Origin of the sequence: Streptomyces sp. NPDC052020, assembly GCF_040680575.1 — a bacterium.
In the GTDB taxonomy this organism is placed as follows: Bacteria; Actinomycetota; Actinomycetes; order Streptomycetales; family Streptomycetaceae; genus Streptomyces.
Map to the genome: position 1 here is coordinate 1 of NZ_JBFAWY010000036.1, position 57,047 is coordinate 57,047.

A 57,047-nucleotide genomic window follows, 5' to 3' on the forward strand; every position below is an offset into this window, starting at 1 on the left:
TACCAGGCGAGGGCCTCGCCGGTGACGTCGCGGCCGGCAGCGGCGGCGAGGACGTCGAGGTGGAGGGAGGGCAGACCGGCGGCGTAGAACTGGGCCCCGCCGCAGCAGCCGGCTCCCGCCCGTGGCGTTCCCGCGGGCCGCGTGCGTCAGGCCGACCGCGAGCTGGGCCAGCCCCCGCCACAGCTCCCGCTCCGCCTCGGGCCGCGACTTCCAGGCGTCCTCGAAGACCTCGTGCGCGTGGAAGGGCCTGCCCGCGTCCAGCAGCCGCTGCGCTTCGGCGATGGTGTCCCGCGGGGTCCGCACGACCCCCTCCGGCTGTCTGGCCACGCCGTCCGCCCCGTAGGGCAGCGGCCGCCCGAGCCCGTCCCGTGGCCGGGCGTTGCGCGCCCGCCCTTCGCTGTCCCGGTCCCGCGCGTCCGCCGGCCGGCCTGAGGATGTACTGCCCATGAGGCGATTGTCCCGCGCGGGCGCCCCCGCCGGTCCCGCCCGGGCCCCCTTTCGAACCCGCCGGGGGTGTGCGGTAAAGTGCTGTCCGCGCAATCACGCGGATCACCGTGTGGCGGCGCACCGGGACGTGGCGCAGCTTGGTAGCGCACTTGACTGGGGGTCAAGGGGTCGCAGGTTCAAATCCTGTCGTCCCGACTCGTGAGAGTCGCAGGTCAGGGCCGATTTCGGAGGTATCCGAAACCGGCCCTTGATCGTTTTGGGGGCCGGTTGGGGACCAGCGCTCCTCGAGGGGGTCAGCGGGTGACGACGATCGGGCTCGGGAGCGAGCGCGGGGCGCGGACCACGCTGAGGCGCGCGGAGAGCGCCGCGGCGGCGCCCGTGGTCTTGTGCGCGTCCGGAGGGAGGGGGGCGCCGCGTGGGGGTGAGCGAGCCGTGAGCGGCGACGCGTCGCGGGACGTGGGCCGGGACTCCCGCGTCCGCGAAGGTGGGAGAATCGGCGGGCGACCAGGCCACCAGCCACGTCGGCGACCGGCTCCCGAGGCGCCCGGACCCGGGGCGGCGTACCGACCGGAGCCGAACCGCGGTGAGCGCGGGCCGAGGCGGCGACCCGCCCGCGCCCCGCCCTGCGGCACGATGCTGTTGACAACCGTCCGTCCGGCGCGGCCCGGCGGAGGCGTATCACCCCACCACGACTCACCGACAACTCATTTGACGACGGACTGAGGGGGACGCATGGGTGACAAGCTGGTCAGTCCCAGCACGTTACAGCAGGTGTACAGCTATGCGCTCAACCGCGAGCGCGGGCTCGGGATCAACGCGGCCGAGCTCGCCACGGGTCTGTGCAGGACCCGCGAGGAGGCCGAGGCCGCCGTGGAGCGGCTGCTCAGCCTGGGGCTGCTGCGCGACCTGCCGGACCGGGGGTTCGCGGCGGTGCCGCCGGACGAGGCGGCCGCCGACATCCTCGGGCCGCTCGAACGCGACATGAGGACGCGCCGGTCCCGCATCGACGAGTTGCGCAGGGAACTCATGTCGTTCATGCCCGCGTTCGAGGCGAGCCTGTCCGCGCACGAGCACCGAAGCCAGTTCCAGCTCCTCGACAACCTCGCCGATGTGCGCGCCGTCATCACCGATCTCACCGACCAGTGCGAGGAGGAGATCCTCACGGCCCAGCCCGGCGGCGGACGGGAGGAGAGCGTTCTGGAGGAGGCGGCCCCCCGCGACGAGAAGGCACTGAGCCGGGGGGTCCGCATGCAGATCCTGTACCAGCACACGGCCCGCTTCAGCCAGGGCACCAGCGCCTACGTCGACCGGGTGACCCGGCTGGGCGCCCAGGTGCGTACCCTCGACGACCACTTCACCCGGCTGCTGGTCTTCGACCGGAAGGTGGCGCTGATCGCCGTTCCCGACAACCCGCACGCCGCCGCGCTCATCCGGGAGCCGCATGTGGTGGCGTTCGTCACCGGGACGTACGAGCGGCTGTGGCTGTACGCCGAGCCGTTCGCCATCAGCACCGACAGCCGGGCGGAGATCGCCGACGAGCTGAAGCAGAGCATCATCCGGCTGCTGATGGCCGGCCTGACGGACGCCTCCATCGCGTCGCGCCTGGGCATGTCCGTACGGACCTGCCGCCGCCACGTCGCCGAACTCATGACGGAGCTCGGCGCCCAGAGCCGGTTCCAGGCCGGGTACCTGCTGGCGGCCCGGGAGCGCATGCACACATGACCGCGGCCGACCGGGCAGCGCGCCGAGCCGGGCTCTCGTCGAGCAGCGCGATGCCCGGGACGCACGGTTCACCGGTCCAGCGGCCTGTGCGCGCCCTCCGGCAGCCGGAGGTACACCAGCCCGGACAGCAGGCACAGCACCGCCACGTACCAGGGGAAGGCGCCGGGCACGCGCAACTCCGTGAAGAGCGTGCCCACATACGGTGCCGTCCCTCCGAACAGTGCCACGGTGACGGAGTAGGGAAAGCCGATCCCCGCGGCGCGTACCCGAGCGGGGAAGACCTCGGCGTGCACGGCCGCGGCGATCGACGAGTAACCGGTGAGCAGCAGCAGCCCCGCGCACTGCACCCACAGCAGTGACAGGAAGGAGCCGGAGACGAGGTTCAGCAGCGGCACGCACAGCACGGCGAACCCGAACGCGAAGAACAGCAGCAGGGGCCGGCGGCCGACCCGGTCCGACAGGAGGCCGCCCAGCGGTTGCACCAGCGCGAAGAAGACCAGCGAGACGGTGCTGACCAGCAGGGAATCCGCCTTGTCGAAGCCGGCGTCGACCTGTGCGTACGTCGGCAGATACGCGGTCCAGGTGTAGAAGGCGATCGTGCCGCCCGCCGTGATGCCGCAGATCAGGGCGGACTCCCTGGGACAGGTGCGCAGCGCCTCGAACAGCCCGGGGCGGGCGTGCCGGTGCGCCTCGCCGCGGGTCTCCTGGGCGCCGCGCCGGATCCACAGCCCGACGAGGCTCATCAGCGCGCCCAGGAGGAAGGCCGCCCGCCAGCCCCACTGGTGCATGGCGCCGTCGTCGAGGCCGAACACCAGCAGCGCGGCGACGCCGGAGGCGAGCACCTGCCCGGCCGTGGCGAAGACGTAGTGGAAGCTGGAGAACAGCCCGCGCCTGCCCGGCCCGGCCGACTCCACCAGGAAGGTGGTGCTGGCCGTGAACTCCCCGCCCGCGGACATCCCTTGCAGCAGCCGGGCGACGACCAGCACGGCCGGCCCGAGCACCCCCGCCGTCGCGTAGGTGGGGGTGAGCGCCACCAGCAGGCATCCGGCGCCCATCAGCAGGATGGCCGCCGTCAGCGCGGCGCGCCGGCCGCGGCGGTCGGCGACCCAGCCCAGTACGAGTCCGCCCAGCGGGCGTGCGAAGAACCCGACCGCGAAGACGGCGAAGGCCGACAGCAGCGGCACCAGCGAGTCCCCGGCCGCCTCGGGGAAGATCTCCGCAGCGATGTAGGTGGCCAGGAAGGTGTAGATGTGCCAGTCGTACCACTCGACGACGTTCCCGGCGGCGGCCGCGGCCAGTTGGCGGCCGCCCCGGACCGGTGGCGTCCTCGTCGCGGTCTCGTCCACCGACGGCCAGTACGTCATGCCGGCTCACCCCATTCGCATGTGGCCCCGAAGGAGAGAAGTGCCTTTCTCAGGCGTGTGAGGGCGGTGCGCATCAGGACCGCGTCATGGACCAGGGCGATGCGTACGTGACCGAGGCCGGGGTTCACTCCCTCCGGCCCCTCGGCGGCGAGATAGCGGCCGGGCATGACCATGAGGGCGTGAGAGCTCCACAACCGGCGTGTCGTCTCCTCGTCGTCGCCGACGGGGAGCCAGAGGAAGAAACCCGCCTCGGCCCTGCGGTACCGGGGAAGGTCCCCGAGCGTCTCGTCCGCCAGCTCCCAGTTCTTCGCCAGCGCCGCCCGGGCCCGGGCCACATGCGTGTCGTCCGACCAGAGCGCGGTGCTCACGGCGTCGACGGGCAGGGCGCAGGAGACGCCGCACAGCCGGTTGTGGCCGGCGTAGGCACCCACGGTGCGCGGGTCACCGGCGAGGAAGCCGCTGCGCAGCCCGGGTGTCCCGGAGCGCTTCGACAGGCTGTGCAGCACCACGAAGGGCCCCGCCGCCCCACCGTCCTCCTCCACCAGGGACAGGTAGCCGGGGGCCGCCCGCCCGAGGGAGAGATCCGTGTAGCACTCGTCGACGACCAGCAGAGCCCCGGCCCGCGCGGCGATCCGCGCCACCGCGCGCAGCGTGTCCGCCGGCATGATCTCGCCCCGGGGGTTTCCGGGGTTGCACACGATCACGGCGGCGGCCCGGCCGCCCGCGGCCCGCACGGCCGCTTCGACGGGCCCGGCGTCACCGGCGTCGTACGAGGTGTAGAAGACCGGCCGGGCGCCGGCCGCTTCCGCCCCGCCGCGGTACGTCGGATAGAAGGGGTTGGGCATGACCACCGCGGGGACGCCCGTCCGGGCCCGGCGGGCGTCCGCGACGGCGAGCGAAAGAGTCACGGCCACCGCCTGCTTGGTGCCGGGGGTCGGCTCGAGGGCGAGGGTCCCGTCGGAAAGGCTGTGCCGGACGCCGAAGCGGCGCCCCAGCCACTGGCCGTACGCGGCGCGCAGCTCGGCGCTGCCGCCGAGGCGCGGATAGCGGGTCCAGCCCTCGGCCGACGCCAGGGGGGTGAAGTCGATGGCGGGCGGCGGCCCCAGGCGCGACTCCCCCAAGTGGAGCTCGACCGCGTCGAGCCCCGCAGCGGGGGGCACGCCGTGGAGCAGCGCGCGCAGGCGCGCGAAGGCACTGCGAGGTGGGCTGCTCATCGGTCAGTCTCGCACCAGCTCGTTCAGCGCGGTCCTGCCCCGCGTCCGCTCATCGGCGTACTTGACGATCACGGCCGCGTAGACGGAGAGTTCCGGCCGCCGCCGGTCGGCCCGGGAACCGGGCACCACCACGGCGTTCTCCGGCACCTCTCCGTGGAACACCTGGCCCGTCGCCCGGTCCACCACGGGTGTCGAACGGCCCAGGTATACGCCCATGCCGATCACCGCCCCGCGGCGCACCCTGACCCCCTCGGCGATCTCGCTGCGCGCACCGACGAACACATCGTCCTCGATGACGACGGGGGCGTCTCCGAGCGGTTCGAGGACACCGCCGATGCCCGCGCCCCCCGAGATGTGGCAGCGCTCGCCGACCTGGGCGCAGGAACCCACCGTCGCCCATGTGTCGATCATGGTCCCGGAGCCGATGTGGGCGCCGATGTTCACAAAGGACGGCATCAGGACCGCTCCCGCCGCGACATGGGCGCCAAAGCGCACGACGGCGCCCGGGACCACCCTGATCCTCGCCTTGCGGAAGTCGGCCTCCCGCCACCGCTCGAACTTCAGCGGCACCTTGTCGTAGCTCTTCGGCTGTCCGGCCCCGGCCTGCGCCGGTGCGTTGTCGTGGGTCCGGAACGACAGCAGGATCAGCTTCTTGACGAAGGTGTCCGTCACCCATTCCCCGTCCACGGGCCGCGCGGCCCGCAGTTCGCCGCTGTCGAGCGCGCGCAGACCGGCGTCGATATGCGGGGCGAGGGCCGACAGGTCGTCCTCGGTCAGTTCGGCACGCCGCTCGAAGGCGTCCTCGATCAGAGTCCTGTTGTGCACGCTGTTCACCTTGGTTCTCGCGTCGCTGGGGAGTGCTCGGGGCGGGCGGAGGCCGTGACCGGCACGCGCCTGGGCGGCCACCGCGCCGTCGCCAGGTAGTCCGCGAAGCCCTCCGCGCGCCGGATCTCGACGACCTCGCCGTCGTCGGTCAGGAGCAGTTCGGCCGGCCGCAGGCGCCCGTTGTAGGTGAAACCCATGGCATGCCCGTGGGCACCGGTGTCGTGGATGACCGCGAGATCCCCCTCCCGGGGGTCGGGCAGCGAGCGGTCGATCGCGAATTTGTCCATGTTCTCGCAGAGGGCGCCGACCACGTCGACCCGGGTGTGAGCACGCCCGGTCGCGAAAGGGAGGGTCAGATGGTGGTAGGCGCCGTAGAACCCGGGACGCATGAGCGCGGACATCGACGCGTCCACCCCGACGATCTCCCGGGTCTTGTGGGAACGGTTGATGACCCTGGTCACGAGCACGCCGTGCGGGCCGGTGACGTACCGGCCGCACTCCATCAGGATCCTGGGCCCTTCGCGGCCGGGGAAACAGCGCCGCAGCGCCGCCCCGACGGCGTCCGCGTACGCCTGGAAGTCGAAGGGCTTGTCCTCGGGGCGGTAGGGAATGCCCAGGCCGCCGCCCACGTTGATGTAGTCCAGCTCGATGCCGGTGGTGGCGGCGAGGCGCGCGCCGAGTTCGATGACATCGGCGGCGGCCGCGGCCGCCCGGTCGACGTCCAGTTCGTTGGCGCACATCATGCCGTGGAGGCCGAAACGCGTCACGCCCCGGCGGCGGGCCTCGCGGTAGGCGTCGGCGATCCGGTCCGCCGGCACACCGAACTTGGTGTGGGCGGCGTCACCCATGAGCGGCGAGCCGGCGGAGACGCCGTGGGGTGAGACGCGGAAGGCGACCGTGGACGGCAGCGTGCCGACCTTGTCGAAGAAGGAGCTGTCGTCGAATGTGATCAGCGCGCCCGCCGCGAGGGCGCGGTCGTACTCCGGCAGAGAGGTGTTGTTGGAGGTGAACACCACGTCGTCGCCGACGGCACCGACGTACTCGGCCAGCTCCAGCTCGACGGGCGACGCGCAGTCGAGTCCGCTGCCCTCGTCGAGCAGGAGCGACAGCACGGCGGGGTTGGGCAGGGCCTTCACCGCGAAGTACTGGCGGAAGGGACGGCCGTGGAAGGCGCGCACCATGCCGCGGTGGGTCTCGATGATCCCGCGGGCGTCATAGATGTGGAACGGCGTCCCATGGACGGCGACGATGTCATCCAGTATGGGCAGCAGTCTGCGGGCGAACCCGTCCGGTAAAGGCATCTCTCCCCCTCTCCACGGCACTCCTCGGCACCACGTTCCGCCAGGTCACGGCACGTGGGCGATGCAGATGGTGCGGTTCCGCTCCCCGCTCAGGGGCCGCCGGTAGGAGAAGTAGTAGCTCTCCACGGGAGTGAACCCGTGGGAGACGAGACTCTCCTGGAGGTAGTCCTTGGAGATGAACCAGAAGTCCTCCACCCGCTCGTGCGGCGCGAAGCCCACCCGCGGATCGGGCGGCGCGTCGTTCGAGAAGACCAGGCGCGTCCCGGACTTCAGGCGGAGGTCGGCCAGTTTGTCGAGCGCGGGCGCGATGTGCTCCTCGGGGTCGAAAAGATGGCCGAGGAATCCGTCCGCGTAGACGGCGTCGGCGTCGGCGACGTCCTCGGGCAGCAGGGTGAAGTAGTCCGCGGTGAAGGCGTCGACCCCTTTCTTCCGCGCCAGTTGGACCGCCTCCTCGTTGCAGTCGATACCGCGGACCTTCCGGTCCAGCCCGGCGAGGACGCCCTCCACGGCGGCGTTGCCGCAGCCGAGGGAGAAGATGCTCGACCCGTCCCCCGTCAGCGACATCAGCCGGCGGACCATGTGGGAGCGGTACTCGGGGACATAGGTGGAGGGAGTGACGGAGTCGTTGAAGGCCCCGCCGCTCTCCCAGATGGCGTAGATGCTGGCGGTCTCCTGTCCCACGGCGCGCTGTGTCGTGTAGTAGTCGCGGACCCGGTCCAGGTTCTGTTTCGTTCTGCTCACCTGTCTGTCTCCTTGCTCAGGCCGCGGAAGCGGCGGGGGAGTAGAGGTGTTCCTGGATGTACTCGACGGACTTGGAGGGGAGCCGGCGCAGTTCCTCGATCAGGGGGCGCAGAGGCGCCGGTGCCGCCGGGCCGAAGGTCCTGTGCAGCGCCGCCGCGGGCTCCGCCTTCCCCGCGAGCAGAGCGTCGGCCAGGACGCGGGCGAGTGAGCGCAGCCCCGCGAGGACGACCTGCGAGTCGCCCGCCAGTACCCGGCCGTGCCGCTCCTCCTTCACGGTGAGGGCGTCGAGCTGGACGAAGTACGACAGCTGGAGGAACATGCCGTCGCTGTCGGGGAAGTGACCGAGCCCGCGGTCGACATACCGCAGGCATTCCGCCAGGTAGTAGGCGATGACATCGGCCTGGGCGATGCCGAACCGCTCCGCCCACACCTCCGCGAGGATGAGGATGCCGAAGACGTCGGCCGCGATCTCCTGGAGGACCACGGAGGCCCAGCGGTCCTGGGCGTTGAGCTCCTTGAAGTCGGTCGCCGGGCGGTGGACGAAGTGCCCGAGTTCATGGCTGAGCACACCCAGGGTGGGAATGGCTGCGAACCGCTCGGCGGCGGGATCGAACTCCGCGTCGACGCGCAGGAACCGGGCGGCCAGCGGAGCCGAAATGCTCTCGAGCAGCGCCTGATGGGTGTTGCCGAAGTAGTACGTCTTCTTGAAGGGCGAGTACTTCACGCCCTCGTCCTCGGGCAGGAAGTAGGCGATGTGCTTGGGGTGGAGGTTTCCTTCTCCCGCCATGAAGAAGAGCCGCGCCGCGCCGAAGGCCGGCAGCCGGCCGAGCCGCAGGTCGGCGTGGAGACGGCGGAGATGGGCCGCGACGTCCTCCTCCGCCCTGAGCGCCTGCGACACGAAGGACTGGCGGTGTTCGTCGGCGCGGCAGGCGAAGGCGGTCGGCAGGCCCTTGACCTCCTTGCCGTACCAGGTCGACACCTGCCCCGCCACGACGGTGAACTCCTCCTCCATCCCGGCCAGTTCGCGCAGGATGTCGTCGTTGTAGCCGTCCTGTACGGCCCTGGCCCTGAGCGTGAGCGCCCGGCGGTCGGCAGCCCCGGGCAGGTGCTCGGCGATCTCGCGCATCGCCTCGGCGACGGGCCGGGGGGCGTTGAAGCGCCGGCGGGCGGGAACCCCCTTGTCCTTGACGCGCTTCCACTCCGCCTCGATCTCGTCCTTGAGGACGGCCAGGCTCCGCAGGAACGCGCCGCCGAAGTCGGGGGTGTCGCCGGCGAGGTCCAGGAAGGAGACCTCGTAGCCGTCGGTCGGCGGCCAGAACGCGCTGCGGTGGTCGCGGTACGAACCCGCCCTGCGCAGATTCGCCTCGTAGTCGAAACGGTTGACCGAGAGCTCATCGGACACGCGTATCTCCCCTTCACTCACTTCCTGGCTCAACGGTTGAGTGACCTCGGTCAGGCGCGGGACCGCTTCCTGTGGTCCTCCAGCACCATGGCGGCGCCCTTTTCGCCGATCATCATGCTGGCCGCGTTGGTGTTGCCCGAGACCATGGCCGGCATGACGGACGCGTCGATCACCCGCAGGCCCTGCACGCCGTGCACCCGCAGCCGCTCGTCGACCACCGCCATGGGGTCGTTGCCCATCCGGCAGGTGCCCACCGGGTGGTACGAGGTGTCACCGTGGGACCTCGCGTAGGCGAGCAGTTCGTCGTCGCTCTCCACCGCGCTGCCGGGCGTCAGCTCGAACGCCCGGTACGGATCGAAGGCGGGCTGTTCGACGATCCGGCGCGCGATGCGCATGCCCGCGACCAGCTTGCGGCGGTCGTGCTCCGTGTCGAGGAAACGCGGCCGGATCGCGGGGGGCGTCAACGGCTCGCGCGAGCGGATGTGGATGGAACCCCGCGACTCGGGCCGCAGGCAGTAGACGCCCACGGTCATGCCCGGCGAGGTGTCCAGTCTCCTGCGGGACGCCTGGCCGTAGCTGGCCGGCGCGAAGTGGAACTGGACGTCCGGCCGCTGCTCGGCCTGCGAGGTACGGACGAACCCGAAGCCCAGGGCGATGGGCAGACTGAGCAGACCTCGCCGGTCGCGCGCGTACGCGACGACCTCACGCGCCAGGCCCAGCCCGCGGGAGCGCTCGTTGAACGTGATCGGGCGGCGCACCCGCCATCGCAGCCGGGCCGCGAAGTGGTCCATGAAGTTCTCACCGACGCCGGGGAGGTGGTGCACCACGGGGACCCCCACGCCGCCGAGCACCTCCGCCGAGCCGATGCCGGACAGCTCCAGGAGCTGCGGGGACTGCACGGTTCCCGCGCTGACGATGACCTCACGGCCGCAGTCGGCCCGGTACTCGGCACCGCCGTGCCGGTACCGCACGCCGACACAGCGGGTGCCGTCGAACCTGAGGCCGGTGACGTGCGCCCGGGTCAGGAGCGTGAGGTTGGGGCGTCGCCGCGCGGCCTTGAGGTAGGTTCCGCCCGCCGACGAGCGCCGGCCGCCCTCGTGATTGACCTGGTAGTAGCCGAACCCTTCCTGATCACCGGAGTTGTAGTCGGGGTTCTCCGGGTAGCCCGCCTTGACGGCCGCGGTGATGAAGGTGTCGCAGAGCTCGTCGCGTTCCCTCGGCAGCCCGACGGAGATCGGGCCGGTCCGCCCGCGCCCGGCGCCTGCGATCGCCGGTGCGCGCTCCATGCTCCGGAAGTACGGCAGCACGCCCTCCCACGACCAGCCGGGGCTGCCCAGGCGCTCCCAGTCGTCGTAGTCCTGCCGCTGACCGCGTACGAAGATCATGCCGTTGATGGCGTTCGAGCCGCCCAGGAGCCGGCCCCGCGGGATGCCCACGCTGCGGCCCTCGATGGTCGGGTCGGCGTCGGTCTCGAAGCACCAGTCGTACCGGGGGTTTCCCATCAGTACCGTCTCGGCGGCGGGGATGGACAGCAGCGGACTGCGCCGCTCGTGTCCCGACTCCAGGAGCAGGACGCTGATCGCCGGGTCCTCGGTGAGGCGGCCGGCCAGCACGGACCCCGCGGCGCCCGAGCCGACGATGATGTAGTCGTGCGTCCTCATGGCGGGGCGGGCGCTCACGGAGCCGTCCCCGTCCCGGCCGAGGGCCGGCCCGCGAGAGTGGTGCGGTGCATCAGCCGCCGGTGTGCCACATGGTCGTAGTAGGTGGCCCTGTGCATCGCGCTCCGGTTGTCCCACAGGACGATGTCGCCCGGACGCCACTGGTGGCGGTAGGTGAACCGGGGCCGGACGGAGAACTCCTGGAGGAAGGTGATGAGCGGCGCGCTCTCTTCCTCCGGCATGCCCTCGATCCGCCAGGGCACATTGCCGCCGGCGTAGATGGCCTTGCGCCCGCTCTCCTCGTGGACACGGACCAGCGGCTGCGCCACGTCGACCCACTCGGCGCGCTCCTCGGGGGTCGGCGCCGGCCGGTCGGGGTAGTTGTACGGGCGCGACTGCACACGGCTGATGATGACCTTGAGGCCGTCGATGCGTTCCTTCGTCCGCTCCGGCAGGGCGTCGTAGGCGGCGACCATGTTGGCGAACCAGGTGTCGCCGCCGACGGGCGGCACCTCGCGCGCGTAGAGCATGGAGCCGACCGGCGGCTCGGTGAGGTAGTGCCCGTCGCTGTGCCAGACCCGTCCGCTGTACGCGGAGCCGATCGGCTTTCCGTCGCGCGTGAGATTCGAAAGGATCAGGATCTCGGGATGTTCGTCGTGATTGAACTGGGAGCGGGTGTAGGTGTAAATCTCACCGAACCGCTTGGTGAAGGCGATGTGCTGGGCCGGAGTCATGTCCTGGTCGCGGAAGAGCAGGACGGTCGTGTCGATCCAGGCCCGGTATATCCGGTCGAAGTCAGCATCGGAGATGTCGCCTGTCACATCGATACCGCGGACTTCGGTGCCGATACCGTCGGTGAGGGGTATCAGCTCGAGCATGGGCTCACTCCCTTTCCGTCAGCCGACCGTGACCTCGTACGTGTCGACCCAGTGGTGCATTTCGACGAGCTGAATGAGCAGGGCCGCCTGGTTCGATCCACCGGGCAGTTCCGACCGGAGCTCATTGGCACTGATCTGCCGGATGAGTTCGTTCATCCGTACCGTGTCGAACATCCAGGCCAGCGGTGATGCCTTGTCATTGACAATCCACGACGCCTCACGGATGAGGGTGTGATCATATTCCGGGTTCTGCACGTGCGGATAGGCACTCTTTTTCCGGTTCACCGTGCTCGGCGGCAGGATGTCCTTCATCGCCGCCTTCAGCAAGCCCTTTACGCCGCCACGGGACTTCATGGACCACGGAACGTTCCAGACGTATTCGACGAGGCGGTGGTCGCAGAACGGCACCCGTACGTCGAGACCGAGCGCCATGCTCATGCGCTCCTTACGGTCGAGGATCACCGCGAGAGGTCCCGACAGGCCCAGGAAGAACAACTCCCGCATCCGGGCGTTCTCCGTGTCTTCTCCGGGAAGTCGCGGCACCTCGGAAAGCAACTGCGCGTACCGGGCGCGTTCGTCCTCCCGGGGGTCGACGACGGCCTTGACGTCCGGCGAGAGATAGTCCGAGAGAGCGGGCCCGTTGCCGAGCCAGGGGAAGTGGTCGCGCCCGATCACGTCCTGCTTGAAGAAGTACGGATATCCGCCGAATATCTCGTCGGCCGCCTCACCCGTGAGGGCGACGGTGCAACCGCGCCGGATCCGCTCGAAGAGCAGGTACATCGACGCGTCGAACTGTCCCCAGCCCGGCAGGTCGCGCGCCCGCCGGGTCGCCGGGATGGCGTCCAGCAGCTGCCGCGTCGTGGCCGTCAGGGTGGTGTGGCGGCTGCCGATGAACTCCGCGGCGGCCGCCGCGTACGGCGCGTCGATGTCCGGCCGCAGCTCGGTCGCCACCCAGTGCGCGGGGTCGCTCTCGAACTGGACGCAGAACGTCTCGAGCGCCGTGCCCGGCGCCTCCCGGCGCAGGGTGCCCGTGGCCAGCGCCGCCACGGAGGTGGAGTCGATGCCTCCGGACAGCATGGCGCCCAGTGGCACCGCGGTGGTGAGCTGCCCGGCGACGGTGTCCTCCAGGAGCTCGCGCACACGGCGCGCGGTCGCCTCGAAGGAGTCGTGGTGCGGTTCGCTGCGCAGCCGCCAGTACCGCCGCCGGCTCAGCCCCCTGTCCGCGTAGGTGACCACATGGGCGGGCGGCACCTCCGCGAGGCCGGCCAGCGGCGTCTCGCCGGGCAGCGCGAGGCGGGGTTGCAGGACGAGGGGCAGGGCGGACAGGTCCATCCGCGCCCGGAAGGCCGGATGAGCCATGATCCCTTTCGGCTCGGAGGCGAAGAGAATCCCGCCGGGGTATTCGAAGTAATAGAGGGGCTTGACTCCGAGCCGGTCACGCCCCAGCAGAAGGCGCCGTTCCCGCACATCCCAGATGGCGAAGGCGAGGGCGCCGTTCAGTCTGTCGACGAATTCGCTTCCCCAGGTCAGGAAAGCCTTTCCCAGGATTTCGGCGGTGGAGCGGGTTTCCAGCCGGGCCCCCGCACTCTCGAGAGCCCGGATCACTTCACCGGAGTTGTACAGCTCGCCGGCATGAGCGACCACCGCGGTCCCCTTGCCGGTCTCGACGCGCAACGGCTCGGAGGCGCTCGACGTGCGGGACGTCGCCAGCCCCCGGTGGCCGAGACCGGCGGTGCGCGACACCCAGACCCCCTTGGTGTCGGGGCCGCGATGCCGCATCGTCTCCGTCATCCGCTGGAGTACGTCCTCGTGTTTTTCGAGATCACGATGGAAATCGACCCAGCCCACCAGGCCACTCATTCGATCACGTCCTAGGTAAGCGGTGCGTGTTCAGGTCCGGACCGGTCATCGTCCGGTGATCAGCCCCAGCCTGTGTCGTGGACATCGCCGAGCACCGCTCTGCCGAAGCCGGTGCCGCCCAGATGTGCCGAGGCGACACTGCCCCAGCCGGTGTCCGTACGCGGACGAGTCGAGGACCTTTCCTCCGGCAGCGTTCCTGCCACGCCCAGGGAAATGGCTGCTGCCGTCATGGACCCCACGAAAGCCTTGCCGTAGTGCATCAGAGCACCGACCCCTTACGCATTCGGTCGTTCGATCGACATGCATTACATTGTCAGATCGCGCATGCCCATTGCCTCGTGACCATGAATCAGCAAGCTGCATGGCAGCATGATGACCGGCGAAAGTAGGGCAGCAAATCAGTACATACGGGCTGCCGCCTTCTTACGATCTTCAGCCCGCGAGATCACCGGTCACCGCCCGTTCGAGCAGCCCGACGGGAGGCATGCCGAGGGCGAACAGGGCGTCGTGGAACCGCCGGTGGGTGTAGCCGCCGCCCCAGCGGTCCCGCGCGAGACCGCGTACCCGCTGGATCTCCAGCTTGCCGAGGGTGTACCGCCCGTACGTCGGATCGACGGTGCCGCGCCGGGCCTCGCCGAGCGCGGCCGTACCCCGCAGGAAGGCGTCGGACGCGAACCGCGCCGCCGCCTCCTCGACCGACAGGGACCCGGTGTGCAGCCCGATCGAGCAGGCCAGCCGGGTCACGCGCAGCAGCGCCTCCACGGCCATCCCGATGACGTACAGCGGGTCGCCCCGGCGGAAGCGCTCCTCCGCGTAGAGCTCCTCGGCGTAGTGGGCCCACCCCTCGACGAACGCCGGGGACTCCAAGGCCCGGCGTACGTCGCTGTCCAGTGCGCGCAGCGCCCGGCCGTGCGCGTAGTGGCCGGGGGTCACCTCGTGCACGGTGATCGCGGGAAGGGACGCGCGGCTGAAGACCGCCAGCCACTCCTCGGCCTCCTGCGCCGACCAGGCGGGATCGGGCGGGACGATGTAGTACCAGCTCGGCGCGTCCGCTTCGTACGGTGCCGACCACGACATCATCGCCTGGGCGAACGCGCGTGACGCCGGCGCCGGCCCGACCTCGCACCGGCCTCCGGGGTCGCCGATCAGGTCCTTCTCCACGGCGAAGGCGGTGACCTCCTCGATCAGGGCGGAGGCCGTGGCGAAGACGCCTTCGGCCGTGACCGGATGGTCACGCAGCAGGACCGGTACCACGTCCGCCGCCTTCTCGCCGGGGGCGTACCGCGCCACCGCCTCGTCGAGGACGGCCCGCAGCCGGTCCCTCTCGCGCTCGGCCGTCTCCGTCAGCCCGGCGATGTCGAAGCCGAGCCCTTCTCCCGCCCCGAGCAGCCGGAGGAACAGACCCGCTCCGAGCGCCGCCGACGGTGCACCGCCGCGGGCGGCCGCCTCCACATGGGCGGCGAAACGGCCCACCGCGGCGAGCGCCCCGGGGTCCTCGACACCCGCCGCCAGGCCGCGGACCGCCGGCAGCGAGGCCGCGGCCACCGGCGCGGGGACCCGGTCGAGGGCCGCCAGGGCGTTGTCGACGGCGTCCGGCCATGACCGCAGATGGCGCTCCCGGGCCCGGCGGCGCTCCCCGGCGGGCGCGTACTCCCGGTCATAGCAGGCGAGGTCCATGGCCGCGACGTGCACGAGCGGGTCGCGGCGGTGCACCTCGGCCTCCGCGAACCGGGCACGCAGCCCGTCCTCGTGGATCTCCAGCACGGCGGCGTCGAACGGGTCGTCGGGGAGCGGGCCGCGTCCCAGCCGGCCCAGGGCGGCGGCGACCCCGCCGGGGGAGAGGTCCTGGACCTCGCCGTCGTATTCGTGGAGCCCGACGTACTCACGCGCCTTGGCGAAGTCGAGCTCGACGGCGCGGCGGACGCGGGCCTGTGCGAGGCCGGCCACGGTTGCCACCTTTCTTCTCCGGGGCTTTCGGGGGGCCGCCCGTCACGGGCTGTGCGCCGGTGCGGCCGGGTCGGGCACGCGGGGGTTGACCACGGCGTCGCGGACGTAGAGCACGCCGAGGAGTCCGGGCGCGCCGGCCAGTACGGACATCACGAGGACCATCGCGGTGTACCGGCCCGAGTCCAGCAGCGGACCGGCGATCATCGAGCCGACCGGCAGGGCGCTGAGCATCAGCGTGCGCATCAGGGTCATGGTGCGGCCGCGCAGCGCCTCGGGGGTGCGCTGGTACCGCACCGCCTGCGAGGACACGGTCAGCATCGCCGCGGGCACGCCGCAGATCACCTGGCCGGTGAGCACCCACACCGGATGCGCGCCGAGAAGCAGCAACAGGCCGCCGCCGGCGACCAGTTGCAGCAGCCCGATGCGCAGCATGGGGCGCACCGCGGGCCGGGCCACGCCGGCGATGACCGATCCGGTCAGCTCGGCACAGGCCAGCACACCGACCAGTACGCCGAGCATGGTGGCACCGCCGGGCAGCCGCTCGTGCGCGAGCCACGGCTGCGCCACGATGAGCATGCCCATGGCCACATTGAAGGTCGTGAACGCGATGGTGATGGTCAGCAGCACCCGGTCGGTGCGGACGAGCCTGACGACCGGGGCCCAGTGGCCGCGCCCGGCCGCGGAGCCGTCACCCCCGGGCTGCGCCGGCCTGTCCAGCCGGGCCTTCATGGTGAGCACGGCCAGGGCGAAGGCGAAGTAGCTCGCCGCGTCCACGGCGAGCACCCAGTTCACGCCGATCAGCGGGATCAGCGCTCCTCCCACCATCGGTCCCAGCAGCCCCGCCGCGTTGGTGGCCACGGACTCCAGCGCGATGGCCGTGCTCAGATGCCGCTGCGGCACCAGGTCCGGGATGACGGTGGGGATGATGCCGATGGGCAGGATCTTGAGCGCGCCGTAGACGACGGCGACGACGTACAGGTGCCACAGGGCGAGCAGGTCCGCGACCGCGAGGACCGGCACGGCCAGCATCACCACACCGCGCACGGCGGAGTCGGACACCAGGAGCCACCGTCGGGAGAACCGGTCGACGATCTTGCCGGCCAGCAGGCCGCCGACGACGACCGGGGCGAAGTAGCACAGGCCCAGGAGGGTCAGGGCGCCCGCCCCGCCGACGGTCACGGCGAGCCACGACATGGCGATCCAACTCGCCCCGTCGCCCACCAGACTGATCACCGCGCCCAGCCACAGCTTGCGGTAGTCGGCGATGCGCAACACGGTCAGATAGGCCCTCAACGCCTCTCTCCTTCCCCTCCCTCACCCTCCCCGTTCCGGTCCGCGGCGGGCGGCCGGCGGACCGCCGGGATCAGGGCTCCCGCCGGGCGCCGATCCCCACGAAACACATCAGGGCCGGCTTGTCCCCCCGGTTGTGCCAGGCGTGACGGGTCCCCTGCTGCACGACGCAGGTGCCGGGCGTCAGCAGGACCTCCCTGCCGCCGTCCACCTCCAGGTACAGCTCGCCCTCCAGGCAGATGCCGTAGTCGAGTGTGTCGGTGGTGTGCATGCCGGACCCGCCGGGTTCCATCACGTCCAGCAGCCCGGGCAGCTTCTCGGCGGCCTCGGCCGCGAGTTCGTCCGGATCGCCCAGCGGCTCGGGGATGGACGACTGCGGCGCGTAGCGCGCGAGGAGCAGGCGCGTACCACCCGTACCGGCGAAGAAGGGAAGGAGCGTGGGCGGCCGCGGTGTGGTGCCGACCACGGCACCGCCGTCCTCGGTGCCCCACAGGAGGTAGAACTCCGAGCCGGGGACGGCCCCCACGGTGATCGGCCGCGCCGGCTCGTCCGCGGCGATCACGGAGGTGCCGTCGGGCCTGCGCTCGGTGACGACGAGGCGGGGGCGCAGGGTCATCGCTGTCGGCTCCTCGGCGTACGGGGAAGGGCGGGAAGGCGGACGGTCGACCGGTGCCGGATCACGCGCCGTCTCCGGGTTCGACCCTCACCGACGCGAACAGGCCGGTGAGGAAGCGCTCCAGGACCGGTTCCGGGGCGGGCCCGATCACGCCCGCGAGCGGCACGTCGGAGTCCGCGTAGGTGATCGCGGCCTTGACCGGCTCATCGGCCCCGCGCTGCACCCAGCGCCACACCACCGGGTCGTCCCGGAAGGCCTTCTCGCCGCTGATCCGGCAGTAGCGGGACCCCAGGGTGTGCCCGGGGAAGACGAACCAGCCGTACCTCTCGCCGGGGCGCGGCACCCGCGCCGCCGGCCGTCCGCCGGACCCGTCGACCAGCAGCCGCACCTGGGCCGACGGCATGCGCACCCCGGTGGCCAGCTCGAAGGTGTCGACCACGTCGGCGCCGCCGAAGCGCGCGCCCACCTCCAGGAAGACCGGTCCCTCGGGCGTCTCGATCGCCTCGAGGTGGAACGGGCCGTCCTCGATGCCGACCGCGCGCAGGCAGCGCAGGGTCCAGTCGACCACCTCGGGCGCCGTGTCCGTCTGCACCGAGCCCAGCGGCCTGCCCTCGGCGAACCCCAGGCAGGTGCCGACGTAACGGCTCGTCTGGACGGCGACCGGCGCGCCGGCCGCCAGCACCCCGTCGACGTGGATGATGGGGCCCGACACGAACTCCTCGATCTCGAACTCCTCGACGGCCACCGGGGGGTCGGCCCGGCGGACCGCGTCGAGCGCGTCGGCGACCGTCGAATGGGTGGAGATGCCCTCGCTCGACGCGCCCGCCAGCGGCTTGAGCACCGTCCGCCCGCGCCAGGGCACGGAGTCCGGGCCGCCGGCGAGGACGCGGGGCAGCGCGGCGAACCGCGGCACGCGCAGCCCCGCCGCCGCGACCGCCGCCTTCATCAGGACCTTGTCCCTGGCCGGCAGCGTCTCGCGCTCGCCGGGGCCGGGAACGCCCAGCGCCTCGCGCACCCGGGCCGCCGGAAGCAGGTCGTACTCGGACAGGGCGATGACCAGATCGGGCCTGGGCAGACCGGCCACGGCCGTGAGGACCTCCCGCGCGGTGTCGCCGGTCCCGGGGCGTTCCAGGCGGCGGGCCCGCACCCCGGCCGGAAGGGTGGCGAGCCGGTCGGGTGCGCTGACGTATGTGACGTCGTGCCGGTCGTGGTCGATGTTCTCGGCGTAGTGGACGAACGAGTCCGGGACGCGGTGCAGGACGAGGATGCGCATGGCCGCTCTCTCCCTACTCGCCCGCCGCGGCGACGGAGAGCCGGAGCGCGGCCTGTGCGTGGTCGAGCGCGGCGCGGCAGAGCTGCTCGTTCCGCGCCACCGCGGTCGCGAGCGCGATCCGCCCGTCGATGAGGCCCTTGCGCGGCGGGGACACGATGTCTCCGGGGCCGGCCAAGGGCTGGAGCAGGTCGGTCTCGGGGGGCAGCGCGGACCGGTCGAAGTCCACGGACTCGATGAGCGTGTCGTTGGCCGGCGGGTAGAAGAACCGCACACCGGCGCAGTCCGCCGCGGACGCCGTCGTCGTCGGCTCCACACCGCAGGCCGCGTCGGAGGCCGCGAGACCGGGGTCCACGCCGGTGGCGCGCATGCCGAGGTACGGGATGAGGTCGCCGCCCAGGCGCCCGTTGACCTCGACGAGCTTCGGGCCGTCCGACGTGAGTTTGAGCTCCGTGTGCGTCCAGCCGTCCGTGCAGCCGAGGGCCGCGTGGATGCCGCTCAGCACCCGGAGCAGCCCGGGGTCCGACAGCAGCGGGTCCGCGCCGCTCACCAGGTGGCCGGTCTCCTCGAAGTACGGCGCGAAGCCGATCTCCTTCCGGCCCACGAAGAGGGGCGTCACCCGGCCCCGGAACACCACCGAGTCGACGCTGATCTCCGGGCCTTCGAGGTACTCCTCGACCAGGACGGCCTGTTCGAACACCGGTGTGTGCGGGACCGGGACGTCCCGGGTGGCGGTGAACTGGTCGGCCAGCTCGGCCGCGTCGCGCACCAGCACCACGCCCTGGCTCCCGCCGGCGGCGCGCGGCTTGAGCACCACCGGGTAGCCCAGCTTGTCGGCGGCGGCGAGCGCCTCGTCGAGATCGCCGACGACTTCGAACGCGGGCTGCGGCAGGCCCTCGGCGGCCAGCGCGGTGCGGGTCGCGAACTTGTCGCGGCAGCGCCGCACGGCCGCCGCCGGTGTCCCGGGCAGGCCGAGGGCCTCGGCGACGACAGCCGCCTGGACGATGTGTTCCTCGTGCCAGCTCATCACTCCCGCGACCGGCTGCTGTGCCGCGATCCGCCGCGCGGCCGCCAGCACGGAGGCCGCGCCCGTGTCGGGCACCACGGTGGAGCCCGCGAGGTAGGGCAGCTCCCAGTCGGCGGCGACGGAGTCGATCAGGTGCACGCGGTAGCGGGTGGATATCGAGCTCAGCAGGTACTCGCGGTAGCGACGTAATCCGCTGGTGATCACGAGCAGCAGGGGCTTGTCGTCCGGTCGCGTCATTCGCAGGTTCCTCGGGAGGGCCCCAGGGGGCCGACGGCGGTTCCGACTTCACGAAGCGGTACGGGGGTTCACCGGCACCAGGGTGCCAGACGAGGGGTACGGCGCCAGTCACCCCGGGCGATCACCATGCTGCATGGCAGCATGATGACCGGCGGACGTAAGGCCATGAATCGCCCCGTCCGGTGGTCCGGCCCGGTCCTGCGCGCCCTTCCCCAGGAGCCACAGCAGCAGCGGCCCCGTCATGGCGGTCGTGACCACGGCCATGACGACGAAGAGCGAGTAGAGCCTCTCGTCCAGGAGCCCGGCCTCCAGGCCGACGCTCAGCGCGATGAGTTCGGTCAGGCCCCTGGTGTTCATGAGGGTCGCGAGCACGGCCGAGCCCCGGGACGGCAGTCCCTGCGAGCGGGCGGCGATCCACGTACCGGCGAACTTACCGGTGACCGCGACGCACATGATCAGGGCGAGCTCCCACAGACCGGACGAGCCGATCCGGGAGAGGTCGACCTTCAGCCCGGCGACGATGAAGTACACCGGCAGCAGCAGCCTGGTCATGTGTCCGGTGCGCCGCAGCAGGTCCTCCCGCGTCGGCGCGTGTTCGCGGCGGGGCATGACCAGACCGAAGAGGAACGCCCCGATCACGAAGTGCAGTCCGAGGAACTGGGTGACGGCGGCGGACACCAGCGCCCCCGGCAGCACGACGGCGAAGAGCCCCGCGGACAGGCCCCGCTCGTCGCGGCCGCGGGCGAGGACGCGCCGCAGCAGGGGTCTGACGCACACGATGAGCACCACCGCGTACGGGACGACGAGCAGCACCCGCCAGTGGTTCTCGTGGCTGCCGCCCACCAGGGTCTGGACGGCGGCGAGCGTGAGCCACGCGGCGAGGTCGCAGATCGCCGCCGTGGAGAGGGCGACCGACCCCAGCCACGTCCCGTTCATGCCGCGGTCGGTGAGGATGCGCGCCAGGACGGGGAAGGCCGTGACGGAGACCGCGACCCCGATGAAGAGCATGAACGCCGGCCGGTGGGCGGGCTCGTGCTCGCGCAGGAGCACCAGCGCGAGCGGCAGTCCCAGCGCGAACGGCACCAGCGTGGAGCCGATGACGGTGGCCCCGGCGATCCGCCCGGAGCCCCGCAGTCTGCCGAAGTCGAACTCCATGCCGACGACGAACATGAACAGCACCAGCCCGAGGTTGGCCAGCGCGCCGAGGTGGGGCCGTACGTCCAGCGGGAAGAGCGCGAGGGCGATCGCCCCGTCGAAGAAGGTGGGGCCGACCAGGATGCCGCCGACGATCTCCCCGATGACTGCGGGCTGGCCGAGCATACGCGCGATCCGGCCGGCTCCGTGCGCCACCGCCAGGATGAGCGCCAGATCGGCGAGGAGGATCGCCGCCTGTAACTCGGTCACACCCGCCCCCGGGCAGCGGTCACGGCCTTCAGCCGGCGCACCAGTTCCTCCTCGGCGTCCCTCAGCTCGCGGCACACGGCCGTCAAGCGGTCCAGGTCCACGGTGCCGGTGACCTTGCCGAGCAGCAACTGACCGTGTACGCCGGCGGCCTGGCGCACGATGCGGCCGAGCCCGTCCTCGGCCGCGGGATCGCCCGCCGTCCGCCGCGTGTAGGCCAGCAGGGCGGTGCGCGACCCCTGATAGAGCCCGAAGGCGTCGTGCAGGGAGGCGATGGCGTGCTCCGGCGCGGTCCACGGGCAGGAGACGATGTCCGCCACCGCCGTCAGCAACCGGTGGCTGTCCTCGTACGTCTCGAGGAGTTCCGCGAAGGCCCGGCGCGCTCCGTGCTCGGCCGCCTCGGCGTCGGCCTCCCGGATCGTGAAGTACCTGATCCGCCGCACTTCACCGTGGTCGTAGCTGTCGGCGATCACCTGCTCGGGGTAGGTGTACCGGCACAGCACGCTCGCCGGGTTGTCGTCGAGGATCCGCCACCGGGCCGTGTCCGCGTCGTACCCCGTGAGGACGATCGTGTGGGTCAGGTGCCGCGTGCGGTACTCGGGGCAGTGGGGCCAGTAGTAGACGTCCCCGACCAGGATCGCGTAACCCTCGCGGTGCACGATGTCCCGCACGAAGGACCGGGCTTCGGCGTAACTGCCGAAGGACTCCTCCTCCGCGGTGACGCCGATCCTCGCCAGGTTCTCGGGGGCGAGGAGCCCGCTCGCGAAGTCGTACTTGGGGCGCCGCTCCCGGACGACCTGCCGCAGGATCTCGTCCGTACTGATCAGGCAGGAGTGGAAGAGGAGGGGGATGTGCGGTACCCGCTCCGCCAGCATGACCAGGGACTGGCGCTGGTAGCAGTTCAGGAACAGTCTGCTGTACAGCTCGCCGTCGTAAGGGTAGAGGGCGTTCCTCACCGGTCGTGCCCCTCGGGCTCGCGCAGCAGTCTCGTCATGAAGACGCTGTTGGGGTCCTCGGTGTAGTCGCCGAAGGGCGGGCAGGGCTCGAAGCCGAACTTCGCGTACAGGGCGCGCGCCGGGGCGAAGAAGTCGGCCGAGCCGGTCTCCAGGCTCAGCCGGGAGAACCCCATTTGCCGTGCCTCGGCGATGATGTGCGTGAGCATCATGGAGGCGATGCCGCTCCGCTTCCGGGACGCGGCCGTGCGCATCGACTTGATTTCCGCGTGGTCGGGGTCGAGCGCCTTGATGGCACCGCATCCCACCACCGCGCCGCCGTCCCGCACCGACCAGAAGGTGACCTCGGGTTTGCGCAGCCCCTCGAGGCCCAGCGCGTGCTTGCTCTCCAGGGGCGTGATGGCCCTCATCTCCCGCACGTGCTCGTCGAGGAACGCGATGATTTCGGGACCCGAGAGGTCATCCAGCGTGATCTGCACCATGACACCTTTCTTCTGGTTGGTAGGGCGGCGTCAGACGGCCGTGAGCAGACCGCACGCGAAGAACCCCGGTGCCGATGCCTGGGCCAGGTAGGTGTCCCCGGCACGGATTCCGGTCCTGTCGCGGTGGTCGGCAAGGTTGATCATCCAGTCGCAGTTGCCGCAGTGCCCATAGTCCCGGAGTGTGTCGGTGAAGTGCAGGGTTTTCCGGCTCAGGCCGGCGATCGTCGCGTTGAACAGCGCCACGGGCTGGTACAGGTTCGTCGGGAACACCTTCGTGACGTCCGTCAGCCGTGCCCCGCTCTCCTGCAACACCTTCGCCAGCGCCGCCTGCGCCACCTTCTGCCTCGACACGAACGAGTCGCGTCCGGCGAGCCCCGCCTGGTCGACCTGGACCGCCGCCGACGCCAGGCGCAACCGGCCGGCTCCGCCCCGGCTGATCAGACAGCTCGTGACCGCGTCGCTGAACAGGGCGAACGGTCTGACACGGTCGGTGTCGTCGGGCGTGAAGTCCAGCGCGACCAGGACGACATGCCTGACCTGCTCGTCGGCGAAGAGGTCCCAGCCGTACCGGAGTGCCGACAGGGAGCCGCAGCACTGCTGGAAGGAGACCACGGCCGGAACGCAGTCGGTCATGCCCAGCCGGCCGAGGACCGTGGCGGCGAAATCCGGTCCGAGCGAGGCCAGCCGCGCGTCGCTGGTCGCGAAGACGAGGTGGTCGACGTCCGCCGGTTCCACGCCCCGGTCGCTCAGGGTGTCCCGTACGCAGGCGACGACGTACTCCTCGACCGGGCGGGACATCGCCCGGAACGTGCCGCACCCCATGGACGCGAAGTCGGTGTCCGGCGCGACCGACCGCCACAGCGTGTCGAAGTCCGGGATGTCGTGCGGCACGCGCCGCAGATCACCGAACACACACGCGAACGAGCCGATGCCGACGTCCGTGTAACGCAAGGTCGTTGCTCCCCGAATCGGCCGGCCCGGGCCCGGGGCCGGTGCGGGCCGGCCGGGCCCGGGACGGGCATGGCGTATGTCAGGCCGACGCCTGCTCGAGCGTGCGCGCGTCTATCTCCTGGATCACCGAGATGATGCCGTCCACGTCATGGAGCCGGGACACCCACTCGGGCCTGAGCTCGACGCTGTCGTTGGCGCGCTCCTTGATGTAGTTGACGATCACCAGGATGATGTCGAGCGAACTGATGCCCAGCTCTTCCCGGGAGCCGGCCTTCACGAGGTCCTCGTAGGTCACCTCGGCCGTCATGGGCTGGGTCCGGAGGAACTCCGCCAGCTTGCGGCGGTACTCGTCACTGCTCATCGGTGCCGACCTTCCGGAAGGGGTGGCCGTTGAGGTTCTTGTCGTGGAGCCGGTTGTATCCGTACCGGTCCTCACCGGACACCAGGACGCAGCCGTGGTAGTCTAGGCTGATCTCGTCGCCGAACTCGCTGAGGCGGTCGACGTTCTCGTACACCTTGACCGACGGGGCCACGTAACGGGAGGCGAAGCCCAGGCGGGTGGTGTCGCTGACGTTCGGCAGGGAGCCGTGGATGCACTTGGCCAGGAAGATGACGAACTGGCCCGGCTTCATCTCCATGTCGACGATCTCTTCCTGGTTCGGGTCCCAGTCGTCGTCGAGCTTGAGTTCCGAGTAGTCGTAGCCGAAGAAGTCGTGGGACTTGCTCTCCACGTTCCGGGTCAGCGGCCTGCTCTCGTCGTAGTACCACCGCTTGTGGCTTCCCGGGATGTAGCGCAGGCAGCCGTGCTCCCGGCTCGCGGGGGAGAAGGCGGTCCAGACGGTCAGCTCCTGGGTGAGGTGGCTGCTCTCCTCGGTGTAGGTGAGGGAAGGGGTGGCGGAGGTGGTGGTCTCGCCCACCACGAAGGTCTCGACCTGGTGCCACCCGGTGCCGGCCTCGCCCGGTGCCTTCTTGAAGATGTTGGTCTTCCAGCACAGGATGTCGTCGCCGATCAGGCTGCGGAGCTTGTGGACGATCTCCGGCCGGCTGATGTGGTCCGAGAGGGTGTTGCAGTCGAGGTGACGGTCGTAGTTGATGATCGTCGAGTCGTGCGGCTTGTTCTCGGACGTGACCATCTCGATCATCGCCTGGTTCCACAGGAGGGGGGCCTCGTCCTCGGAGTAGAGGTCGAACGGTCCGACGAATCCGTTCTCCTTGAAGAACTCGACCTGCTCGGGGGTCAGTGCCAGAGAGCTGCGCTCGGCAATTCCTTCAGTCACCGTGGTGCCTTTCTGCGGTTCGTCCGGGATTCTTGCGGTCGATGGCTCCGATGGACCTCTGGATCAACCGGTGGCCGGCGGCCCCGACTTCAGCTTGTTCTTCCCGAGGAGCCGGGCCGCGTTCTTGTGGAAGAAGAGGTCACGGTCCGCCTCGGTCATGCCCTCCGGGAAGGCGCCCTCCTTGGAGAGCTTCTCGACGAGGTTGATCTGCCGCCCCTGCATCCGGAACACCGGCCAGTCCGTGCCGAAGAGGACCTTGTGGTTGATTCCGCGCCGGAAGAGCCGGTTCAGGGCCGCGGTGCCCGACGCTTCGTATCCACTGACGTCCACGTAGATGTTCGGCCTGTTGTTGCAGAGCATGGCCACTTCGTCCGGGTAGTGCACGCTGCCGTGCGCCAGGACGAAGTCGACTCCGGGGAAGTCCTTGGCCGCCCGGTCCACGAAGATGGGCTGCGCGATCTCGAAGTCCAGGACCGGCGAGGTGGCTCCGATGTGCGAGAGCACGGGCAGCGCGTACTGGGCGCAGATCTCGTAGTACGGGTACAGCTGCGGATCCGACAGCTTGTATCCGCACGGCGGGTACAGCTTCATCCCGTCGAAGCGGTAGTCGACGATCGCCTTCTCGAAGAGCGCGAGGCCGTCCGCACCCCACCGGGGATCGACACCCACCAGTACGCGGAAGCGGCCGGGGTGGCGGTCGACGACGGTTCTGTGGTGCTCGATCAGTTCCTCGATGGTGTGCGTGCTGTCCTTCAGCGCGTAGGTGAAGTCCGGAAGGAGCAGGACGGACTCCTTGATGCCGGCTTCGTCCATCTGCTTGACGAGTTCGTCACAGAGGGGGTCCTGGAGGGTGCCGGCGTGCATTTTGGCGATCTTTTCCCTGGTGACCGGCAGTCCACGGCTTTCCAGCCCCACCAGCATGTTCTCGACGACGCCGTCCTGGAACGACTTGGGGAAGCACATCTCCGAGGCGATGTGCGCGTGGAAGTCGATGATGGCAGGTGTGTTTTCCATGGGCCGGCCCCTCATATCTTCCGCACGATGGCGATGATGTCGGACACGTGCTCGGCGCCGACGAACTCCTCCACCTGGCCGAAGGTGTCCAGCCCGAGCTTTTCCTCCAGGGCGAAGACGATGCTCATCAGCCCGAGTGAATCGATCGCCAGATCCGCCCGGAGGTTCATGGCGGGTGTCACACCGCCCTTGGCCGTCTCCTTGGCCAGCACGCTCGCGATGATGCGGCAGATCTCGTCATCCGTAACAGTGCCCTTGTTCATCGTCCCACCCGGGTGCTCTCGGCGAAGACCTTGCGCATGGCCGCGCTCCGGTCGACCTTGAAATTCCGCGTCAGCAGTCCGCTCTCGACGGTGAGTTCGTCGGACGGCCTGAACACCACGTCCGCTATCCGATGCGAACTCTCCCTTTTCCGGTTCAGCTCACCCACGCACGATTCCACCTCTGCCCTGCGTTCGGCGGACTGCCATGCGTCCAGCCAGACCACGCATGTCAGCAGGCCGTCCTGCCCCGGCGACGCGACCATCGCCTTTGCGATGCGGCAGCCCTGCTCCACGGCCTCTTCCAGTTCCTCCGGATTGATCTTCACGCCGCTCCTGGTGACGATCACGTTCTTTTTCCGGCCCATCAGCCGCAGAAAGCCCGACCGGTCGAACCGTCCCAGGTCTCCCGTGGCGATCCGGCCGCCCGGGAGAAACACCTGTGCCTGTGTCTCCACCCCCTCGAAGACGTAGCCGAGCGCCTGCGGGTGTTCCGTACGGACCACCACCTCGCCGTCCTCGGCGATCACTACGTCGACCCCCGGGACCGGGCGGCCCGCGCTGCCGATCCGGTGCCTTCCCGGAAGGTTGAACGCGATCCAGCCGCTCTCGGTGCTGCCGTACACCTCGAACAGCGGCGCGCCGAGCTGCTGGAAGAGCTTCACGGTGCGCGGCGGGACGGGGGCCGATCCGGTGAGCATGAGCCGGGCGCGCGAGCCGTACATGCTCAGCCATTTCCTGCCGAGCCGCGCGCGTACGCGGTGACCGAACCGTCCCCCGGTGACGGCGTGCACGGCCGCCGCGGCGTACTGGGGAAGCCTCTCCCGCCCGGACGCCCCGTGCACCCGGTTGTAGACGAGCTCGAAGAAGGAGGGAGGTCCGAGAATGATGGTCGGTTCGAATTCCCGCAGCTTCTGGAACATGCGCTCGGGTGCCACGACCGTCGCGTCGGCGCCGCACCGGACCGCGGTGTACATCAGATACCGCTGCTGGAAGTTGGAGAACGGCATGACGATGAGGATGTCGTCGTTCCCGGTGACTTCCCACGCCTCGGCGGATGTCCGGATGGTGTTCTCCACACCCTTCTTCGACATCATGAGACCTTTCTTGGTCCCCGACGTACCCGACGAGAAGGCGATCGAGAAGACGTCATCGGGCAACGACGGCCGATGGCCGCCGTCGTCCCGCCGTCGCTTCTCGAACCTCAGCGGCCGGTCCTCCAGAAGTGCCACGCCCGGCGGAAGCGCGGCGCCGGCGGGCAGCACCTGGGTGCACAGCACGGCGGAAAGCCCGTATTTCTCGGCGAGTTCGTCGACGGCACCCGGATCCATGCGCCGCTCGGCCGGCGGCGCGACGGATACGCACTCCAATCCGAGCAGGGCGAGGTCGGCGACCACCCACTCATAGGAGTTCGGCCCCATCAGGCCCACCAGATCTCCGCGGCCGATGCCCCGGTCACTCAGCTCCGACATGAGCTGGAGGACATCCGCGTGCACTTCTGAGAACGTCCTGACGATCAGGCTTCCATTGATGGACAGAAAGCGCATCTGACGGTCTGGATACTCCGCCAGGTTGTTGTACAGACCGTTGAGTGACAATGGTGATCCTTGGGCGTTTCGGGCAGAAGTCCGCCGTTCGTCTTCTCTGTTCCCGCCCAGGAACGTCTGCGGTCCCGGGCTTTCCGACAGCCTTTTGGAACTCGACCTGCCATCACGTTGTCAGAACGGATGGCCAAGGGGACCGTCCGCACGGAACATCAAGCTGCACGGCAGCATCCTGTCGGAGGGAAGTAAGCGGACCAACCAGACATACCCGCCTCGGTGACCGCTGGTTCACGCACCGGCATGGATGCGGAACGCCGCGGGGACGGGGTACGGGGCGGCCTCTCGCGCAGCGCCCGCGCCGCCGCGCGGAGGGCGCGCACGGACCGGGCCGGGCCCGCCCCGGCCCGGTCCGTGCGGGAGGCGCGGCAGCCGGACAGGGACGTGATCCGGTCCCTTTCGGATGTCCCCGAAACCGGGCACTGATCATGTGGGGTCGTCCGTGATGCCGGGCGCCGGCGGCATGACCCACGTCCGGGTCGTCCGGATCGCGAGTGACCGAGGACCCGGCGGATCAGGGCGCGGGAGCGCAGCGGATCAGGGCGTCCGGCGTTTGCTGTTCCGCCCGATCGCGCTGTCGCGGACGTTCCCGAGGAAGGCCCTGCCGCCCCTGGCGACCCGGACCGCGATCGGGCCGGCGCTCTGCCCGGTGGCCGACGGCGCGGGGCTGGGCGGGCCGACGACCTCCGCGCCCTCGCCGGTCGCACTGCCCACGACATCGCCGGTGACGGCCACGGCATCCCTGGCCACGCTGATGTGCGAGGTGCCGTCCGGGACGGAACGGGTGAGGGCGACCACCGATACGACGAGGCCCGCCAGGGCCAGGATCGCTCCGCACACGCTCGCCACCCGGTCCGCGGTGTCGAGATCGACCCAGACGGCGACACCGGTCAACGCGGCCGCACCGGCTCCGGCCACCACCGCCAGCGCCCACAGCGCGGGCCGTACCCAGCTGGTCATCCTTCGTCCTCCCCGGCGGGCGGATGCTTCGGTCTGCGGAACGGGGGAACGCGGCGCCCGAAGAAGGCGGAGAGCCCTTTCCGCGTCTCCTGCTCCCAGCCGGCGAGCTGCCGGCCGTACGCCACGGTCATCGGGTGGTTCGCGCCCCGTACGCGGGCGGTGCCCCGCACCACGTCCCGAAGGTGCTCCACCGCCTGGCCCCGGTGTCCTCTCTCCCAGAGGGACTGGGCCAGGCCCAGACGGGCGCCGAGCGTGTCCGGATGGTCGGCTCCCCGGACGCGTTCCTGCTCCGCCACGACCCGCCGCAGAACGGTGGCCGCCTCGTCGAAGCGTTTGGCGGCCAGGTAGGCGGTGCCGAGACACACTCCGGCCTCCAGGGCGAGGTTGGCGTCGGGTCCCCACTCGGCCCGGCAGTACTGGGCCAGGGACTCGGCCAGTTCGACGCTTTCGTCGGCGCGTCCGGCCGCGGCGTAGGCCATGGCCACGTTGATCCGGGAGTGAATGACGTCCGGGTGATCGGTCCCGAGTGACTCCGTCCGCCCGGCGGCCACCTCTTCGAACAGTTGCACGGCGATGTCGACGTGTCCCAGCGCCAGGCACCGGCCGGCGAACTCGCCGCGGACGGTAAGGGTCTCCGGGTGTTTCGGCCCGTAGCGGACGGCGAACTCCCGCGTGAGCCGGGAAGCCAGCTCGAACCCCTCGTCCTGGTCCCCGGCCTGCCACAGGACGTCGGCCAGGCGGGTGCGCGCCATGCCGGTGAGGTGATGTTCCGGGCCGAGCCGCCGCTCGCACTCCGCCGTGACGTTCCGCCAGAAGGCGAGCCCTTCCCGGAGCAGCCCCGCCCGCAGGAGGCTGTCGCCCAGGGGGAAGACCACCGAGTGGCCGCCGGCCGACCACAGCCGTTCCCCGGCGGTCGCGATCAGTTCCCGCGCGTTGGCGCGGAGGGCGGAGTGGAGGTCGCGCTGTGCCAGTCCCACCTCGTCCCACGCCTCGTGGAGGGCGCCCGAGGCGGTGGTGAGGACCTCGTCCAGCCGCTCGTCGGGCATCGTCTCCCGTACGGCGCGGGCGGTAAGGGCATGGATCCGCACGGTATGGGTGGCGCTGGCGGGGTCGTGGCCGATCAAGCCGTAGCGGTGAAGAAGACGCAGGGCCTGATCCACCTGTGTCTGGGTGACCGCCACCGTCAGGACGTGATCGCGCAGGAGGTGGGGCGCGTGCTCCTCGATGGTGCGGTACAGCGCCCGTCCGAGGTGGGCGTGCACCCGGGGGGTGCTCCACAGCGCGGCGGGCTGACCGGCCGGGTCGAGGTGGGCGGCGATCTGGAGTACGGCGCGCGCGTGGGGGCCCTGAGGGTGGTGGTCGGTGGCCTCCAGGGCGAGGAGCAGCGCGGTGGTGATCTGCCGGCCGTACGCGTCGGCGTCGGCCCAGCGCGGCAGTACGGCGTCCAGGCGGGCGGCGCGGGCCGTGAAACGCTCCAGGTAGACCGCGCAGCAGACCTCCTCGCGGATCATGTAGGCCGCCGCGTGCCCGAGGGCCAGCGGCAGGTGACCGAGGGCGCGGGCGAGGGCTTCGGCCGTGTCGTCGAGGAGGTGGGCCTTGCCGTCGTGGGCGAGCCGCTCGGTCAGGTAGGCCATGGCCTCGGCGGACGTGAACAGGCCGACGCCGACGACGACCCGGCCCTGGCCGGTCAGCCTCGGCTCGTCACGCAGCCGCGTGGTGGCCAGGACCTGGCCGGTGCCGCGCGCAGACCCTGGCCACCAGGCCGAAACGTCCTCGGCGCCGGTGATGTCGTCGAGGACGACCAGCCAGCGGCGCGACGTGGCGGTGAGCCAGTCCAGGAAGGCCCGGGCGTCGGCGTGCGGATCCTGGCCGGCGGCACCGGGGACCCGGACGCGGAGGGCCGCCTCGCCGTACGCCGCCACGATCTGTCCGGCGTCGCCGGCCGGCACCCAGAGCACCAGGTCGACGCCGGCTGCCAGAGCCGCGTGGGCGTGCGCGGCGGCCAGCTGGGTCTTGCCGACCCCGCCCTCACCGACGAGCACCTGGGCCGACGGGCGGGGGCCGGGCCCGCCCGGCGGCCCCAGTTCCCGGCGCAGCCCGGCACGCGGCTGGGACGCGGACGCCCGCAACGGCAACCCGCCGATCACGACCGGCCACTCCACGGGCGGGTCGCCGAGACCGCCGTGCACGGTCTCGATATTGACGACCTGGCTGTAAGGGGCGTTGGCGCTGCCGAAGGTGTCTCCCGCGATCCCCAGACCGCCGTCGACGCGCATAGAGAAGGGGCCTGCGGCTCGCCCGTCGGCGGGCCTCCGGCCGGCGGACTTCTTGCGGAAGAGACTTCTGAAGGGCGGCGTCATCGTCCGTGGCTCTCAGCCGTGACGCCGGTGACGTCCGTGGCTCCTGTCAGAGCCGACGGGACCGCCGCGCCTTCCCCGCCGCGCACCGGGGTGCGGCCCGCCTGAATCCGGATGCCGTGCAACCCGACCCCCTCCCCCTGGGCGGGAACACCGGCCGTACCGGCCCCCACCGCGTGCACGGAGCATAGCGCCGAACGGCACGCCGGGAAGGCCGGCCGAGCCGGTTCGCCGGGCCCGACCGCGGCGCCCTGGGTCGGGTCCCCGTGGCAAATCGCGCTCGCGTCCGCTCTGTGCCACCCTGGATGAGGCGCCCACGCACTCGCTCGGGCTGTTTCCCCGGCCACCAGTGCGCGGCGCAGGCCCGGCACCGCAGCCCCGGGCGAGACATCAACCAATCGTCCGCGCACCTGCCGTCACGCCTCTCGTGTGTCCGGGGCGGGCCCGCGACACGGGGGGCCGGCAGCACGTGGGCTTCCCGGCGACGTCCCGCCGTCGCACCGCTACCGCCTGGCAGCACGCCCCGGCGGTCGCGCGCGGGCCGTCGGCCGGTGTGAGGGAGTGCCGCAATGGTCAGTGCCATCGAGGACTACGCCTTCATCGGCGACCTGCACTCGGGCGCGCTGGTGGGACGTGACGGGTCGATCGACTGGCTGTGCCTGCCCAGGTTCGACTCGCCGGCGTGCTTCGCCGCGCTGCTGCACGACGACAGCGCCGGCCGGTGGCTGCTGGCCCCGGCGGGGGGCGGCCCCGCGACGCGGCGCCGGTACCGCGACGACACCCTGGTCCTGGAGAGCGAGTGGCACACCGCCGAGGGCAGCGTACGCGTGGTGGACTGCATGCCGTTGCGCGGCGAGGCCGCCGACGTGGTCCGCCTCGTCGAGGGCCTCAGCGGGCGGGTGACGATGCGGATGGACCTGCGGCTGCGTCCCGACTACGGCCGGATCATCCCGTGGGTGTACCGCGTGGGCAAGGGGCTGCGCGCCGTGGCCGGCCCCGACGCGTTCTGGCTGCACACCCCGCTGGCGGTGTACGGCGAGAATCTCACCACCCGTGCCGAGTTCACCGTCGAGGCCGGCCGGCGGGTGCCCTTCGTCCTGACGTACAAACCCTCCCACCTCGTCAGCCGCCTCAAGCCGGTCGACGCGCTGCCGGCCATCGAGGCCACCGAGCGGTTCTGGCGGACCTGGATGAGCCGGTGCGGCTACCGCGGCCAGTGGAACGAGGCGGTACGACGCTCCCTGATCACCCTCAAGGCCCTGACGTACCGGCCCACCGGGGGCATCCTCGCCGCGGCCACCACCTCGCTGCCCGAGCAGCTCGGCGGGTCGCGCAACTGGGACTACCGCTACTGCTGGCTGCGGGACGCAACGTTCACGCTCCAGGCGCTCATCGGCACCGGCTACCTGGAGGAGGCGACCCAGTGGCGGGACTGGCTGCTGCGCGCCGTCGCCGGCAACCCCGCCGACCTGCAGATCATGTACGGCCTCGACGGCACCTGGCGGCTGCCCGAGTACGAGCTGGACTGGCTCTCCGGATACGAGAACTCGCCCCCCGTCCGGGTCGGCAACGCCGCCACCCGCCAGTTCCAGCTGGATGTGTGGGGGGAGGTCCTCGAATCCTTCTACGTGGGCCGCGAGGCCGGGATGGCCGCCACCGAGACGGCGTGGAACATGCAGCGGCACCTCCTGGACTTCCTGGAGGGCAACTGGCGGGAGCCCGACCTCAGCCTGTGGGAAGTCCGCGGCGAGCCGCGCCACTTCGTCCACTCCAAGGTGATGGCGTGGGCCGGCGTCGACCGCGCGGTGCGCTCGGTGCTGCACCACGGCCGCTGGGGGCCGGTGGACCGCTGGGAGAACCTGCGCGACCGCATCCACGAGGAGGTCTGCGCGCGCGGCTTCGACGCCGAGCGGAACACCTTCACCCAGTTCTACGGGTCCACGGGCGTGGACGCCGCCCTCCTGCTGCTGCCGCGCGTCGGCTTCCTGCCCTGGCACGACCCGCGGATCCGCGGCACCGTCGACACCGTGTGCCGCGAACTGAGCCAGGACGGTTTCCTGCGGCGCTACCGGCCGGAGGCGGACGGCGGCGTGGACGGCCTGCCGGGCTCCGAGGCCACCTTCCTGGTCTGCACCTTCTGGCTCGCCGACGCCCTGCACGGCACCGGTCGCCGGCGCGAGGCCCTGGACCTGTTCGAGCGGCTGCTGGACCTGCGCAACGACGTGGGGATGCTCGCGGAGGAGTACGACCCGGCCACGGGCCGCCACCTCGGCAACACGCCGCAGGCGTTCAGCCTGGTCGGCCTCGTCAACAGCGCCCTGTGGCTCAGCGGTACGACGGACATCACCGCCGTCGACGGCCGACGCGCCGGCGCCACCGCCCGGACCGAGGCCACCGCGCCGGCCGCGCACCGCAGCCGTCTGCGCCGCTGACGCGGCCAGGCCGAAAGGACTGCCATGAACGACACCGCCGCGCCCACCCCGCACGAGGCCGACGTACTGATCATCGGCAGCGGCCCCGTGGGCTGCACCTTCGCCCGCCGGCTGGTGGACGCGGGCAGAGACGTCCTGATGATCGACGCCGGAGCCCAGCTCTCCCGCCGCTACGGCGAACACCTCAAGAACAGCTACCTGTTCCAGAAGAACATCGACCTGTTCGTCTCCGTCATCAAGGGCAACCTGCTCCCCCTGTCGACCGCCACCAACAAGGAGCCGGTGCTCACCCTCGACCCGTCGGCGTTCTCCTACGACCCGGACAAGTACGCCGGCTTCTCCCTGCGCAACCAGAACCCGGAGCAGCGCAAGCACCTCAACCTGCCCGCGGCGGCGGCCACCTACGCGGTCGGCGGCATGGCCACCCACTGGACCTGCGCGGTGCCCCGCTTCCACCCCGAGGTGGAACGGCGGTACGGCGGACAGAACTACCCCATCGACGACAAGGAGATGGACAGGCTCTACGACGAGGCGGAGTCCCTGCTCGCCCGCAGCACCCGCGTCTTCGCCTCCTCCGCCCGGCACCTGCTGGTCAAGCGGATCCTGCAACGGGCCGGGGAGGAGTTCGCCGACGTCACCGAACTGCCTCTCGCGGTCAGCGACCGGGCCGACTCGGCCCGGACCTCGGCGGTGACCTGGTCGGCCGCCGACACCGTCCTCGGGGACCTGGCCGACCCCGCCCACGCGCCTTCCCAAGGCTCGTTCACCCTGCTTCCGGAGCACCAGTGCGTCCGGCTGGAGATCACCGGTTCGGGCAAGCACCAGAAAGTCCGGCACGCGGTGGTGCGCGACCTGCGCGACGTACGCGAGGAGATCCGGCTGCGGGCCGAGACGTACGTGGTGGCGTGCGGCGCCGTACCGACGCCGCAGCTGCTGTTCAACTCCGGCGTCACCCTCCCGGCGCTCGGCCGCTATCTGACCGAGCAGCCGATGTCGTTCTGTCAGGTGGTGCTGCAACGCGAGCACATGGATCACCTCGAGGAGATCCTGCGCGGCCCCGCCGGGGGCGACGGCCCGGCCCGGGCCGCCGCCGACCGGGTCGCCCGGTACCGCGCCACCGAGCTGAAACGGCTGCACTCCGGCGACAAGTGCGCCGACCCGGTGCCCTTCCCGCCCACCGAACGGGACCCGAACCTGGCGCTGCTGGTGACCCAACGGCGCCCCTGGCACTGCCAGATCCACCGGGACGCCTTCACCTACGGCGCCGTACCGCCCAACGTCGACCCCCGGCTCATCGTGGACCTGCGCTGGTTCGGCATCTCCCGGCCCCACCCGGAGAACAAGGTCACCTTCTCCCGCCGGCTCCGCGACACCTTCGACATGCCGCAGCCCACCTTCCACTTCTGCCTGGACGAGGCCGAACGGAAGAACACGGACCGGATGAACGAGCACATGCTGCGCACCGCCGTCACCCTCGGCGGCTTCATGCCCGGCTCCGAGCCCGTCTTCCTCACCCCGGGCCTGCCGCTGCACATCGCGGGCACCACCCGGATGGGCACCAGCGCGCTGGACAGCGTCGTCGACGAGTACTCCAAGGTGTGGCACATCGACAACCTCTACCTCGGCGGCAACGGGCTGCACCCCTTCGGCAACGCCTCCAACCCCACGCTCACCAGCGTCGCCATGGCACTGCACGCGGCCGACACCATCGTCAAGGGCCCCCCCGGACACTGACCGCCCCGGACACCGACCACCCCGAACCTGGACCGCACCATGCCGGCACCGACCACCCCGCGCCCCGAGGGCATCCACCTGGGCATCACACCCACCTGCTGGACCAACGACGACTTCCCGCTCCTCGGCAACGACATCCCCATGGAGCAGTGCCTCAGCGAGATCGCGCTCGCCGGCTTCGAGGGGTGCAGCATCGGCCATCGGTTCACCACCGACGTCGACGCGCTGACCGCGGCGATGCACCTGCGCGGACTGAGCGTCAGCGAACCGTGGGTGAGCACGTACTTCACCGTGCCGGACGGCTCCGGGCGCACCGCGCGCGACCTGCTGCGCGTGCTGGAGTTCCTGAACCGGTTCAACACGGGCGCCCCCCCGGTCAGGACCCGCACCATCGGCGTCGCCGAGTTCGGCGGCTCCGTCCACCTCCAGGCGCTCAGCCTCCGCAGCAACAAACCGGAGTTCACCGACGAGCAGTGGGCCGACCTGTGCGAGGGACTGAACAAGATCGGCGAGATCACCGCGAGCCAGGGCTTCAGCCTCGCCTACCACCCCCACATGGGCACCGGTGTCCAGACCGAGCAGGACGTCGACCGGCTCATGCGGGGCACCGATCCCCGCTACGTCGGCCTCCTGGCGGACACCGGCCACCTCTCCTGGGCGGGGGCCGACCCGGCGCAGGTCATCGACCGGCACCGCGACCGCGTCACGCACGTCCACCTGAAGAACGTCCGCGGCGGCGTCCGCGCGGACCGCACCCTGGCCGACGGCAGCTTCCGCGAGTACATCGAGGCGGGCATCTTCACCGTGCCCGGCGACGGCGACGGGGACGTCGACTTCGACACCGTGCTCAAGACCCTGCGCCCCGGCGAGTCCTACCGGGGCTGGCTGGTGGTGGAGGCCGAGCAGGACCCCAGGGGCGGGTATCCGCCGCTGTACTACGCCCAGACCGCCCACGCCTACCTGTCCCGGGCCCTGGGCTGACCCTCTCCTCCCCTTCCATCCGCTCTCACCGGAAAGGCACTCTCATGGGCGCAAGCACCCCACTGGGCATCCGCGTTCCCCGGTTCGCCCGGGAGGTCCTCGCGGACGACCTCATCGAGGGCTACTGGCTGGAGGCTCCGGACATCGACGGCGACACCCGCCCCGACCTGGTCGGCCACGGCATGTACCTCGGCGAGATCTACTGGTACCAGAACCCCGGCTGGCGACGGCGTCTGGTCGCCGACGGCTTCCGCATGCCGACCGGCGCACACGTCGGCGACATCTCGGGCAACGGCTACCCCGACATCGTGGTCTGCTACGAGCTGTACGGGCCCGGTGGCCGCATCGACGACCCCGATCCACAGGGCGGGAAGATCGACTGGATCGAGAACACCGGCGCATCCGACTCCGAAACGCGCTGGAAGCGCCACTACATCGGCCGCGAGCCCTCCATGCACCGGCTGCGCCTCGGCCACTTCACCCAGACCCGCAAGCCCGAGCTGATGGCACTGCCGACCGTGGGGGTCCGGCACGTCCACTCCGTGGTCCGCGTCCCACTGTTCCGCCCCGGCGACGACGTACGCCGGCCCTGGGACAAGCACATCATCGACGACAGCCACTTCCGCGTGATCCACGGAGTGGAGATCCAGAAGAGCCCGCTGCCCGGCCACGGGCACCTGGACTCGATCCTGCTCGCCTCCGAGGAGGGCGTGACCTGGCTCCACTACGACGAGCGCGAGCAGCGCTTCACCACCACCCACATCGGCACCGGCGAACACGAGCGGTTCGACCGGACGGGATTCAAGGGCAGCGGGGACGTCGGCGCCGGGCGGATCGGCGACGACCCGCACGCCTACGTCGTGGCCACCGAACCCTTCCACGGCAACACCGTCGCGGCGTACATCAAGGAGCGGCCCGGAACCCCGGTGGCCGAGGCGTCCTGGCGCCGCATCGTGCTGGACGTCTTCGGCGACCCCAACGAACTCGGCGAGGGCCCGAGCCACCAGATCGTCTGCGCCGACTTCGACGGCGACGGCGACGACGAGTTCCTGGTCGCCCTGCGCGGGCCCTACCCCTGGCAGGGCGTCTTCTACTACAAGGCCCTGGACATCGCCGCGGGCGTGTTCACCAAGTGGCGGGTCTCCTCCGACAGCGCCGCGCGGATCGCCCTCGGCGACTTCAACGGCGACGGCCGGCTCGACTTCGCCACCATCGCCTACAAGGTCGACAAGTACTTCCTCGCCGAGGACGCCAAACTCTGCCTGTACCGCAACGACATCGCGGAAGCCGCCGGCCGGCCATGAGACGCGGCAGAGCGTGGTGGCCCTGGGCGATCGGAGCGGCCGGATTCGCCGCGCTCGTCACGGTGGTGGTCCTCGTGATCGGCGCGGGCGCCCAGGCGGCCGCGACCTCCCTGAGCGTCCTGCTCTCGGCCACCGCCGGCCTGCTGAGCTGGTCATGGCACCGGTCGCGCCCCGCCGCGCCGGCCACCCGCACCGAACTGGACCAGGCCGCCGAGGCGCTCGCCGCCATGGTGCGCCGCCAGTGGACCGAGGAGGCCGCCGCGCAGGGCCTGCTGGACCCGCACCCGCTGGCCGTGCGCTGGCGCAGCGGCCAGACCGAGGCCGGCGACCATGTGCGGATGGTCGGCCGCACCATGTCCGGCCGCAGCGACGACATCCCCGCCTTCGCCGCGGCCTTCCGCGCCCTGCCGCACCGGCGGCTGGTCATCCTCGGCGAGCCCGGCGCGGGCAAGACGACCCTGGCCATCCTCCTCGTACGGGAACTCCTGCGCGCCCCGGAACCCGGGGAGGCCGTCCCCGTCCTGCTGGACCTGGCGCCGTGGAAACCCCGCAAGGAGCCGCTGCTGGACTGGATGGCACGCCGCGTCCACGAGGACTACCCGGCGCTGCGCAACCACGAGACGTACGGCCGGGACGCGGCACGCAAACTGGTCGCCGAGGGGCGCGTCCTGCCCGTCCTGGACGGCCTCGACGAACTCCCCGCCGACCTGCGGCCCAGAGCGCTGGCCGCCGTCAACCACGCCATCGCCGTGCACGGCCCGCTGATCCTCACCTCACGCCGGGCCGAGTACCACCGGGTGGTCGCGGAGACCGACGTGATCACCGCCGCCGCCGTCGTCGTGGCCGAGCCGGTGGAACCGGCGGACGTGGCGGACTATCTGCGCAGCGCCGTCCCGCCCCGGCACGTCACCGCCTGGCAGCCGGTGCTCGACGAACTCACGCGCCGCCCCCGCGGCGCCGTCGCCCAGGCCCTGTCGGTGCCGCTGAACGTCTGGCTCGCCCGCACCGTGTACTCCTCCCCGGCCCGCGACCCCGCCGGCCTCATCCGCTGCACCGACGCGGAGAGCCTGCGGTACCAGCTCCTCGACGCGCTGATCCCCGCGGTCTTCTCCGCGGAACCGGCCGCGTCGGACCCCTCGGTCCCCGACGTACGCCGCACCGCCGCCTCCCGCTGGCGTCCCGACGAGGCCCGGGCGGCACTGAGCTTCCTCGCCGGTCACATCAGACGCCAGGGCACCGACGACATCGCCTGGTGGGAACTGCGCCGGGCGCTGCGCCCGAACCCGGCCGGGCCGCTGTCCGGACCGGTGGCCGGAGCGATGGTCGGGCTGGGAGCGGGCGGCATGGCGGGGGAGTACTTCCACTGGGTGCTCGCACCGCTGCCGCGGCTGGTCTGCTTCCTGACCGTCACGCTCGCCACGGCCATCGCGGCCACGGCGGTGACCCGGCTCGCCTGGGTGGCCGACCCGAGGGAACGGGCGGGGCCGCCGCACGGACGCCCGCCGCCCGCATCCCCGCCGCCCGGCCCGAGACGGTGGCGCGGCGTCACGGAGTTCGCCCGCCGGCTGGGCACCGGATGCCTCGTCGTCCTTCCGCTCTCCCTCGGGGTGGGGGCGGTGATCGAGCGCTGGGCGCGGGGGATCGAACCCGCGGAGGGGGAACTGGAGGTGGGGGTGGTGCCGTACACCGGGTTCCGGGCGGGCGCCGCCTGGGTCCTGTTCATGGCGCTGCTGGCCCTCGGCGCGCTCGGCGTCTCACTGCTGCGCCGGCGGGCCCGCCGGCAGCCGCGCGGTGCGGGCCACCGCGGCGGCCGGCTGCGCAGAATCCTCACGTTCGTCCTGCTCTACTGGCTGGGCGCCGAGCTCGCCGGCACTCTGTCGTTCCTGTCCGTCCGGCAGGCGGCCGGACGGTCCGTCACGGACGTCTCGTTCATCGACCCGTCCGGGGACCTGGCCCTCGTCAGCCAGGACGCCACATACCACTCCTGCATCTTCCTGCTGATCGTCGGCATCATGGCGGGACTCGATCCGACCGTCGGCTCCTCCCGCCCGGCCCGGCTGGACTTCCGGGCCCCGAGGCGGCTGCTGTGGACCATGCTCCCCGCGTGCCTGGGCCGGGGGATGCTGCTCGGCGTCGGCCTGGGGGCCGCACTGGCCTTCGTGGAACCCTGGAGTGCCCATCTGCCCTGGTGGGAGAGGATCACCACGACCGGCACCCTCGGGGTCTTCTTCGGCGTCCTGTTCGGGGCCGGGCTGGCGATCCTGCGCTGGGCCCATGTCCCCGCCGACCTGGAACAGGAGACTCCGCAGTCCACCCTGCGCGGCGACCGCACGGTCGCCGCCGCGCTCATGGTGTTCGCGGTGGTGCCCCTGCTGGCCAAATGGGTCATCACGGTCCTGGCAAACCTCGCGGAGAGCGAGGACACGGGCGTACAGGTCCTCGCCTACTCGCTGCTGACCCCGGAGGCGAACCTGTCCGTCGGACTCGCCGCCGGACTGCTGGCCGTGTCGAGCACCGCCTACTTCGCTTACCGGGAGACCAGCCTGCGGCTCGCCGCGGCACGGCGGCTGCCGCGCCAGCCGGTGGCGTTCATGGAGGACGCCCGGCTGCTCCATGTGCTGAGACAGGTCGGTCCCGTGTACCAGTTCTGTCACGCCGAGTTCCAGGACCGCCTCGTCAGCGGTGTCACCGCGCCGGGTGACCCGGCGCAGCCCGGTACCGCGCGGGTGTGACCGCTCCCGCGCCGCCCGCCCCTGCGCGAACCGCCGTCCGGACGCCGCCGCGCCGCACCCCGCCGCCGGGTCAGCGCGACGGCTCCTGTCCGGCCGCCTGCGCGCACACCACGTCCACGACCGCCGCGGCCGTGTGGGCCCGCTGGATCTCGCCGCCGAACGCGCCGCTGCGCAGCATGGGCCAGCCCTCGGAGAAACGGGCCTGCACCCGCGTGGCGACGCGGAGCCGGCCGTCGCCGTCCCAGCGGTCCGCAAGCGCGAACTCGCCCAGCGTCACCGGGGACTGCGACAGGTCGGCCTGGAGGAGCGCGGTGAGGTACTCGAAGGCGTCGAACGCGTCGGAGAACACGCGGTCGCTGTCGGCGGCCGGTTCGGCGAGCACCTCCCGCAGCCGTCGGCGCAGCCAGGTGCTGTGCGCCGTCTGGACCAGCGACGGCGGATACGGCTCGTCCAGGAACGCGTTGAGGAGTCCGGCCGCGCCGAGGACGTCCCCGGTCCGCAGGGCCAGTACGGCGGGTACGGGCTCGGCGGCGGCGCGGCGGGAGCCGGGCCGGGGGGCACCGGGGTGTGCCAGGACCGGCTCCAGCAGCAGCCGGCCGAGCAGCTCGTCCCGGCCGGCCAGGACGGCGGCGGTGCCGGCGGCGGACAGCGCGAGCAGGGCGGGGTAGAGGTGCGGCTCGGGAGACGCCGGCTCGCCTCCGCCGTCCCGCCGTACGTTCAGCAGCCGTTGCAGCGCGCGCACCCACACCCGGGTGTGCGCCCCCGCCTCGTCGTGGAAGGCGCCCACGCTCATCAGGTGCAGCAGCGTGTCGCAGTCCTCCCGGTACCGCTCCAGCCGCTCCCGGTACGCCTCCGGGTCCGGGGGCCGCTCGCCGGGCGGGTAGCGGTCGCCGTCCGAGAGGCGTTCCACCACCCGCATGGCCTCGGCGTCCACCAGCTCGTGCAGCTCGATGCGGCGGACCGGGTCGGGCAGCGCCCGCTTGAGGCGGGCCACGGACAGCTCACGGGCCGGCGCGGGCTCCGTCAGGTGTTCCAGGGCCTCGACGCGGGCCAGCAGACCGGGGAAGAACTCCTTGGCGGTCAGCCCCCGGATCACCACGGCGCCGTGCCGCGCGACGAGTTCGGCGGCCCGGCCTTCCGGACCGCGCGGCGCGGACCAGAACACGGGGTAACGGCGCGTGGCGCGGCGTTCGAAACAGGAGACCAGCGCGTGGTCCCACTGGGCGGACCAGCCGCAGACGATCAGCCCGTACTCGTCCAGCACCTGATCCACCAGCCCGGCCCAGGCGGCCGGGTACTCCTCCAGCTCGCGTTCGGTGTTGCGGGCCTCCAGGTCGGTCAGGTCGCCGTGGAGTTTGACGACCGTGGCCCGGGCGTGCGCCAGCGGCGTCATCCCGAGGAGGCCGGCGGGACCGTGAACGACCTGCGGCTGTACTCCCGCCGCCTCCAGCGCCTGCTCGACCAGACGGTCGAAGTTGGTGGTCAGCACCACGCGTATCCATCCGCGCGCCACCAGCCGGGCCACCGCCCGGTGCGCCGCCCCCGGCCGCTTGAGCCCGGCCTGCCGGTCCCCCTCGCCGGGCTCGAAGTAGCCGCGCAGCAGCTTGTGCCGGGCGGCGGGGGTGTCGCCCAGCGCCTCCAGCAGGGCGGAGTAGCCGAGCGGCCCGCCGTCCCCGTGGCGGGCCCACCAGGACTCCGGATCGGCGGCGGCGAGCTCCTCGTCCGCGCCGCGCGCGACGGCGGCCCGGCGCACCAGATCCGTGACGATCTCCCACCCGGTGGGCACACCGGCCTCCCGCGACATGCCGGCGCCGAGCAGCAGCGCGTACACCCCGGGCCCGGCCTGGACGCCCATGGCGAGTGAGACCACGGGATCGAGCCCGCGCATCGCCGCCGCGGCGGGCGGCCGGTCGTGGTCCGCCATGCTCCCACTGTGCTCCGGCGGCCCCGCAGCCGCCTCCCGGGCGCGCGCGGGCTACCCGCGGCACCGGGCCGGCGTACGCGGCATCCGGGTGAGGACACCGGTACGGCACCGGCTGGACGGGTAGCCGTGATCGGGCGGGCGGCCCCGCCCGCCGCCGAGACGGCTTCCCCAGGGCCGTCCACGGAAGGACATCCCCTCATGACCAAGCAGAACGCGATCCACTGGCCCGAGGACCACCTGCCCGGCACCGGCGACAACTTCGTCTCCAACGAGGTGATCGTCCAGGGTGTCACCACCGCCCAGGTGTGGCGCTACCTCACCGACACCTCCACCTGGGAGTCGTACTACGGCAACATCGCCGGCATCTCCTTCCCGGAGGGCGGCGGCCCGGTGCTGGAGGACGGCACCGTCTTCAGCTTCGAGCCCGTCGGCTTCCCGTCCGTGCGCACCCAGCACGCCCGCGTCGTCGAGTTCCAGGACCCGGCGCCGGGCGTTCCGGGGCGGTTGTCCTGGACCGCCCGGCAGGACGGCCCGCCCGAGGAGCGGCTGGAGGTGCTGCACGCCTGGCTGGTCGAGGACCTGCCCGGCGGCCGGGTCCGCGTCCTCACCCAGGAGACGCAGACCGGCCGGCCCGCCGCCGAACTGGCCCGGCAGTCCCCCGACCCGATGCTCAACGGCCACCAGGCATGGCTGAACGGCCTGATCAAGGCCGCCTCCGGCGGGCTCACCGGCTGACACCGGCGCGCTGACCCGCGCGAACGGCGCCCGGCGGTCGACGGGGGCGAGGGCGGGGCGGCCGGCGCGCCCGCGCCCGAGCGCACCGCCGGTCCCCGGGAACCGGCCGCGGCCGCGTGACGGCGTACGGCGGCGGTCAGGCCGCGTGCCGCGGCGGGCGAGGTTACCGTCGGCCTATGGACGGTGACCTTCGAGGCTGGCGCCCGTGCCTGCTCGGCGGAGCGGTGTTCGCCGTGTGCATGGCCGGCACGACGCTGCCGACCCCCCTGTACGGCCTCTACCAGGAGAAGTTCGGCTTCTCCGAGCTCACGGTCACCGTCGTCTACGCGGTCTACGCCGTCGGGGTCATCGGGATGCTGCTGCTGGCCGGCAACGCCTCGGACGCCGTGGGCAGGCGACCGGTGCTGGGGTGGGGCCTGGGATTCGCGGCCGCCAGTGCCGCCTGCTTCCTCTGCGCCACCGCGCTGGGCTGGCTGTACGCGGGACGGCTGCTGTCGGGCCTGTCGGCCGGCCTGTTCACCGGGGCGGCCACGGCGTACGTGATGGAATCGGCCCCGCCCGGGGGCGCCTCGCGGGCCACCTTCGTGGCGACCGCCGCCAACATGGGCGGGCTGGGCTGCGGCCCGCTGCTCGCCGGGGTGCTCGCGCAGTACGCCGACTGGCCGCTGTACCTGCCGTTCGCCGTCCATCTCGCCCTCGTCGCCTGCTCGGCCGCCGTCCTGCTGCGGCTCGCGGAGACCGTGCGGCACCGGCGGCCGCTGAGCGAGGTACGGCCGCAACGCCCCGGCCTTCCGCCGCGGGTGCGGGCGGTCTTCGGACCGGCGGCGGCCGCCTCCTTCGTCGGGTTCGCCCTCTTCGGGGTCTTCACGTCGGTCAGCCCGTCCTTCCTCGCCCAGTCCCTGGACGCGCACAACCGCGCGGTGAGCGGACTGGTCGTGGCGCTGGCCTTCTTCGCCTCGACCGGCGGGCAGCTGGCCGTGGGCCGGGTGGGCGTGGACCGGTCGCTGCCCCTGGGCTGCGCCGCCCTCCTCGCCGGACTCGCGCTGCTGGCCGGCGCGCTGTGGTGGGATCTGCTGCCGCTGGTGGTGCTCAGCGCGATCGTCGGCGGGGCCGGGCAGGGGCTGGCGTTCCGCGGGGCGCTGTCCGCGGTGGCCGAGGCCGCCGGGGCGGAGCGGCGCGCGGCCGTGATCTCGACGCTGTTCGTGGTCGCCTACGTGGGTATCTCGGTACCGGTCATCGGTGTGGGGCTGCTGGCGGGGCCGATCGGCCTGGAGGGCGCCGGGCTGGTGTTCATCGCGTGCATGGCCGTGCTGGTGTCGGCCGCGGGGGTCTACCTGCTCCGGCGGCCGGTACCGGCGACGGAGCCCGGGGAGGTGCACTGATGCTCGGCGGCGGCCCCGCGGGCGGCGCGCCCGCCTCCGGGCCGCGCCCGCGCGCCGCCGGGGCGGACCCGTCCCGTCGCCCGCCCGCGCACGCCGGACGCGCGGCGGCGGCAGGACGGTCCGGGGTGCGAGGGCGCCGCACGCCCCGGGTGCCGGCCGGAAACGCCCGGAGGCCGCCCGGCCGGGCGTGCCGCGCCGGCACCCGCCTACGACCGGGACGCCTTCGGCGCACGCGCGCGCCGGGGCCAGTGCGCACGAGGAGGGCCTTCGGCGTGACCTCTCGCAGAATCCTCCGCCGGGCGGCCGTCGCGCTGATCTCGGTCCCGGCACTCGCCGCCCCGGCCCTGGTCCCCCGCGCGTCCACCGCGGCACCCGTCCCTGCGGCGGCCGAGGCCCGGGGCACCGCCGCGGCCGTCGCCGCCACCGGCGAGACGGTACGCACGGACGCGGGCCTGGTCCGCGGCGCCCGTTCGGGTCCCTACCGCGTCTTTCAGGGCATCCCCTACGCGGGAGCCCCCAAGGGACGGTACCGGTGGGCACCGCCCCGCCCGGTAACGCCGTGGAAGGGGGTCAGGGACGCCACCAAGCCCGGGCCGCCGTGCCCGCAGGTGCCCTCGCAGTACGCGCCGATCTCCAGCACGGAGGAGGACTGCCTGGTCCTGAACGTCACGGCCCCGCCCGTCGCGGACCGCCGGCGGGGCCTGCCCGTGCTCGTGTGGATCCACGGGGACGGCTCCGTGGGCGGGGGCTCGTTCTTCGACGGGCGCCGCCTGGCCGAGCGGGGCCTGGTGGTCGTCACCCCGAACTACCGCCTCGGCGTCTTCGGCGGCCTCGCCCTGCCGGGCCTCGAAGGGGCCGGCACCTTCGGCTTGCAGGACCAGCGGGCGGCCCTGGCCTGGGTGCGGAAGAACGCGAGGGCCTTCGGCGGCGACCCCGGCAACGTCACCGTCGCCGGGGTCTCGTTCGGCGCCTCCGCCATCGCCGGGCACCTGACGTCACCCGCGTCCAGGGGCCTGTTCCACCGGGCCGTCATGGCCAGCGGCGAGGCGCTGATGGACATGCCGGCCGGTGCCATGGGGCCGGGTGTGCCGGGATACCCGTGGTACGTCTGGCGCAGCGGGCGGGAGGTGGAGGACATCACCACCGAGATGACCGCGCCCCTCGGCTGTCCCCGCGACCGCCCGCAGCGCACGCTCGCCTGCCTGCGCGCGCTGCCGGTCAAGAGGATCCTGGGCGTGCCGCACATCATGAACGCCTTCCAGGTGTTCGGATACGGCAACGCCACCCTGCCCGAACTGCCGCCCGATGCCCTGCGCGCCGGACGGTTCCACCGCGTGCCGGTCCTGTCGGGCGCGACCCGGGACGAGCACCGCACGTTCGTCGGGATGCTCTACGACGCGGTGGGCAAACCCTTCACCGAGGCCGACTACGACCGCGCCCTGCGCACCGCGTTCGGCGAGTCGGCCGGGCGGGTACGGGCCGAGTACCCCACGACCGCCTTCCCGTCCCCCGGACTGGCCTGGGCCGCGGTGATCACCGACCGGATGTGGGCGCGCGGCACCCGGGCGCAGCACGACGCCCTGGCGCGCCACGTACCGGTGTACGCGTACGAGTTCGCCGACCGTGACGCGCCGATGTTCCTGCCGCTGCCGGGCGCGTTCGACTTCGGCGCCTTCCACGCGGGCGACATCCCGTACCTCTTCGAGGACCCGGCGGCCGAGCCGCTGTTCACCCCGGCGCAGCGCCGTCTGTCGGCCACGATGACCGCCTACTGGGCGGCGTTCGCCCGCACCGGTGCTCCCCGGGGCACCGGGCTGCCCGCCTGGCACCCCTACCGCCCGGGACCGGCCGGCCGCGCGTACACGCAGTCGCTGGCGCCGCAGCGGATCGGGCCCGTCGACTACTTCTGTGAACACAACCTCGGCTTCTGGAGCCGCATGCCCTGACCGCCCGGCCATGACCCGGGCCGCGCCGCGGGGCGCTTGCCGGCCGGCGGCACGTCCGGACAGACGCCGGTGGCGCGGGTGCGTGGTCCGGCGCGGGCGGTCGGCCCCCGCTCGCTCCGCGGGCCGCCCGGCCCGGCGGTCAGGGGCCGGGGGGTGCGGAACGCGCCGCCGCGACGGCGGCCGGGCCGCGGTGCCGGGAACGCGGCAGGTCCGCCCCGCTCAGGGCGCCTCCACCACGGGCGGTTCCCCGCGCGGCAGCGCCAGCGCGTGGCGCAGCGCGGCGGCGGCCTCGGTGCCGATGCGGTCGGCGAGGGCGCCCTCGATGACGGTGAGGGTGGCCTGCGCGCGGCGGTGCACCCGGGCGCCCTCCGCCGTGATGCGTATCAGCCGGTTGCGCGCCGAGGCGGGGTCGGGGACCTGCTCCAGCAGGCCGAGGGCGAGCAGGCCGCGCACGGCCTGGTGGGCCGTCTGCCGGGTGACGCCGAGGCGGCGCGCCAGCTCGGCCACCGTGGTGCCCTCCGCGTCCAGGAAGGCGAACACCTGGCCCTGGGCGCTGGTCAGCGGCTGCTCGCCGGCCGCCAGCATGCTGGCCGTGAGCGCGTCGTCGAACCAGCGCTTGGCGCCGGCCAGCAGCAGGGGCAGGTTGGGTGCGGATTCGGTCATGGCTCCTCGGGTTCCTCGCATCACGAGCATACGGGCGGCTCCTGAGCGGTTCGCCGGGCTGCCGTTCCGGCCGAGGGGTTGCCTCGCGTTGATCGTCAGGTAGCCTGACATCCATCAACGGTCAGGTTACCTGACATGGCAATCCGTCGGAGGCTCTCATGACCATCGAATTCGCCCGGCGCTCCCACTCCCACATCCCCGCCGAACCGGGCAAGCCGTACTTCATCGACAAGGGGCTCGGGGACCGCGCCCATCTCTTCACCGACCTGGTGACCGTCTACGCGGGCGGCCCGCAGACCGAGAACACCTTCAACTTCTTCACCGTCGAGGGTCCCAAGGGCGACATCATCCCGGCCCACTCGCACCCGAACACGTACGAGGTCTTCTACGTCACGCAGGGCGCCGTCCGGCTGTTCGTCGAGGACCTGGAGGGCGAGCAGCAGGAGAAGCTGCTGACCTCCGGCGACTTCGGCTTCGTCCCGAAGAACTGCCCGCACGCCTACCGCATCGAGCGCCACCACAGCCAGGTCGTCGGCGTCGCAGCCGGCCCCGGCGGCACCTTCGAGCGGTTCTTCGAGACCCTCGGCACCCCCACCGAGGAACTCGGCCTGCCGCAGCAGCCGTACGTGCCCGACCCGCAGAAGTTCGCCACCGTGCCGCAGCGGTACGACGTGACCTTCCTGCCCGACCACCAGTGGCGCACGCAGGGCTGAACCGGCGCCGAGCCCGCAGGGCCCTGCCCGGCAGGGCCCTCGCCGGCGCGCCGCCGCCCGGCCGCGCCGCCGCCCCCGCCACCGACGCGGACCACGCTCCCCGAGGAAGGAACCCCATGACCGTGCCCGAGACACCCGGCTTCGTCGACGTCCACGCCCACTTCGTCACCGACTCCTACGTCCGGCAGGCGCGGGCCGCCGGCCATGAGCTGCCGGACGGCGTGCCCGCCTGGCCCGACTGGTCCGCGGCGGCGCACCTGGAGCTGATGGACCGCAACGGCATCGGCACCTCGTTCCTGTCCGTTTCGTCACCCGGCGTGCACTTCGGCGACGACGCCGCGGCCCGGCGCCTGGCCCGCGAGGTGAACGAGGACGCCGCCCGCGTCGCGGCCGACCACCCCGGCCGCTTCGGCTTCTTCGCCTCGCTGCCGCTGCCCGACGTGGACGGCGCCCTCGCGGAGATCGCGTACGCCTTCGACGAGCTGGGCGCGGACGGCGTGGTGCTGGAGACCAACACCCACGGCGTGTACCTGGGCGACGAGCGCCTGGAGCCCGTCTTCGCGGAACTCGGCCGCCGCCGCGCCGTCGTCTTCCTGCACCCCACCTCGCCCGTCTGCTGGGAGCGGTCGGCCCTCGGACGGCCGCGCCCGATGGTCGAGTTCGTCTTCGACACCGCCCGCACCGTCACCGACCTGCTCATGGCGGGCACCCTCGAACGCCACCCGGGCCTGGAGGTGATCGTCCCGCACTGCGGCGGCGCCCTGCCGGTGCTCGCCGACCGCATCAACGGCTTCATGAAGCTCTTCCTGGCACAGGAGCAAGGCGCCGCCCCCGACGCGGTGGAGCAACTGCGCCGCCTCCACTACGACATGGCCGGTCCCGCCTTCCCGCGTCAGGTGCCCGCCCTGCTCGGCCTCGTCGACCCCGACCGGCTGCTGTACGGCAGCGACTACTGCTGGACCCCGGAGCACGGTGTCGACGCCCACATCGCCGCCGTCACCGCCGCCCCGGTGCCGGTGGAGGGCGCCAGCTGGCAGTCCCTGACCACGGCCAACGCCCGCCGGCTGCTGCCGCGCCGCCTCGCCCGCCGACCCTGAGCCCAGAACGTTGAGCAGAGCTCCGAGCCCAGAGCTCCGAGCCCGAGCCCCGAGGAGCCTTCGTGCCCCCGCACCCCGACCTCGCCGCGTTCCTCGCCCCGCCCGACCCGGCCGTCCTTCCGCTGCCGCCGGCCGCACACCCCACCGAGGGGGTACGGCTGCTGCGGGCCGTCCCCTACGCCGTCCGGGACGGCAGCCGCCCCCTGGAGCTCGACCTGTGGCTGCCCGAGGAGCCGGCCGGCGGCCCGCTGCCCGTGCTCGTCTTCGTCCACGGCGGCGCCTGGCGCACCGGGCTGCGCGACGACCCGGGCCCGCGCCTGCGCGCCTGGCGGCCGCATCCCTTCGCCCGCCTGGCCCGGGCCGGGTTCGCCGTCGTCTGTCCCGACTACCGGCTCAGCGGCGAGGCCGTCTTCCCCGCCCAGCTGGACGACCTCACCCGGATGCTGGACTGGCTGGGTGCCCGGGGCGCCGAGCTCGGGCTGGCCGCCGACCGGGTGGTCGCCTGGGGCGAGTCGGCGGGCGGGCACCTCGCCGCCCTCCTCGCCCTGACCGCGGGCCCGGCCATCCGCGGCTGCGTCGTGTGGTACGGCGCCGGAGACCTCGCCGCCGCGCCGCCGCACACCCCGGAGGCGGCGCTGATCGGGGCCCCGGCCGCCGACGCCCCCGAACGGGCCCGCGCCGCGAGCCCCGTCGCCCGGGTCACCGCCGGCGCGCCCCCCTTCCTGATCCTGCACGGCACGCGGGACACCGTCATACCCGCCGCCCAGGGCCGGGCCCTGGCCTCGGCGCTGCGCGAGGCGGGCGCCGAGGCGGACTTCCGGCCCGTCCCCGGGGCCGACCACCTCTGGATCGGGGCGGCGGAGGAGGACGTGGCGGGCTGCTTCACCGCGACCCTGGAGTTCGCGCGCTCGGCGGTGTCGCCGCGTGCCATGGCGGACACCGTGAGGTAGCGGGACGCTGGTGCCCGGGACGGTCACGCTCCGGCGGGCCCCGCCCCCTCGCGGGCCGTCCGCGTCCCTCACAGGTGGCGGCGGCGGGCGGCGGCCTGCTCGTCGTACCGTGCGCGCGCCGCCGCGGCGGCCTCGCGGCCGGACACCTCGGCGACCGGCACGTCCCACCACGCCTGCGCCCCGGGAGCGGTCGGCGCCGGGTCGGTCTCCACGTAGACACAGGTGGGACGGTCGGCGGCGCGGGCCGCGGCCAGCGCCTCGCCCAGCTCCCGCACGGTCTTGGCGCGCAGCACCTCCATGCCGAGGCTGGCGGCGTTGGCGGCCAGGTCGACGGGGAGCGGGGCGCCGGTGAAGCCGCCGTCGGCGGCGCGGTGCCGGTAGGCGGTGCCGAACCGCTCGGCGCCCACCGCCTGCGACAGGCCGCCGATGGAGGCGTAGCCGTGGTTCTGGATCAGGACCAGCTTCACCGGCAGGTTCTCCTGCACGGCGGTGACGATCTCGGTCGGCATCATCAGGTAGGTGCCGTCGCCCACCAGCGCCCACACGGGGGTGCCGGGGGCGGCCTGCTGGACGCCGAGCGCGGCCGGGATCTCGTAGCCCATGCAGGAGTAGCCGTACTCCAGGTGGTACTGGCGCCGGGACCGGGCCCGCCACAGTTTGTGCAGGTCGCCGGGGAGCGAACCGGCCGCGTTGATCACCACGTCCTCCTCTCCCACGACCGCGTCGAGGGCGCCGAGCACCTGGGTCTGCGTCGGTACGGCGCTGTCGTCGGCGGCCCGGCAGGCGACCTCGGTTACCCGCTCCCAGCGTTCCTTGCCGGCGCGGTACTCCGCCTCGTAGGAGGGGTCCACCCGGTGGCCCGCGAGCGCGCCGGCCAGCGCCGTGAGCCCCGCCCGCGCGTCGCAGACCAGGGTGCGCGCGCCGAGCTTGTGGGCGTCGAAGGCCGTGATGTTGAGGTTGAGGAAGCGGACCTCCGGGTGCTGGAAGAGGGTGCCGGAGGCGGTGGTGAAGTCGGTGAAGCGGGTGCCGACGCCGATCACCAGGTCGGCGGTGCGGGCCAGGCCGTCGCTGACGGCGGTGCCGGTGTGGCCGATGCCGCCGAGGTCGGCGGGGTGGTCGTGGCGCAGCGCGCCCTTGCCGGCCTGGGTGACGGCGACCGGGATGCCGGTGGCGTCGGCCAGCGCCTTCAGCGCGTCCTCGGCCCGGCTGTGGTGGACGCCGCCGCCCGCGACGATCAGCGGGCGCCGCGCGGCCCGGACCGCCCGGACGGCCTCGGCCAGCTCCGCCGGGTCGGGCGCGGGCCGCCGTACCGGCCAGACGCGCTCGGCGAAGAACCGCTCCGGCCAGTCGTACGCCTCCGCCTGCACGTCCTGGGGGAGCGCGAGGGTGACGGCGCCGGTCTCCACGGGATCGGAGAGCACCCGCATGGCGTTGAGCGCGGAGGGGATCAGCGCCTCGGGACGGGTGATCCGGTCGAAGAAGCGGGAGACCGGGCGCAGGGTGTCGTTGACCGACACGTCCGCCTCCGCCGGGTGTTCGAGCTGCTGGAGCAGCGGATCGCAGGGGCGGGCGGCGAAGGCGTCGCCGGGAAGCAGCAGCACCGGCAGCCGGTTGATGGTGGCGAGGGCGGCGCCGGTGACGAGGTTGGTGGCGCCCGGGCCGATGGACGTCGTCACGGCCTGGGCGGAGAGGCGGTCGAGGTGGCGGGCGTAACCGACGGCCGCGTGCACCATGGCCTGCTCGTTGCGGCCCTGGTGGTACGGCAGGGCCTCGCCGTGCTCGACGAGCGCCTGCCCGATCCCGGCCACGTTGCCGTGGCCGAAGATGCCCCACATGCCGGCGATCAGGCGGTGCCGTACGCCGTCCCGCTCGGTGTACTGGGCGGACAGGAACCGCACCAGGGCCTGGGCGGTGGTCAGTCGGCGGGTGGGAGCGCTCATACGGACCTCTCGGGTGCGGTGTAGAGGGGCAGGCGGGGGTCGACCGGCCGCTCCGGCCAGGCGGCGCGGATCCAGGCGTGGTCCGGGTGGTCGCGGATCAGCCAGGCCCGCTCGGGGTCCGGGCCCGCCATGACGTTGAGGTAGTACATGTGGTGGCCGGGCACCGCCATCGACGGCCCGTGCCAGCCGTCGGGGATCAGCACGGCGTCCCCGTCGCGCACCTCGGCCAGGACGTCGGTGCCACGGCCCCGCCCCGACGGCGACACCCGCTGGTAGCCGAGGCCGGGAACGCCCTCGTGGCCGGCGAACTGGAAGTAGTAGATCTCCTCCAGGACGGACTCCTCGCCGGGCCGGTGCTCGTCGTGCTTGTGCGGCGGGAAGGACGACCAGTTGCCGCCCGGGGTGAGCACCTCCACCGCGATCAGCCGGTCGCAGGCGAAGACGTCCGCCGCGCCGAAGTTGTTGACCTGGCGGGAGCAGGCGCCGGTGCCGCGCAGTTCCACCGGGACGGACGCGGCCGGGCCGTAGCGGGCGGGCAGGCGGCGGGTGCAGCGGGCGCCGGCGAGCGCGAACCGTCCGCCGCCCGGGGAGCCGACCGTGGCGCGGGCGTCGCGCGGGACGTAGGCGAAGTCGCTGACGGCGCTGAACACGTCGGCACGACCGGTGAGTTCGAAGGTGTCGCGGCCGAAGTCGTCGGTGGCGGTGACGGTGCAGCCGCCGCTCAGGGGCAGGACGATCCACTCGCTGTCGCCGGTGGCGAAGGTGTGCGTGCCGCCGGGCGGCAGGTCCAGGACGCGCAGGCCGCAGTAGCCCCAGCCGGCCGTCTCGGGGCCGATGTCCACGGCGTACGGGCCGGCCGCCGCCCGGCCGGCGGGAAGGTGGTACGGGCTGGTCATCGGTGCCTCCTGGTCACGGCGGGCTGGTCCGTCGCTGCGGGGTGGGTCACAGCAGGCCGACGGCCGTGTCGACCGCCTCTTCCACAGTGCCCCCGGCCGGGTAGAGCAGCGAGCGGCCGGCGACCAGGCCCCGTACGGTGGGCAGCCGCAGGGCCTTGCGCCAGCGCTCGTAGGCGGCGTCCTGGCCGCCGCCCGCGTCCCCGGCGTCACCGCCGAGCAGGACGGCGGGCAGGGTGGAGGTCTCCAGGACCTCCGCCATATCGTCGGGGTCGTGGGTGACGGGCAGCTTCAGCCAGGTGTAGGCGGAGGTGCCGCCCAGGCCGGAGGCTATGGCGATGGAGCGGGTGACGGCCTCGGCGGACAGGTCGGTGCGGACCCGGCCCTCGATCCGGCGGCACAGGAAGGGCTCGACGAACACCGGCAGCCGGCGGGCGGCCATCGCGTCGACGGCGCGGGCGGCGGACTCCAGCGTGGCCAGCGAGCCGGGGTCGTCGTAGTCGATGCGCAGCAGCAGCTTGCCCGCGTCGAAGCGGAGCCGGGCGATGTCCTCGGCGCGGTGGCCGGTGAACCGGTCGTCCAGCTCGAAGGCGGAGCCGGCCAGGCCGCCGCGGTTCATCGAGCCCATGACGACCTTGCCGTCCAGGACGCCGAGCAGCAGCAGGTCCTCCAGGACGTCGGCGGTGGCCAGCACGCCGTCGACGCCGGGGCGCGACAGCGCGACGCACAGGCGTTCCAGCAGGTCGGTCCGGTTGGCCATGGCCAGGCGCCGGTCGCCGACGGCGAGGGCGCCGCGCGCGGGATGGTCGGCGGCCACGATCATCAGGCGGCCCCCGTCGCCGATCAGCGGGCGGCGCGCCCGGCGCCAGGCCGCCTCGGCGACCGCCTCCGGGTGCCGGGCTCTGACCGAGGTCAGGTCGGGGATGCTGATGCTCACGACAGGCTCCGTTCGGTGAGGGGCTCACGTCGGCGGCGCGGGGAGGCGGGCCGGCCGGTGGGGGCCGCGCGCCGGAGGCATTCCCCCGCCAGGGGTACGGGGGGACCGGACGGGGTAGGGATGGACTCCCGTCACGGCCCGGCGCCGGCGGGACGGCGGGCGGGGCTGACGGGGCCATGCGCGACGCTCCTCACGGGCTGGGCGGGGCCTGCCGCCTCCCAGGTGTAGGCCGCGGGGACGGCCCTGTCAAGTATTTGTACGGACATTCGGACCTGGATCGGGCAGTGATGTCTTGACAAACTAGGGACAGCGGACGTGCTGAGGACGTGTATCCACCCAGCGCACCAGCCGTTCCCCGCGGCCCGCCGCCCCCGGTCCCGCCGCGCGGGATGCCGGGCGCCCCGCCGGAAGGAAGGACCCGAGATGCCCGCAGCCCTCGACCGCATCCGCGTCGGCTCCGCCCCCGACTCCTGGGGCGTCTGGTTCCCCGACGACCCCGGGCAGGTGCCCTGGGAACGCTTCCTCGACGAGGTCGCCGAAGCCGGCTACGCCTGGATCGAGCTCGGCCCCTACGGCTACCTGCCGACCGATCCCGCCCGGCTCACCGACGAGGTGAGCCGGCGCGGCCTGCGGGTGTCGGCGGGCACGGTCTTCGCCGGCCTGCACCGCGGCCCGGCCGTCTGGGACAGCGTCTGGGAGCAGGTCGCCCGGGTCGCGGCGCTCACCCAGGCGATGGGCGCCGGCCACCTCGTCGTCATCCCGACCTTCTGGCGCGACGACAAGACCGCCGAACTCCTGGAGCCGCCGGAGCTGACGCGCGAGCAGTGGTCCCATCTGACCCGGGGCATGGAGCGGCTCGGCCACCGGGTCAGGGAGAGCCACGGACTGGACATCGTCGTCCACCCGCACGCCGACACCCACCTGGACACCGAGGAGCACGTCGAACGCTTCCTCGACTCCACCGACCCCGGCCTGGTCCGTCTCTGCCTGGACACCGGCCACTACGCCTACTGCGGCGGCGACAGCGTCAAGCTGATCGAGACCTACGGCGAACGCATCGGCTACCTGCACCTCAAACAGGTCGACCCCGAGATCCTCGCCGAGGTGCGGGCCCACGGCATCCCGTTCGGACCGGCCGTGCGGCGCGGGGTGATGTGCGAACCGCCCTCCGGGGTGCCGGACCTGGCCCCGGTCCTGGCCGCCGCCCAGAACCTGGGCGTGGACCTCTTCGCCATCGTCGAGCAGGACATGTATCCCTGCCCGCCGGACAGGCCCCTGCCCATCGCGGTGCGCACCCGCAGGTTCCTGCGTTCCTGCGGCGCCTGAGGGGAGCCGGGCGGCGCGCGCGGGACCACCGTGCCGCCCCGCTCGACAGGCCGTCGCCCGCGCCCCGCGCTAGCGTGCTCAGCACTGACCCTTCGTCCCGTTTGCGGGAGGTTGTCATGGCGGTGCGCCTCAATCCGTACCTGGGCTTCGACGGCGACGCCCGGCAGGCGATGGAGTTCTACCGGGAGGTCTTCGGCGGCACCCTGACGCTCAGCACCTACGGAGAGCTCGGGCAGCCGGACGACCCGGACGCCGACAAGATCATGCACGGCATGCTGGAGACCCCCGACGGCCTCACCCTGATGGGCGCCGACGTTCCGCCCGGCACCGCGCACACGCCGGGAAACGCCTACTCGGTGAGCCTCAGCGGCGACGACGCCGCCGCACTGCGCGGCTACTGGGAGAAGCTGTCGGCCGGCGGCTCGGTGGCCGTACCGCTGGAGCAGCAGATCTGGGGAGACGTCTTCGGCATGTGCACCGACCGCTTCGGCACCCCCTGGATGGTCGACATCACCGAACCGGCGGCCTGACCGGCCGCCGCGCGCGAACGGGGCCCCGCCCCGGCGCGCGTCCGCGTACGGATGGGCGCCCCCGCCTACGGCTCCGCCACCGTGACCCACGTACCGCACCGCGCCGACCGCGCCATCGCCTCCACCACGACCGCGCTGCGCACGGCGTCCCCGAGGGTCGCCCCGTGCGGGGTCCCCTCGGCGACGGAGCGCAGAAAGCGGTACGCCTCGATGACCTTGAGGTCGTCGAAGCCCATGGCGTTGGCGGCCCCCGGCTGGAAGGCGGCGAACTCGCCGTGCCCGGGGCCGACGAACACCGTGCTGACCGGCTGGTCCTGATAGGCCGTGCCGCGGCAGACGCCCAGTTCGTTCATCCGGCGGAAGTCCCAGGACACCGCGCCGCGGGTGCCGTGCGCCTCGAAGCCGTAGGCGTTCTGCTCGCCGACCGAGACCCGGCTGGCCTCCAGCACGCCCCGTGCGCCGCCGGCGAAGCGGAGCAGGCAGCCGACGTAGTCCTCGTTCTCCACCCGGCCGGGCGCGCCCCCCGGGGCCCGGGCGTGGCCGGCGGTGGCCGCCGACGGACGCGCCCGCTCGGGCACGAAGACCGCCGTGTCGGCGAACACGGCCGTGACGGGGCCGAGCAGGAACCGGGCCAGGTCGGCGCCGTGCGAGGCCAGGTCGCCGAGCACCCCGCTGCCGCCGCGCTCACGCTCGTACCGCCAGGTCAGGGCGGATTCCGGGTGCGCGGCGTAGTCGCTGAAAAGACGGATGCGCACATGCGTCACGGCGCCGATCTCCCCGGCCGCGATGAGGTCCCGGGCCGTCTCGACCGCGGGCGCGGCCCGGTAGTTGAAGCCGACGGCGCCCTGGACGCCGGCCCGCGCGGCCGCGTCCGCCACCGCGCGGGCGTCCTCCACGGTCAGGCCCACCGGTTTCTCGACCCAGAGGTGCTTTCCGGCCTCGGCCATCGTCACACCGATCTCGCGGTGCAGGAAGTTCGGGGCGGTGACGCTGACCGCCCGCACCCGCGGATCGGCGGCCACCTCACGCCAGTCGCGGGTCGCCGTGGCGAACCCGAACTGCGCGGCGGCCTCCTCGGCCCGCCCCGGCACCTCCTCGGCGACGGTCACCAGCTCCGGGCGCAGGGGCAGCAACGGGTAGTGGTGCCGGACCCGGGCGTAGGCCCGGGCGTGCACCCGGCCCATCCAGCCGAACCCGACGACGGCGACACCGAGCGCGTCCACCATGAGAGCCCACCTCCGGACCGGTCCACCTGCCATCCCGCCCACCCTGGGCGCGGCCCGCCGCCCAGTCAACGACGCCGCTCCGGAATCCCCCAGGGGACGTCCCAAGGCGTGCGCGTGCCGAAGTGTGCCGCGGGCGGGGGGACCGGCCCTCAGGAACCGTGTCCGGCCGCCCGCCACTCCGGGGCGAGCACCGACCAGATCTCGATGTCCTGCCGCCTGCCCCGGTACAGGTGGCTCTCCCGCAGTACACCGTCCTTGCGCATCCCGAGCCGCCGGGCCACGGCGATGCTCGCCTGGTTCGCCGCCGCGACCTGCCACTCCACGCGGTGGACACCCCGCTCGCGCACGGCCCAGTCGATCAGGACGCGCGCCGCCCGCGTCACCAGCCCCCGGCCCACCGCCGACGGCTCCAGCCAGCAGCCCGCCTCGGCCGTGCCCTGGGCGAGGTCCATCGTGCGGAAGAGGACCCCGCCGACCAGTTTGCCGTCCGTCCAGATGCCGTGGATCCGCCCGGTGTCGGACGCCGCCTTCTCCGCGTACGACCGGA

Annotated in this window: 48 protein-coding genes and 1 tRNA gene (1 of these 49 running past the window's edge); 15 read left to right on the forward strand and 34 right to left on the reverse strand. The window is 72.5% G+C overall.

From position 1 onward, the window contains the following. Window positions 1-447, reverse strand: a 447-nt coding sequence (locus AB0L74_RS28245) for a DUF309 domain-containing protein (protein WP_365658252.1), incomplete at its 3' end; no start/stop codon positions are given. Between the two features lie 121 nt (window positions 448-568). Between AB0L74_RS28245 and AB0L74_RS28250 the strand changes: the two genes are divergently transcribed. Both AB0L74_RS28250 and AB0L74_RS28255 read left to right on the forward strand, forming a co-directional pair. Next, window positions 569-642, forward strand: a tRNA-Pro gene (locus AB0L74_RS28250). A gap of 537 nt (window positions 643-1,179) precedes the next feature. Then, window positions 1,180-2,169 (forward strand): LuxR C-terminal-related transcriptional regulator, encoded by a 990-nt coding sequence (locus AB0L74_RS28255; RefSeq protein WP_365658255.1) that lies wholly within the window; start codon window positions 1,180-1,182, stop codon window positions 2,167-2,169. Between the two features lie 68 nt (window positions 2,170-2,237). Here the strand turns inward: AB0L74_RS28255 and AB0L74_RS28260 are convergent, their stop codons facing one another. From AB0L74_RS28260 to AB0L74_RS28385, 26 genes are all read right to left on the reverse strand, one after another. Beyond that, window positions 2,238-3,533, reverse strand: coding sequence for an MFS transporter (locus AB0L74_RS28260; protein ID WP_365658258.1), 1,296 nt, complete (start codon window positions 3,531-3,533; stop codon window positions 2,238-2,240). After that, window positions 3,530-4,747 (reverse strand): aminotransferase class I/II-fold pyridoxal phosphate-dependent enzyme, encoded by a 1,218-nt coding sequence (locus tag AB0L74_RS28265; protein WP_365658261.1) that lies wholly within the window; start codon window positions 4,745-4,747, stop codon window positions 3,530-3,532. The genes AB0L74_RS28260 and AB0L74_RS28265 overlap by 4 nt, the downstream gene beginning before the upstream one ends. Window positions 4,748-4,750: 3 nt before the next feature. Then, window positions 4,751-5,572 (reverse strand): 2,3,4,5-tetrahydropyridine-2,6-dicarboxylate N-succinyltransferase, encoded by an 822-nt coding sequence (locus tag AB0L74_RS28270; RefSeq protein ID WP_365658263.1) that lies wholly within the window; start codon window positions 5,570-5,572, stop codon window positions 4,751-4,753. A 5-nt stretch (window positions 5,573-5,577) separates the two neighbouring features. Next, window positions 5,578-6,873 (reverse strand): diaminopimelate decarboxylase, encoded by a 1,296-nt coding sequence (locus tag AB0L74_RS28275; protein WP_365658266.1) that lies wholly within the window; start codon window positions 6,871-6,873, stop codon window positions 5,578-5,580. A 45-nt stretch (window positions 6,874-6,918) separates the two neighbouring features. Beyond that, the gene (locus AB0L74_RS28280) at window positions 6,919-7,614 is read right to left on the reverse strand and encodes a class I SAM-dependent methyltransferase (protein WP_365658269.1); all 696 of its coding nucleotides are present in this window, start codon (window positions 7,612-7,614) and stop codon (window positions 6,919-6,921) included. Between the two features lie 16 nt (window positions 7,615-7,630). Further along, complete coding sequence (locus tag AB0L74_RS28285) at window positions 7,631-9,016, reverse strand: hypothetical protein (protein WP_365658272.1); 1,386 nt, start codon at window positions 9,014-9,016, stop codon at window positions 7,631-7,633. Window positions 9,017-9,066: 50 nt separating this feature from the next. Then, a complete protein-coding gene (locus tag AB0L74_RS28290; protein WP_365658275.1) occupies window positions 9,067-10,695 on the reverse strand; it encodes a GMC family oxidoreductase N-terminal domain-containing protein in 1,629 nt (542 codons plus the stop codon). Then, window positions 10,692-11,552, reverse strand: a complete 861-nt coding sequence (locus tag AB0L74_RS28295) for a TauD/TfdA family dioxygenase (protein ID WP_365658278.1) — start codon at window positions 11,550-11,552, stop codon at window positions 10,692-10,694. Before AB0L74_RS28295 ends, AB0L74_RS28290 begins: the two co-directional genes overlap by 4 nt. Window positions 11,553-11,570: 18 nt before the next feature. After that, window positions 11,571-13,412, reverse strand: coding sequence for an asparagine synthase (glutamine-hydrolyzing) (gene asnB / locus AB0L74_RS28300; RefSeq protein WP_365658282.1), 1,842 nt, complete (start codon window positions 13,410-13,412; stop codon window positions 11,571-11,573). A gap of 59 nt (window positions 13,413-13,471) precedes the next feature. Continuing rightward, window positions 13,472-13,642, reverse strand: coding sequence for a hypothetical protein (locus tag AB0L74_RS28305; protein ID WP_365658285.1), 171 nt, complete (start codon window positions 13,640-13,642; stop codon window positions 13,472-13,474). A gap of 202 nt (window positions 13,643-13,844) precedes the next feature. Beyond that, a complete protein-coding gene (locus tag AB0L74_RS28310) occupies window positions 13,845-15,359 on the reverse strand; it encodes a DUF885 family protein (protein ID WP_365658288.1) in 1,515 nt (504 codons plus the stop codon). A 42-nt stretch (window positions 15,360-15,401) separates the two neighbouring features. Next, window positions 15,402-16,652 carry an MFS transporter gene (locus AB0L74_RS28315; RefSeq protein WP_365658291.1) on the reverse strand — a complete coding sequence of 417 codons (1,251 nt, stop codon included), beginning with the start codon at window positions 16,650-16,652 and terminating at the stop codon, window positions 15,402-15,404. Between the two features lie 70 nt (window positions 16,653-16,722). Continuing rightward, window positions 16,723-17,265: a cupin domain-containing protein gene (locus tag AB0L74_RS28320; protein ID WP_365658295.1), complete on the reverse strand. Its 543-nt coding sequence runs from the start codon at window positions 17,263-17,265 to the stop codon at window positions 16,723-16,725. A 61-nt stretch (window positions 17,266-17,326) separates the two neighbouring features. After that, complete coding sequence (locus AB0L74_RS28325) at window positions 17,327-18,538, reverse strand: ATP-grasp domain-containing protein (protein ID WP_365658298.1); 1,212 nt, start codon at window positions 18,536-18,538, stop codon at window positions 17,327-17,329. Window positions 18,539-18,551: 13 nt separating this feature from the next. Further along, a complete protein-coding gene (locus tag AB0L74_RS28330; RefSeq protein WP_365658302.1) occupies window positions 18,552-19,799 on the reverse strand; it encodes an ATP-grasp domain-containing protein in 1,248 nt (415 codons plus the stop codon). Window positions 19,800-19,907: 108 nt separating this feature from the next. After that, the gene (locus AB0L74_RS28335; RefSeq protein ID WP_365658305.1) at window positions 19,908-21,203 is read right to left on the reverse strand and encodes a cation:proton antiporter; all 1,296 of its coding nucleotides are present in this window, start codon (window positions 21,201-21,203) and stop codon (window positions 19,908-19,910) included. After that, on the reverse strand, window positions 21,200-22,156 hold the full coding sequence (locus AB0L74_RS28340; protein WP_365658308.1) for a BtrH N-terminal domain-containing protein: 957 nt from the start codon (window positions 22,154-22,156) through the stop codon (window positions 21,200-21,202). The genes AB0L74_RS28335 and AB0L74_RS28340 overlap by 4 nt, the downstream gene beginning before the upstream one ends. Further along, window positions 22,153-22,632 (reverse strand): GNAT family N-acetyltransferase, encoded by a 480-nt coding sequence (locus AB0L74_RS28345; protein ID WP_365658410.1) that lies wholly within the window; start codon window positions 22,630-22,632, stop codon window positions 22,153-22,155. Before AB0L74_RS28345 ends, AB0L74_RS28340 begins: the two co-directional genes overlap by 4 nt. A 33-nt stretch (window positions 22,633-22,665) precedes the next feature. Next, window positions 22,666-23,586, reverse strand: a complete 921-nt coding sequence (locus AB0L74_RS28350) for a hypothetical protein (RefSeq protein ID WP_365658311.1) — start codon at window positions 23,584-23,586, stop codon at window positions 22,666-22,668. 79 nt (window positions 23,587-23,665) lie between these two features. Next, window positions 23,666-23,947, reverse strand: a complete 282-nt coding sequence (locus tag AB0L74_RS28355; protein ID WP_365658314.1) for a hypothetical protein — start codon at window positions 23,945-23,947, stop codon at window positions 23,666-23,668. Beyond that, window positions 23,937-24,863 (reverse strand): chlorinating enzyme, encoded by a 927-nt coding sequence (locus tag AB0L74_RS28360; RefSeq protein WP_365658317.1) that lies wholly within the window; start codon window positions 24,861-24,863, stop codon window positions 23,937-23,939. The genes AB0L74_RS28355 and AB0L74_RS28360 overlap by 11 nt, the downstream gene beginning before the upstream one ends. Window positions 24,864-24,926: 63 nt before the next feature. Continuing rightward, entirely contained in the window at window positions 24,927-25,877 is a 951-nt protein-coding gene (locus tag AB0L74_RS28365) for an amidohydrolase family protein (protein ID WP_365658320.1), read from the reverse strand. Between the two features lie 11 nt (window positions 25,878-25,888). Beyond that, complete coding sequence (locus AB0L74_RS28370; protein WP_365658323.1) at window positions 25,889-26,140, reverse strand: acyl carrier protein; 252 nt, start codon at window positions 26,138-26,140, stop codon at window positions 25,889-25,891. After that, a complete protein-coding gene (locus AB0L74_RS28375; RefSeq protein ID WP_365658413.1) occupies window positions 26,137-27,684 on the reverse strand; it encodes an AMP-binding protein in 1,548 nt (515 codons plus the stop codon). The genes AB0L74_RS28370 and AB0L74_RS28375 overlap by 4 nt, the downstream gene beginning before the upstream one ends. A gap of 591 nt (window positions 27,685-28,275) precedes the next feature. Continuing rightward, window positions 28,276-28,698 (reverse strand): hypothetical protein, encoded by a 423-nt coding sequence (locus tag AB0L74_RS28380; protein WP_365658326.1) that lies wholly within the window; start codon window positions 28,696-28,698, stop codon window positions 28,276-28,278. Continuing rightward, window positions 28,695-30,974 carry a tetratricopeptide repeat protein gene (locus AB0L74_RS28385; protein ID WP_365658328.1) on the reverse strand — a complete coding sequence of 760 codons (2,280 nt, stop codon included), beginning with the start codon at window positions 30,972-30,974 and terminating at the stop codon, window positions 28,695-28,697. The genes AB0L74_RS28380 and AB0L74_RS28385 overlap by 4 nt, the downstream gene beginning before the upstream one ends. Before the next feature lie 650 nt (window positions 30,975-31,624). Here AB0L74_RS28385 and AB0L74_RS28390 point away from each other — a divergent pair. The 5 genes from AB0L74_RS28390 to AB0L74_RS28410 are packed head-to-tail and all read left to right on the forward strand — an operon-like array spanning window position 31,625 to window position 40,238. Continuing rightward, window positions 31,625-33,487: a glycoside hydrolase family 15 protein gene (locus AB0L74_RS28390; protein ID WP_365658331.1), complete on the forward strand. Its 1,863-nt coding sequence runs from the start codon at window positions 31,625-31,627 to the stop codon at window positions 33,485-33,487. Between the two features lie 24 nt (window positions 33,488-33,511). Then, window positions 33,512-35,221 carry a pyranose oxidase gene (locus tag AB0L74_RS28395; protein WP_365658334.1) on the forward strand — a complete coding sequence of 570 codons (1,710 nt, stop codon included), beginning with the start codon at window positions 33,512-33,514 and terminating at the stop codon, window positions 35,219-35,221. A gap of 39 nt (window positions 35,222-35,260) precedes the next feature. Beyond that, complete coding sequence (gene iolE, locus AB0L74_RS28400; RefSeq protein WP_365658337.1) at window positions 35,261-36,202, forward strand: myo-inosose-2 dehydratase; 942 nt, start codon at window positions 35,261-35,263, stop codon at window positions 36,200-36,202. Between the two features lie 44 nt (window positions 36,203-36,246). Continuing rightward, entirely contained in the window at window positions 36,247-37,506 is a 1,260-nt protein-coding gene (locus AB0L74_RS28405) for a VCBS repeat-containing protein (protein WP_365658340.1), read from the forward strand. Beyond that, complete coding sequence (locus AB0L74_RS28410; protein WP_365658343.1) at window positions 37,503-40,238, forward strand: hypothetical protein; 2,736 nt, start codon at window positions 37,503-37,505, stop codon at window positions 40,236-40,238. The genes AB0L74_RS28405 and AB0L74_RS28410 overlap by 4 nt, the downstream gene beginning before the upstream one ends. 70 nt (window positions 40,239-40,308) lie before the next feature. Here AB0L74_RS28410 and AB0L74_RS28415 read toward each other — a convergent pair whose 3' ends face one another. Continuing rightward, entirely contained in the window at window positions 40,309-42,162 is a 1,854-nt protein-coding gene (locus AB0L74_RS28415) for an SIR2 family protein (protein ID WP_365658346.1), read from the reverse strand. Between the two features lie 198 nt (window positions 42,163-42,360). Between AB0L74_RS28415 and AB0L74_RS28420 the strand changes: the two genes are divergently transcribed. The 3 genes from AB0L74_RS28420 to AB0L74_RS28430 all read left to right on the forward strand — a co-directional run bounded on the left by AB0L74_RS28420 (window position 42,361) and on the right by AB0L74_RS28430 (window position 46,225). After that, the gene (locus tag AB0L74_RS28420; protein ID WP_365658349.1) at window positions 42,361-42,897 is read left to right on the forward strand and encodes an SRPBCC family protein; all 537 of its coding nucleotides are present in this window, start codon (window positions 42,361-42,363) and stop codon (window positions 42,895-42,897) included. A gap of 176 nt (window positions 42,898-43,073) precedes the next feature. Then, window positions 43,074-44,279, forward strand: coding sequence for an MFS transporter (locus AB0L74_RS28425; protein WP_365658352.1), 1,206 nt, complete (start codon window positions 43,074-43,076; stop codon window positions 44,277-44,279). Window positions 44,280-44,551: 272 nt separating this feature from the next. After that, complete coding sequence (locus AB0L74_RS28430; RefSeq protein WP_365658355.1) at window positions 44,552-46,225, forward strand: carboxylesterase family protein; 1,674 nt, start codon at window positions 44,552-44,554, stop codon at window positions 46,223-46,225. A 219-nt stretch (window positions 46,226-46,444) separates the two neighbouring features. Here AB0L74_RS28430 and AB0L74_RS28435 read toward each other — a convergent pair whose 3' ends face one another. Next, window positions 46,445-46,888, reverse strand: a complete 444-nt coding sequence (locus AB0L74_RS28435) for a MarR family winged helix-turn-helix transcriptional regulator (RefSeq protein ID WP_365658358.1) — start codon at window positions 46,886-46,888, stop codon at window positions 46,445-46,447. Between the two features lie 158 nt (window positions 46,889-47,046). On the opposite strand from AB0L74_RS28435, the gene AB0L74_RS28440 reads away from it, so the two are divergent. The 3 genes from AB0L74_RS28440 (at window position 47,047) to AB0L74_RS28450 (ending at window position 49,648) form a co-directional block, all read left to right on the forward strand. Further along, entirely contained in the window at window positions 47,047-47,601 is a 555-nt protein-coding gene (locus tag AB0L74_RS28440; RefSeq protein WP_365658361.1) for a quercetin 2,3-dioxygenase, read from the forward strand. A gap of 116 nt (window positions 47,602-47,717) precedes the next feature. Further along, complete coding sequence (locus AB0L74_RS28445) at window positions 47,718-48,698, forward strand: amidohydrolase family protein (RefSeq protein ID WP_365658364.1); 981 nt, start codon at window positions 47,718-47,720, stop codon at window positions 48,696-48,698. 62 nt (window positions 48,699-48,760) lie between these two features. Continuing rightward, window positions 48,761-49,648 carry an alpha/beta hydrolase gene (locus AB0L74_RS28450; RefSeq protein WP_365658367.1) on the forward strand — a complete coding sequence of 296 codons (888 nt, stop codon included), beginning with the start codon at window positions 48,761-48,763 and terminating at the stop codon, window positions 49,646-49,648. A gap of 68 nt (window positions 49,649-49,716) precedes the next feature. On the opposite strand, the gene iolD is transcribed toward AB0L74_RS28450, so the two are convergent. The 3 genes from iolD to AB0L74_RS28465 are packed head-to-tail and all read right to left on the reverse strand — an operon-like array spanning window position 49,717 to window position 53,418. Next, window positions 49,717-51,588 carry a 3D-(3,5/4)-trihydroxycyclohexane-1,2-dione acylhydrolase (decyclizing) gene (gene iolD, locus AB0L74_RS28455; protein ID WP_365658370.1) on the reverse strand — a complete coding sequence of 624 codons (1,872 nt, stop codon included), beginning with the start codon at window positions 51,586-51,588 and terminating at the stop codon, window positions 49,717-49,719. Next, on the reverse strand, window positions 51,585-52,484 hold the full coding sequence (iolB, locus tag AB0L74_RS28460; RefSeq protein WP_365658373.1) for a 5-deoxy-glucuronate isomerase: 900 nt from the start codon (window positions 52,482-52,484) through the stop codon (window positions 51,585-51,587). Before iolB ends, iolD begins: the two co-directional genes overlap by 4 nt. Window positions 52,485-52,530: 46 nt before the next feature. Beyond that, the gene (locus AB0L74_RS28465; RefSeq protein WP_365658376.1) at window positions 52,531-53,418 is read right to left on the reverse strand and encodes a deoxyribose-phosphate aldolase; all 888 of its coding nucleotides are present in this window, start codon (window positions 53,416-53,418) and stop codon (window positions 52,531-52,533) included. Between the two features lie 423 nt (window positions 53,419-53,841). On the opposite strand from AB0L74_RS28465, the gene AB0L74_RS28470 reads away from it, so the two are divergent. Both AB0L74_RS28470 and AB0L74_RS28475 read left to right on the forward strand, forming a co-directional pair. Next, entirely contained in the window at window positions 53,842-54,744 is a 903-nt protein-coding gene (locus AB0L74_RS28470) for a sugar phosphate isomerase/epimerase (RefSeq protein ID WP_365658379.1), read from the forward strand. A 116-nt stretch (window positions 54,745-54,860) separates the two neighbouring features. Then, on the forward strand, window positions 54,861-55,274 hold the full coding sequence (locus tag AB0L74_RS28475) for a VOC family protein (protein ID WP_365658382.1): 414 nt from the start codon (window positions 54,861-54,863) through the stop codon (window positions 55,272-55,274). A 65-nt stretch (window positions 55,275-55,339) separates the two neighbouring features. On the opposite strand, the gene AB0L74_RS28480 is transcribed toward AB0L74_RS28475, so the two are convergent. Both AB0L74_RS28480 and AB0L74_RS28485 read right to left on the reverse strand, forming a co-directional pair. Further along, window positions 55,340-56,500, reverse strand: a complete 1,161-nt coding sequence (locus AB0L74_RS28480) for a Gfo/Idh/MocA family oxidoreductase (protein ID WP_365658385.1) — start codon at window positions 56,498-56,500, stop codon at window positions 55,340-55,342. Between the two features lie 149 nt (window positions 56,501-56,649). Continuing rightward, window positions 56,650-57,047, reverse strand: the 3' portion of a protein-coding gene (locus AB0L74_RS28485; protein ID WP_365658388.1) for a GNAT family protein. It continues 163 nt past the right edge of the window; 398 of the gene's 561 nt are visible here — the last part of the coding sequence; its start codon lies beyond the right edge, outside the window; its stop codon occupies window positions 56,650-56,652.

Bases quoted from the DNA above. Each gene is read 5' to 3' on its own strand.
- AB0L74_RS28255 (WP_365658255.1), top strand. From the start codon at position 1,180: ATGGGTGACAAGCTGGTCAGTCCCAGCACGTTACAGCAGGTGTACAGC.
- AB0L74_RS28260 (WP_365658258.1), bottom strand. From the start codon at position 3,533: ATGACGTACTGGCCGTCGGTGGACGAGACCGCGACGAGGACGCCACCG.
- AB0L74_RS28265 (WP_365658261.1), bottom strand. From the start codon at position 4,747: ATGAGCAGCCCACCTCGCAGTGCCTTCGCGCGCCTGCGCGCGCTGCTC.
- AB0L74_RS28275 (WP_365658266.1), bottom strand. From the start codon at position 6,873: ATGCCTTTACCGGACGGGTTCGCCCGCAGACTGCTGCCCATACTGGAT.
- AB0L74_RS28295 (WP_365658278.1), bottom strand. From the start codon at position 11,552: ATGCTCGAGCTGATACCCCTCACCGACGGTATCGGCACCGAAGTCCGC.
- asnB (WP_365658282.1), bottom strand. From the start codon at position 13,412: ATGAGTGGCCTGGTGGGCTGGGTCGATTTCCATCGTGATCTCGAAAAA.
- AB0L74_RS28305 (WP_365658285.1), bottom strand. From the start codon at position 13,642: ATGACGGCAGCAGCCATTTCCCTGGGCGTGGCAGGAACGCTGCCGGAG.
- AB0L74_RS28320 (WP_365658295.1), bottom strand. From the start codon at position 17,265: ATGACCCTGCGCCCCCGCCTCGTCGTCACCGAGCGCAGGCCCGACGGC.
- AB0L74_RS28325 (WP_365658298.1), bottom strand. From the start codon at position 18,538: ATGCGCATCCTCGTCCTGCACCGCGTCCCGGACTCGTTCGTCCACTAC.
- AB0L74_RS28330 (WP_365658302.1), bottom strand. From the start codon at position 19,799: ATGACGCGACCGGACGACAAGCCCCTGCTGCTCGTGATCACCAGCGGA.
- AB0L74_RS28355 (WP_365658314.1), bottom strand. From the start codon at position 23,947: ATGAGCAGTGACGAGTACCGCCGCAAGCTGGCGGAGTTCCTCCGGACC.
- AB0L74_RS28365 (WP_365658320.1), bottom strand. From the start codon at position 25,877: ATGGAAAACACACCTGCCATCATCGACTTCCACGCGCACATCGCCTCG.
- AB0L74_RS28370 (WP_365658323.1), bottom strand. From the start codon at position 26,140: ATGAACAAGGGCACTGTTACGGATGACGAGATCTGCCGCATCATCGCG.
- AB0L74_RS28375 (WP_365658413.1), bottom strand. From the start codon at position 27,684: ATGCGCTTTCTGTCCATCAATGGAAGCCTGATCGTCAGGACGTTCTCA.
- AB0L74_RS28380 (WP_365658326.1), bottom strand. From the start codon at position 28,698: ATGACCAGCTGGGTACGGCCCGCGCTGTGGGCGCTGGCGGTGGTGGCC.
- AB0L74_RS28385 (WP_365658328.1), bottom strand. From the start codon at position 30,974: ATGCGCGTCGACGGCGGTCTGGGGATCGCGGGAGACACCTTCGGCAGC.
- AB0L74_RS28390 (WP_365658331.1), top strand. From the start codon at position 31,625: ATGGTCAGTGCCATCGAGGACTACGCCTTCATCGGCGACCTGCACTCG.
- AB0L74_RS28395 (WP_365658334.1), top strand. From the start codon at position 33,512: ATGAACGACACCGCCGCGCCCACCCCGCACGAGGCCGACGTACTGATC.
- iolE (WP_365658337.1), top strand. From the start codon at position 35,261: ATGCCGGCACCGACCACCCCGCGCCCCGAGGGCATCCACCTGGGCATC.
- AB0L74_RS28405 (WP_365658340.1), top strand. From the start codon at position 36,247: ATGGGCGCAAGCACCCCACTGGGCATCCGCGTTCCCCGGTTCGCCCGG.
- AB0L74_RS28410 (WP_365658343.1), top strand. From the start codon at position 37,503: ATGAGACGCGGCAGAGCGTGGTGGCCCTGGGCGATCGGAGCGGCCGGA.
- AB0L74_RS28415 (WP_365658346.1), bottom strand. From the start codon at position 42,162: ATGGCGGACCACGACCGGCCGCCCGCCGCGGCGGCGATGCGCGGGCTC.
- AB0L74_RS28420 (WP_365658349.1), top strand. From the start codon at position 42,361: ATGACCAAGCAGAACGCGATCCACTGGCCCGAGGACCACCTGCCCGGC.
- AB0L74_RS28425 (WP_365658352.1), top strand. From the start codon at position 43,074: ATGGACGGTGACCTTCGAGGCTGGCGCCCGTGCCTGCTCGGCGGAGCG.
- AB0L74_RS28435 (WP_365658358.1), bottom strand. From the start codon at position 46,888: ATGACCGAATCCGCACCCAACCTGCCCCTGCTGCTGGCCGGCGCCAAG.
- AB0L74_RS28440 (WP_365658361.1), top strand. From the start codon at position 47,047: ATGACCATCGAATTCGCCCGGCGCTCCCACTCCCACATCCCCGCCGAA.
- AB0L74_RS28445 (WP_365658364.1), top strand. From the start codon at position 47,718: ATGACCGTGCCCGAGACACCCGGCTTCGTCGACGTCCACGCCCACTTC.
- iolD (WP_365658370.1), bottom strand. From the start codon at position 51,588: ATGAGCGCTCCCACCCGCCGACTGACCACCGCCCAGGCCCTGGTGCGG.
- iolB (WP_365658373.1), bottom strand. From the start codon at position 52,484: ATGACCAGCCCGTACCACCTTCCCGCCGGCCGGGCGGCGGCCGGCCCG.
- AB0L74_RS28470 (WP_365658379.1), top strand. From the start codon at position 53,842: ATGCCCGCAGCCCTCGACCGCATCCGCGTCGGCTCCGCCCCCGACTCC.
- AB0L74_RS28475 (WP_365658382.1), top strand. From the start codon at position 54,861: ATGGCGGTGCGCCTCAATCCGTACCTGGGCTTCGACGGCGACGCCCGG.
- AB0L74_RS28480 (WP_365658385.1), bottom strand. From the start codon at position 56,500: ATGGTGGACGCGCTCGGTGTCGCCGTCGTCGGGTTCGGCTGGATGGGC.